Origin of the sequence: Microbacterium sp. Au-Mic1, assembly GCF_021341785.1 — a bacterium.
Taxonomy (GTDB): Bacteria; Actinomycetota; Actinomycetes; order Actinomycetales; family Microbacteriaceae; genus Microbacterium.
In genome coordinates this window covers 113,415-156,134 of the sequence record NZ_JAJTTF010000011.1, presented here as the reverse complement: position 1 = coordinate 156,134, position 42,720 = coordinate 113,415, and the positions used below count along the sequence as shown (strand labels likewise).

At 69.1% G+C, this 42,720-nt stretch carries 41 protein-coding genes and 1 pseudogene (1 of these 42 cut by a window edge); 30 read left to right on the top strand and 12 right to left on the bottom strand.

The genetic code is table 11. The features are described 5' to 3' along the window. From LXM50_RS15065 to LXM50_RS15015, 11 genes are all read left to right on the top strand, one after another. Positions 1–3,613 (top strand): LamG-like jellyroll fold domain-containing protein (locus tag LXM50_RS15065; protein ID WP_233312297.1); only part of this gene is annotated, 3,613 nt, incomplete at its 5' end. A 68-nt stretch (positions 3,614–3,681) separates the two neighbouring features. Next, on the top strand, positions 3,682–4,152 hold the full coding sequence (locus LXM50_RS15060) for a hypothetical protein (RefSeq protein WP_233312296.1): 471 nt from the start codon (positions 3,682–3,684) through the stop codon (positions 4,150–4,152). Beyond that, positions 4,149–4,586 (top strand): hypothetical protein, encoded by a 438-nt coding sequence (locus tag LXM50_RS15055; RefSeq protein ID WP_233312295.1) that lies wholly within the window; start codon positions 4,149–4,151, stop codon positions 4,584–4,586. Before LXM50_RS15060 ends, LXM50_RS15055 begins: the two co-directional genes overlap by 4 nt. 168 nt (positions 4,587–4,754) lie before the next feature. Next, complete coding sequence (locus LXM50_RS15050; protein WP_233312294.1) at positions 4,755–5,780, top strand: YncE family protein; 1,026 nt, start codon at positions 4,755–4,757, stop codon at positions 5,778–5,780. Between the two features lie 151 nt (positions 5,781–5,931). After that, positions 5,932–7,494: an ABC transporter substrate-binding protein gene (locus LXM50_RS15045; protein ID WP_233312293.1), complete on the top strand. Its 1,563-nt coding sequence runs from the start codon at positions 5,932–5,934 to the stop codon at positions 7,492–7,494. Between the two features lie 65 nt (positions 7,495–7,559). Next, positions 7,560–8,477 (top strand): ABC transporter permease, encoded by a 918-nt coding sequence (locus LXM50_RS15040; RefSeq protein ID WP_233312292.1) that lies wholly within the window; start codon positions 7,560–7,562, stop codon positions 8,475–8,477. Continuing rightward, the gene (locus LXM50_RS15035) at positions 8,474–9,361 is read left to right on the top strand and encodes an ABC transporter permease (protein ID WP_233312291.1); all 888 of its coding nucleotides are present in this window, start codon (positions 8,474–8,476) and stop codon (positions 9,359–9,361) included. Before LXM50_RS15040 ends, LXM50_RS15035 begins: the two co-directional genes overlap by 4 nt. Position 9,362: 1 nt before the next feature. Continuing rightward, positions 9,363–10,394 carry an ABC transporter ATP-binding protein gene (locus tag LXM50_RS15030; protein ID WP_233312290.1) on the top strand — a complete coding sequence of 344 codons (1,032 nt, stop codon included), beginning with the start codon at positions 9,363–9,365 and terminating at the stop codon, positions 10,392–10,394. Between the two features lie 2 nt (positions 10,395–10,396). After that, complete coding sequence (locus LXM50_RS15025; protein WP_233312289.1) at positions 10,397–11,221, top strand: ABC transporter ATP-binding protein; 825 nt, start codon at positions 10,397–10,399, stop codon at positions 11,219–11,221. Between the two features lie 11 nt (positions 11,222–11,232). Next, complete coding sequence (locus tag LXM50_RS15020; RefSeq protein ID WP_233312288.1) at positions 11,233–12,432, top strand: amidohydrolase family protein; 1,200 nt, start codon at positions 11,233–11,235, stop codon at positions 12,430–12,432. A gap of 211 nt (positions 12,433–12,643) precedes the next feature. Continuing rightward, positions 12,644–14,563, top strand: a complete 1,920-nt coding sequence (locus LXM50_RS15015; RefSeq protein WP_233312287.1) for a protease pro-enzyme activation domain-containing protein — start codon at positions 12,644–12,646, stop codon at positions 14,561–14,563. A gap of 151 nt (positions 14,564–14,714) precedes the next feature. Here the strand turns inward: LXM50_RS15015 and LXM50_RS15010 are convergent, their stop codons facing one another. Continuing rightward, a complete protein-coding gene (locus LXM50_RS15010) occupies positions 14,715–16,130 on the bottom strand; it encodes an FAD-binding oxidoreductase (protein ID WP_233312286.1) in 1,416 nt (471 codons plus the stop codon). Positions 16,131–16,302: 172 nt separating this feature from the next. Here LXM50_RS15010 and LXM50_RS15005 point away from each other — a divergent pair, with 172 nt between their 5' ends. The 4 genes from LXM50_RS15005 (at position 16,303) to LXM50_RS14990 (ending at position 21,475) form a co-directional block, all read left to right on the top strand. Further along, entirely contained in the window at positions 16,303–17,745 is a 1,443-nt protein-coding gene (locus LXM50_RS15005) for an APC family permease (protein WP_233312285.1), read from the top strand. 40 nt (positions 17,746–17,785) lie between these two features. Beyond that, the gene (locus LXM50_RS15000) at positions 17,786–19,261 is read left to right on the top strand and encodes an aldehyde dehydrogenase (protein WP_233312284.1); all 1,476 of its coding nucleotides are present in this window, start codon (positions 17,786–17,788) and stop codon (positions 19,259–19,261) included. Positions 19,262–19,301: 40 nt separating this feature from the next. Beyond that, positions 19,302–19,781: an Lrp/AsnC family transcriptional regulator gene (locus tag LXM50_RS14995; protein WP_233312283.1), complete on the top strand. Its 480-nt coding sequence runs from the start codon at positions 19,302–19,304 to the stop codon at positions 19,779–19,781. Between the two features lie 176 nt (positions 19,782–19,957). Further along, a complete protein-coding gene (locus LXM50_RS14990; RefSeq protein ID WP_233312282.1) occupies positions 19,958–21,475 on the top strand; it encodes an NAD(P)/FAD-dependent oxidoreductase in 1,518 nt (505 codons plus the stop codon). A 37-nt stretch (positions 21,476–21,512) separates the two neighbouring features. Here the strand turns inward: LXM50_RS14990 and LXM50_RS14985 are convergent, their stop codons facing one another. Together LXM50_RS14985 and LXM50_RS14980 are read right to left on the bottom strand one after the other, a co-directional pair. Continuing rightward, the gene (locus LXM50_RS14985) at positions 21,513–22,226 is read right to left on the bottom strand and encodes a response regulator (protein WP_233312281.1); all 714 of its coding nucleotides are present in this window, start codon (positions 22,224–22,226) and stop codon (positions 21,513–21,515) included. Further along, positions 22,223–23,881, bottom strand: coding sequence for a sensor histidine kinase (locus tag LXM50_RS14980; protein ID WP_233312280.1), 1,659 nt, complete (start codon positions 23,879–23,881; stop codon positions 22,223–22,225). Before LXM50_RS14980 ends, LXM50_RS14985 begins: the two co-directional genes overlap by 4 nt. A gap of 187 nt (positions 23,882–24,068) precedes the next feature. Here LXM50_RS14980 and LXM50_RS14975 point away from each other — a divergent pair, with 187 nt between their 5' ends. The 11 genes from LXM50_RS14975 to LXM50_RS14925 all read left to right on the top strand — a co-directional run bounded on the left by LXM50_RS14975 (position 24,069) and on the right by LXM50_RS14925 (position 33,176). Further along, complete coding sequence (locus LXM50_RS14975; RefSeq protein WP_233312279.1) at positions 24,069–24,926, top strand: ABC transporter ATP-binding protein; 858 nt, start codon at positions 24,069–24,071, stop codon at positions 24,924–24,926. Next, on the top strand, positions 24,923–25,888 hold the full coding sequence (locus LXM50_RS14970) for an ABC transporter permease (protein ID WP_233312278.1): 966 nt from the start codon (positions 24,923–24,925) through the stop codon (positions 25,886–25,888). Before LXM50_RS14975 ends, LXM50_RS14970 begins: the two co-directional genes overlap by 4 nt. A gap of 68 nt (positions 25,889–25,956) precedes the next feature. Further along, on the top strand, positions 25,957–27,057 hold the full coding sequence (locus LXM50_RS14965) for an ABC transporter substrate-binding protein (protein WP_233312277.1): 1,101 nt from the start codon (positions 25,957–25,959) through the stop codon (positions 27,055–27,057). A gap of 266 nt (positions 27,058–27,323) precedes the next feature. Further along, positions 27,324–28,415 carry a metallophosphoesterase gene (locus tag LXM50_RS14960; protein WP_233312276.1) on the top strand — a complete coding sequence of 364 codons (1,092 nt, stop codon included), beginning with the start codon at positions 27,324–27,326 and terminating at the stop codon, positions 28,413–28,415. A 175-nt stretch (positions 28,416–28,590) separates the two neighbouring features. After that, the gene (locus LXM50_RS14955; RefSeq protein WP_233312275.1) at positions 28,591–29,217 is read left to right on the top strand and encodes a dihydrofolate reductase family protein; all 627 of its coding nucleotides are present in this window, start codon (positions 28,591–28,593) and stop codon (positions 29,215–29,217) included. Further along, entirely contained in the window at positions 29,214–30,128 is a 915-nt protein-coding gene (locus tag LXM50_RS14950) for an NAD(P)-dependent oxidoreductase (protein WP_233312274.1), read from the top strand. The genes LXM50_RS14955 and LXM50_RS14950 overlap by 4 nt, the downstream gene beginning before the upstream one ends. A 52-nt stretch (positions 30,129–30,180) precedes the next feature. Next, the gene (locus LXM50_RS14945) at positions 30,181–30,783 is read left to right on the top strand and encodes a TetR/AcrR family transcriptional regulator (protein WP_233312273.1); all 603 of its coding nucleotides are present in this window, start codon (positions 30,181–30,183) and stop codon (positions 30,781–30,783) included. Continuing rightward, a complete protein-coding gene (locus tag LXM50_RS14940) occupies positions 30,780–31,202 on the top strand; it encodes a hypothetical protein (RefSeq protein ID WP_233312272.1) in 423 nt (140 codons plus the stop codon). The genes LXM50_RS14945 and LXM50_RS14940 overlap by 4 nt, the downstream gene beginning before the upstream one ends. Positions 31,203–31,208: 6 nt before the next feature. After that, a complete protein-coding gene (locus LXM50_RS14935; RefSeq protein WP_233312271.1) occupies positions 31,209–32,051 on the top strand; it encodes an AraC family transcriptional regulator in 843 nt (280 codons plus the stop codon). 44 nt (positions 32,052–32,095) lie between these two features. Further along, positions 32,096–32,452: a metalloregulator ArsR/SmtB family transcription factor gene (locus LXM50_RS14930; protein ID WP_233312270.1), complete on the top strand. Its 357-nt coding sequence runs from the start codon at positions 32,096–32,098 to the stop codon at positions 32,450–32,452. 328 nt (positions 32,453–32,780) lie between these two features. Continuing rightward, a complete protein-coding gene (locus tag LXM50_RS14925; RefSeq protein ID WP_233312269.1) occupies positions 32,781–33,176 on the top strand; it encodes a hypothetical protein in 396 nt (131 codons plus the stop codon). 85 nt (positions 33,177–33,261) lie between these two features. Here LXM50_RS14925 and LXM50_RS14920 read toward each other — a convergent pair. Together LXM50_RS14920 and LXM50_RS14915 are read right to left on the bottom strand one after the other, a co-directional pair. Continuing rightward, a pseudogene (locus LXM50_RS14920) lies at positions 33,262–34,632 on the bottom strand (MFS transporter). A gap of 132 nt (positions 34,633–34,764) precedes the next feature. Continuing rightward, a complete protein-coding gene (locus LXM50_RS14915) occupies positions 34,765–35,691 on the bottom strand; it encodes a DMT family transporter (protein ID WP_233312268.1) in 927 nt (308 codons plus the stop codon). 39 nt (positions 35,692–35,730) lie between these two features. Between LXM50_RS14915 and LXM50_RS14910 the strand changes: the two genes are divergently transcribed. Further along, entirely contained in the window at positions 35,731–36,234 is a 504-nt protein-coding gene (locus LXM50_RS14910) for a MarR family winged helix-turn-helix transcriptional regulator (RefSeq protein WP_233312267.1), read from the top strand. 24 nt (positions 36,235–36,258) lie between these two features. On the opposite strand, the gene LXM50_RS14905 is transcribed toward LXM50_RS14910, so the two are convergent. Continuing rightward, the gene (locus LXM50_RS14905) at positions 36,259–36,804 is read right to left on the bottom strand and encodes a hypothetical protein (RefSeq protein ID WP_233312266.1); all 546 of its coding nucleotides are present in this window, start codon (positions 36,802–36,804) and stop codon (positions 36,259–36,261) included. Continuing rightward, a complete protein-coding gene (locus LXM50_RS14900; protein ID WP_233312265.1) occupies positions 36,801–37,454 on the bottom strand; it encodes a Pr6Pr family membrane protein in 654 nt (217 codons plus the stop codon). Before LXM50_RS14900 ends, LXM50_RS14905 begins: the two co-directional genes overlap by 4 nt. A gap of 104 nt (positions 37,455–37,558) precedes the next feature. On the opposite strand from LXM50_RS14900, the gene LXM50_RS14895 reads away from it, so the two are divergent. Then, positions 37,559–37,891, top strand: a complete 333-nt coding sequence (locus LXM50_RS14895) for a hypothetical protein (RefSeq protein WP_233312264.1) — start codon at positions 37,559–37,561, stop codon at positions 37,889–37,891. A 30-nt stretch (positions 37,892–37,921) separates the two neighbouring features. Here LXM50_RS14895 and LXM50_RS14890 read toward each other — a convergent pair whose 3' ends face one another. Together LXM50_RS14890 and LXM50_RS14885 are read right to left on the bottom strand one after the other, a co-directional pair. Next, positions 37,922–38,554 (bottom strand): dihydrofolate reductase family protein, encoded by a 633-nt coding sequence (locus LXM50_RS14890; protein ID WP_233312263.1) that lies wholly within the window; start codon positions 38,552–38,554, stop codon positions 37,922–37,924. Between the two features lie 75 nt (positions 38,555–38,629). After that, a complete protein-coding gene (locus tag LXM50_RS14885) occupies positions 38,630–39,466 on the bottom strand; it encodes an AraC family transcriptional regulator (protein WP_233312262.1) in 837 nt (278 codons plus the stop codon). A gap of 68 nt (positions 39,467–39,534) precedes the next feature. Here LXM50_RS14885 and LXM50_RS14880 point away from each other — a divergent pair, with 68 nt between their 5' ends. After that, entirely contained in the window at positions 39,535–40,077 is a 543-nt protein-coding gene (locus tag LXM50_RS14880; RefSeq protein ID WP_233312261.1) for a DUF1643 domain-containing protein, read from the top strand. A 180-nt stretch (positions 40,078–40,257) separates the two neighbouring features. Here the strand turns inward: LXM50_RS14880 and LXM50_RS14875 are convergent, their stop codons facing one another. Together LXM50_RS14875 and LXM50_RS14870 are read right to left on the bottom strand one after the other, a co-directional pair. Next, the gene (locus LXM50_RS14875) at positions 40,258–40,527 is read right to left on the bottom strand and encodes a hypothetical protein (protein ID WP_233312260.1); all 270 of its coding nucleotides are present in this window, start codon (positions 40,525–40,527) and stop codon (positions 40,258–40,260) included. Positions 40,528–40,554: 27 nt separating this feature from the next. Then, positions 40,555–41,226 (bottom strand): hypothetical protein, encoded by a 672-nt coding sequence (locus LXM50_RS14870; protein ID WP_233312259.1) that lies wholly within the window; start codon positions 41,224–41,226, stop codon positions 40,555–40,557. 223 nt (positions 41,227–41,449) lie between these two features. On the opposite strand from LXM50_RS14870, the gene LXM50_RS14865 reads away from it, so the two are divergent. Further along, a complete protein-coding gene (locus tag LXM50_RS14865) occupies positions 41,450–41,593 on the top strand; it encodes a hypothetical protein (protein ID WP_233312258.1) in 144 nt (47 codons plus the stop codon). 331 nt (positions 41,594–41,924) lie between these two features. Here the strand turns inward: LXM50_RS14865 and LXM50_RS14860 are convergent, their stop codons facing one another. Then, positions 41,925–42,720, bottom strand: partial view of an ATP-dependent endonuclease gene (locus LXM50_RS14860; RefSeq protein WP_233312257.1) — the 3' portion only. 770 nt of this gene lie beyond the right edge of the window; 796 of the gene's 1,566 nt are visible here — the last part of the coding sequence; the start codon falls outside the window, past its right edge — the gene reads right to left on this strand; its stop codon occupies positions 41,925–41,927.

The following is a 42,720-nucleotide window of genomic DNA, read 5'->3' as shown; positions in this document are numbered from 1 at the left end:
GCCGGGGGCGATCGCGCCGGTCGCGGCATACACCTTCGACGCCGACAACGGGTCGACCGTGAAGGACGTCTCGGGCAACGGCAACGACGCGCGCTGGGTCGGATCCCCGGGCTACCGACCCGGCGTCTCCGGATCCGCGGCGACCATCGGGCTCGGCACGAATTACGTGAAGCTGCCCCTGGTCGCCGGGAAGACCGACGCATCAGGGAGCTTCTCCTACGAGTTCTGGATGTCGGAGCAGAGCCGCACCTCCTACGGCACGCTGATGAGCAACCAGGACTTCGCGTCGTGCAACAACGCGGGCCTCACGCTCTACAACCAGACCACCCAAGGCGTGCTGCAGGCGTGCTGGGGCACCACGGCGGGCGGCACGAAGCGCTACATCAACGGCGCCTCCCCGAACATCGCCGGATCCTGGCACCACGTGGCCGTCACGGTCGACCGCACGACGAACGTGATCATCGTGTACACCGACGGCGTCGAGACGAAACGCTCGGCGGCCGGCGAGGTGACCGCGTCCACGAACCTGAAGAGCGGTCTCGCGTTCAACATCGGCGGGTTCAGCGGCAGCGAGAAGGACGTCAGCGACGGCTACACGAACGCCGCGATCGACGACCTCCGGTTCTACGACGCGGTGCTGCCGTCCGCACAGGTCGCCGATGACTACGCGACGCTCAAGCCCGACTCCGGCACCTACACGGTCGCCTTCGACGGCAACGGCGCCACCTCCGGCGACATGGCGGCGCAGACGTTCACGATCGGCACGGCATCCACGCTCGCGGCCAACGGCTTCGTCCGACCCGGCTACCAGTTCCAGGGATGGGCGCTGAGCCCGAAGGGTCAGGTCGTCTACGCCGACGCCCAGTCGGCCGCCGACCTCACGGTCCGCGCGAACACGACGGTGACGCTCTCCGCGATCTGGAGCCGGCTGCGGGCACCGGGCGACGCGGTCGCCCCGTTCGCCTCCTACGACTTCGAGACCGCGGACGGCACCGCGATCCCCGACTCCTCCGGACGCGGCAACGACGCGACCTGGTCGGGTTCGCCGTCCTATGTCGCCGGCACCACGGGCAAGGCGGCGTACGTCAACGCGCCGGACGGCAGCACGCGCGGTGTGAACTTCTTCTCGCTCCCGCTCGTCCCCGGCCACACGGACGGATCCGGCAGCTTCTCGTACACGTTCTGGCTCAAGGAGGCTTCGTCGAGCTCGGACTCGCCGATCGTCTCGAACCAGGACTTCCGGCACTGCTACAACCGCGGGGTCACGCTCTACAACACGGCGGGCAGCCCCGGCATCCTCCGCGGATGCTTCGGTCAGAACGGGACGTCGACGACGCAGAACTACCTCGCCGACGCGAGCCGCACGTCCGTGATCGGATCCTGGCACCACGTGGCCGTGGTCGTCGACCGCTCCGCGAGCACGATGACGACGTTCGTCGACGGCGAGCAGACCGCGCAGAGCACCAGCCTCGGCTCCGGCTTCTCCCTGGTCAGCGGCTACCCGTTCCGGGTCGGCGCGGAGGGCTCGCTGCTCGACGACGGCGACGGCTTCATCAACGCCGCGATCGACACGTTCGATTTCTACGACCGGGCGATCTCCGCCGCGCAGGTCCAGAACGACTACATGGCCACGCACTCCGGTGACGTCGTGACGGACGGATCCACTCTCGCCCGCGGTTTCGTGTCCGGCGTGCTGCGCGCGCCCTCGGTGCGCACGGGTGGTGCGGTCTCGCAGACCGTCGCCGGGCTGTGGAACGGCGGATCCGTGACGTCGTACACGAAGGTCGAGGGCGACGCCTGGCTGAACGTCGACGCGCAGGGCGTCGTGTCCGGGACCGCTCCTGCGAGTGCGCCCGCGGATCCCGGCTACCTCACGGTCGAGGCGACGGACGGCACGACCACGGCCCGCATCGAGGTCGAGGTCCCCGTGCTCGCGGCCGATGCGGCGGCGCCGTTCGACGCGGTCACCTGGAACCTCTGGGATGCGGGCGGCCATGTCAACGACGCGACGCTGAAGAACCTCGCCGTGATCGCCGAGAACGGTTTCGACGTGATCGGCGTGCAGCAGGACGGCGGCACTGCCGCGACCGCTCTCGCGAAGGCCCTCGGCTGGAACGCTCTCGAAGGGCCGGGTGGCGTGGGGCTGATCTCGCCGCACCCGCTCAGCGCGCGCACCGTCGTCGGTGAGCAGCCGGGTCTGGGCGCGACGGTGGACGTGCTCGGTCGCCCGGTGCGGGTGTGGACGATGGGGCTGGACCGCACCGGCTACGGCCCCGAGGCCGCGTGCCTCGACGGGGTGACCGACCCGGCGGCTCTCGTCGCGGCGGAACGGGGCAGCACCCGCTACGCGCAGGTCGACGCCCTCGCGGCGGCGATCACGACGGAGACGTCCGCGCCGACACCGGTCGTCGTCCTCTCGGATCTGGAATCGCCGTCGGGCGCCGATTGGACCGCCGCGACCGCCGCCGCGCACTGCGGCATCGGCGCGGTGGACTGGCCCGTGCCCGCACGCCTCGCGCAGGCCGGTCTGGCCGACGCCTACCGCACCGCCAATCCGGATCCGGCTTCCGACCCGGGCGAGACCTGGTCGCCGCTCGTCGTGAAGGCACCGTCGGGCGCCGATGAGCCGCAGGACCGCATCGACACCGTGCACTACGCCGGATCGGCGCTGCAGGTACTCGGCGCGAACACGGTCGTGGCGGGCTGGCCGTCGCCGACCGCCGTGCTCCGCAACGCCTGGGCGAGCAATCACCGCGCTGTGGTGGCCTCGTTCTCGCTCGGCAAGGGTGCTCCGGATCCGTCGTCGCTGCCCGCAGTGGTCGCGAGCGCGGCGGGGCGCACGGTAACGCTGCACACGGTCCCGGCGGCGTCGGCCGGCGGCATCGAGTACCGCGTCGACGGCGGCGCCTGGCAGGCGTATTCCACGCCGTTCGCCGTGCCGGGCACGGCAGCCGCGCTCGTCGAGTGCCGGGCGACCGATCAGGGCGTGAACGGGCCGATCTCGGGTCTCACGCTCGCGGCGACCGGCGCCGACGCCGGGCGGGACGTGCAGCCCCTGGGCGCCGCGAAGACCGTCCTGCGTGGCGAGGCCATCACCGGTTTCGGTGCGAAGGTGGTCGACGCCTCCGGCAACGGCGTCTCCGGCGCCGACGTGGTGTTCACGATCTCGGGCGGCGCGTTCGCCGGGGGAGCGAGCACGGCAACCGTCTCGAGCAACGCCGCCGGCATCGCCGTCGCACCGGGTGCGACCGCCGCGACGGCCGGAACCGTGACGATCACCGCCGCGTTCCGCGACCGCACGACGACGCTGCCGCAGATCACGGTGGTGGACCCGGTCGCGACGCTGACGGCCGACGTGAAGGTCACGCCGGCCGTGGTCTCGGGCAAGGTCGTGCTCACGGTCGCGGTGACGAACACCGGGTCCACGGCGACCGACGTGAAGATCGCCACGAAGTACGGCACCAGGACGTATCCGGCGGTCGCGCCCGGCGCGACGGTGTCGTACGGGTTCAGCACGATGCTGGCCTCGATCCCCGCGGGTACCGCGACGGTCACCCTGACGAGCGGATCCGGCATGGCCACGATCCCGACGCCCTACCCGGCCGCGCGATGAGCACCGGCACCGGATCCCGCCCGCGGCGCACCCGACACCGCGGAGACACCCACGCAGGAGGCAGCACCATGACGACGCAGATCACGACGACGCCCGGAGGCGAGGGCATGGGGGGCGACCGCGGCTGGACCCGGCGACGCACCCTCGTCGCCGGCGCCTGGTCGGTGCCGGTCATCGCGGCGGCGGTCGCGCTGCCGCAGGCCTCGGCCTCGGCCGCGATCACGATCGACCTCCTCGGCGCCGTGGACGACGCGCAGACCTACCCGTTCTCGGCCGCGGGGGACACCGCACCGCTGATCTTCCAGGTCGCGGGCTCCGGCCCGATCCCGGCGGACGGCACGGCGGAGCTCGTGAACGCCGGCGGGATCGCGTCGTGGGACGAGTCCGTCCTCCTGCAGGGCGCTCTGGCCTCCGCCCCGATCGACACCGACGGCACCCTGATCCTGCCGATCGTGGCGCTCGCCGCGGGCACCTTCCCCGTGCTGGTGCACGTGGGACCGGTGACGCGGACGTTCGTGATCACCCTGGTGCAGGCGTGAGCCGCGCCGGCGCCGGGGCCGGCGGTGCGGCGGCGGTCGCTCTGCTCGCCCTGCTCGTGCCGGCCCTCCTCACCGGATGCGCCGCGGGCGCACCGGGCGCCGCGAGGCCCGCGACCTCGGCGTCCGCCGCGGCGGCACAGCGCGGTCCGGAGATCCGCGTCGTGTCGCCGGAGGGCGCGGTCCGCCTCGGCGACGAGGTGCGGCTCGTCGTGCAGGCCACGGTCGACGGCGTTCCGCTGAAGGATCGCGTCGCGACCTTCGAGGTGATCTCGGGGCCCGCGGCCTACCCGGGCGGGTTCGAGACGTCCTCCACCGACGCCGACGGCGTCGCCAGCTCACTCGGCCTGCAGGCACAGAACGCCGGCGAGGTCACCGTGCGTGTCGCGGTGGGCGAGGTCCGGACCGATCTCGTGCTGGATGTCGCCGGATCCTGAATCGATCCTCGAACAGAATTCCCCTGTTGTATACCAACCCCTAAATGGCATACCATTTTCGACGAAGTTGATCCGGTGCGCCCGTGGCCGCCCAGAGGGCGATCCGAGGCGCCTTCGTGCGCGCCGGAGCCGAGTCGAACCGGGATGCCCGGAGGAAGCGAGGGCCCCATGGTGGTCCGCACCAGCACGCCCGGCCACGGATCGATCTTCGTGGTCACCGAGAGTCACGGCGAGAGGATCGCCTTCGTCGATCTCAGGAGCCCGGACGCGCCGGTGCAGACCGAGACGGTCGTGGGAGCAGCCCCGTGGGCGGTCGCCGTGGACGAGGGGTCCCGCCGCGCCTACGTGAGCACGGCGGTGGGCCTGGCCGTGGTCGACCTCGACACCCGCGAGCGGCTCGCGCTGGTTCCGTATCTCGACCAGCCCTCCGTCATCGAGTACGGCGAGGAGCGCCCCGGCGGGACCGGCGTCGTGGTGACCCCGGACGGATCCGCGGTCTACGTCGCGATCACCCGCACAGGGCGGAACTCGGCCGTGGAGCGCTTCGACACGGCGGTCGGGGCGTTCACCGACTCGTTCGAGGTGGGGCTGCGGCCGTTCGACGTGCAGATCTCGCCCACCGGGGACGAGATGTACACGATCGACCACGACTCGTTCACGCTCAACACGATCAGCATCCCCGCCCACACCGTGACGAGCACCGAGATCGCCCCGTTCGGCACCGAGGGCGGCCTGATGTCGCACTACAAGCCGCACTACGCCGCCGTCGCCGAGGACGGCACCCTCTATCTGCCGTACCAGGGCCAAGGGCTCGTGGTCTACTCGCCGGCGACGCGCACCTATGAGACGCAGCCGATGACCGCCGACTCGCACCAGCACGGCGTGGGGCTGACCACCGACGGGCGTCTGCTGGTCGTCGGCGTGGGTGCCATCGGCGGGGCGACCCGGGGCCCGAGCCTGACGATCCGCGATCTCGGATCGGGTGACGAGACGGTGCTGCCGCTCGAGAAGGGGCACGAGAACGTCGTGGAGTGGCTGGATGCACCGGATGGCCGCCGCAAGGCGATCCTCACGGGTGGATCCACCAGCCGGGGCCCGTGGGACGGGCTCGCGATCGTGGATCTGGACTCGCTCGAGATCTCGGAGCTCGAGGTCCCCGGGATGCCGCAGATGGGCGTTCTGATCCGTTCCTGACGCTGCGACATCGGGAGGGAGTCCCCCTTGACAGTCGCAGATTTGTATACCAAAATCGAACAGCGAAGGTAATGTATTACATATTACTTTCGCTACCCGATCCGCTCCCGCACACGCCCTCCGGCGCTGTGACGGATGAAAGGAACCCGAAATGTCAACGAAGACACAGCGACGCGGGCGCCTCCTGGCCCTCGGCGCCGCCCTCGCCCTCGGCGCGGTGCTGCTGTCCGGCTGCATGGGCAGCGCGGGCACCGCGACGAGCACCGGCGGCAGCTCGACCGCGGCTGTCGACAACGGCTCCGCGACCCTGGCGATGCCCACGGAACCGGCCAACATCGACCCGATCATGATGCGCTCGCTCTCGGCGTGGAACATGTACTACGCGGTGTTCGACGGCCTGACCCGCATCGACGCCAAAGGAACGATCCAGCCGGGCCTCGCCACCCAATGGACCTCGAACGACACCAAGGACGTGTGGACCTTCACCATTCGCGACGGCGTCAAGTTCCAGGACGGATCCGACCTGAAGGCGTCGGACATCGTGTACACGTACAACAAGATCCTCGCCAGCGACAAGTCCACCAACAAGGTCGCGATCGCCATGGTGAGCAAGGTCGAGGCGACCGATGCGCACACCGTGACGTTCACCCTGAAGAACCCGTTCAGCGCCTGGCTCAACCAGGTCGCGACGATCGGGATCGTGCCGGAGAAGGTCTACGAGGCGCTGGGCCCGGACAAGTTCCCGAACGCGCCGGTCGGCACCGGCCCTTACGCCTTCGTCGCCTGGAACCACGGCGTGGACTACAAGATCACCCGCAACGACGCCTACTGGGGCACCAAGGCGAAGATCAAGGACATCACGTTCTCGTTCGTCGGCGCCCCCGACGCCCGCGTCACGGGCGTCGAGTCGGGCACGCTGGACACCGCGATCATCCCGGCCAGCCAGGTGCCCGTGTTCGACGGGGCCCAGAACGCCCGGGTGATCGAGGCGGCCTCCAACCAGGTCGCGTTCCTGGGCGTGAACACCACCGCCGGTGCGCTGTCGAACCAGAAGGTGCGCCAGGCGATCCCGCTCGCGATCGACCGCAGCTCGATCATCAAGAGTCTGCTCAACGGCCTCGCCACGCCCACCGGCCAGCCCGTCGCGAAGGGCGTCACCGGCTACGTCGACGGCTACCCCACGCCGAAGTACGACCTCGACGCCGCGAAGAAGCTCGTCGCCGACTCGGGCTACGACGGCGAGGCGATCACGCTGCAGTACGCGAGCACCGGCGGATCCCCGACGGACCCCGAGGTCGCGCAGGCGATCGCGGCCGACCTCGGCAAGGCCGGCCTGAACATCAAGCTCGTGGGCTCGGAGCAGTCCAGCCTCAGCCTGAGCCTGGCGAACCACCAGATCACCGGTCTGTACCTGAATTACTGGTCGCCCTCGAGCATGGACGGCGACGTGGTGGTCAGCCAGCTGCTCGCCGGCGGTCCCGAGGATTACGCGCGCAGCCCCGAGATGGCGAAGCTCTACGTGGAGCAGCAGGCCGCCGGCGCCGACAAGCGCGACGCCGTGTTCAAGCAGATCTGGCAGTGGAACACCGAGAACGTGTCGAACGTCCCGCTCTGGCAGAACAAGAACGCGTACGCGGCGGCCGGCACCATCAGCTGGACCCCGGCCGTCGACGGCATCTACCGCGCCGCCGAGATCGGGCGCTCGGCCAAATGAGCTCGGTGCGCGGGCTCAGAGCCTCGGGCCCGCGCACCGATCCACGCTGAGGAGATCAGATCCCCATGTCCTACATCATCCGTCGCATCCTGCAGGCGGTCGTCACGCTGTTCGTCGCGGTCACCATCGCGTTCGTCCTCGGACGGCTGTCGGGCAAGCCCGCGGCCCTGATCCTCACCGAGGGCGCCACCCAGCAGCAGATCGACGACCTGAACGGCAAGCTCGGCTTCAACGACCCGCTGCTCGTGCAGTACGGGCGCTACCTCGCCGGCCTCCTGCGCGGCGACTTCGGGGTCTCCTACCGCAACCCGTCTCAGACGGCGATCGGGATCATCCTCGAACGGCTCCCCGCGACCACCACGCTCGCGCTCACCTCCTTCGCGATCGGGCTGGTGCTGGCCGTGGTCGCCGCGGTGCTCATCCACATCACGGGCAGCCGCACGCTGCGGGCGATGTTCGTCTGGACCGGTGCGCTGCGCTCGTCGGTCCCGGACTTCTTCTTCGGCGTGCTGCTGGTGCTGATCTTCGCGGTCGCCCTGAGCTGGCTGCCGAGCCTCGGCTACACCGGCCCCGCCTCGTTCGTGCTGCCGGTCGCCACCATCGCCACCGCCCAGTTCGTGCTGTACGTGCGGCTGCTGGATTCGGCGCTCAGCGAGCAGACCACGGCCGAGTACGTGCGCACGGCGTACGCGCGGGGCAAGAGTCACGCCGCGGTCGTCGCCACCGAGATGCTGCCCAACGCCTTCCTGCCGATCCTCACCGTCGCCGGGCTCAACCTCGCGAGCCTCCTCGGCGGCACGATCATCGTCGAGCAGGTGTTCTCCTGGCCCGGTATGGGGGTCACCCTGATCAACGCCGTGAGCCAGCGCGACTTTGCCGTCGTGCAGGCGGGGCTGCTCGTGGTGGTGCTCATCTTCGTGGTCGTCAACGTCGTCGTCGACCTCCTCTACTCGCTCATCGATCCGAGAGTGAAACTCGCATGACCGACACAGTGGCCATGGCCCAGGTGAGCGCGGCGACCCGCCGTCGCCCGCGGTTCAGCACCCGTCAGGGGCGCTGGCTCTCCACGCTCGGCGGCATCGTCGTGCTGCTCGTCATCCTCGCGATCATCGCCGTGCATCTCTGGCCGGGCTTCGACGCCTTCACCCAGGATCTCGCGCACGCCCGCCTCGGGCCGTTCATCGATCCGAACCACCCGCTCGGGACCGATGTGGTCGGGCGCGACCTGCTCAGCCGTGTCGCCGCCGGAGGCCAGACGACCCTGCTCATCACCGCCGCGATCGTGCTGGTGAACTTCGTCGTGGGCACCGTGCTGGGCCTGCTCGCCGGATTCTTCGGGGGCTGGGCGGACAACGTGATCGCCCTCGTGACCGACGTCAGCCTGGCGCTGCCCGCGGTGCTGCTGCTGATCGCCCTCTCGGCGATCTTCGGCCCGAGCGCGCTGCTGATGATCCTCGTCCTGGGCTTCACGCACTGGATGAGCTTCGCCCGGCTTGCCCGCGCGACGGCGCTGTCGCTGCGCGGACGCGACTTCGTGATGGCGCCGCGGATGCTCGGCGCCTCGTCCGCCCGCATCATCCGCACGCACATCCTGCCGCACGTGCTGCCGCAGATGTTCATCGTCGCCGTCACCAGCATCGGATCCGTGATCCTGCTGCAGGCCGGCCTCGACTACCTCGGCCTCGGCATCCAGCCGCCCGAGCCGACGTGGGGCGGGCTTGTGCTCGAGGGCCAGAAGTACCTGCGCCTCTCGCCGTGGCAGGTGATCCTGCCGGGGCTCGCGATCTTCCTGATCGTCGGCGGCACCACGTTCTTCAGCCAGCGGTTCACGGCCGAGAGCACTCAGCCTCTCCGGAAGGTGCGATGACATGCCTGCAGAGATGATCACGACGCCTCCGCTGCTGGAGGTGCAGGGACTGGTCGTCACCACGACGGGGCCTGACGGCGAGACCGTGCGTCTCATCGACGACGTGTCCTTCACCGTGGACGACGGCGAGGTCGTCGGCATCGTGGGCGAGTCCGGATCCGGCAAGAGCCTGACCATGCTCGCCGTGATGGGCCTGCTGCCGTACGGGCTCGAGGTCGCCTCGGGGTCGATCCGGTGGCGGGGGAAGGACATCGTGGGCCTGCGCGAGCAGCAGCTTCGCCAGATCCGCGGCCGCGACATCGGCATGATCTTCCAGGATCCGATGACCGCGCTCAACCCGCTGCGGCGCATCGGCTCGCAGCTGGCCGAGGCGATCAGGCTGCATCAGAAGGTGTCCCGCGCCGAGGCGCGCACCCGGGTGCACGGTCTGCTCGCGCGGGTGGGTGTGAAGGACGCCGCCACGCGAGCCCGCGCGTACCCGCACGAGTGGTCGGGTGGCATGCGCCAGCGCGCGGTGATCGCGATGGCGATGGCGAACGACCCGGCCCTGCTCATCGCCGACGAGCCGACGACTGCGCTCGACGTCACGGTGCAGGCGCAGGTCATGATGACGCTGGAGCAGGCGCGCGCCGAGCTGTCGTCCGCGCTCATCCTCATCACGCACGACCTGGGGCTCGCCGCGCAGAACGCCTCCCGGATGCTCATCATGTACTCCGGGCGGATCGTCGAGGCCGGATCCACGCGGGACATCTTCCTGTCGCCGACGCATCCGTACACGCAGGGTCTGCTGCGCAGCCAGCTCACCGCGCGGGATGAGCGCGCCTATGCCATTCCGGGGAATCCGCCCTCGCCGCGCTCCCGGCCGTCGGGCTGCGCATTCGCGCCGCGGTGCGAACTCGCCCGCGGACGCTCGATCTGCGTCGAGGTGCGCCCGAGGCTGGAGACCCGGCCGAACGGCTCCCGCTCCGCATGCCATTTCGCCGACGAGGTCCGCAGCCCCCTCCCCGTCGCGCCCATCGGATCGGAGGGCTGATCATGTCGGATTCCGCGAGCACCACGCCGCAGGGCGGCTCGGCGCACGGCGCAGAGCCGCTGATCGAGGTCACCGACCTGCACGTCACCTACGGCCGACGCGGCGCGATCCGCCGGGGCCGCGGCGTGCAGGCCGTCCGGGGGGTGTCGCTCCGGCTCACCGCCGGCCGCACCCTGGGCCTCGTCGGCGAGTCGGGGTGCGGCAAGTCGACCCTGATCCGGTCGCTGTTCGGACTCAGCCCGGTCGCATCCGGCACGATCCGCGCGTTCGGGCAGGACATCACGCGCCTTCCGCCGCGCCAGCGCCGTCAGTTCGGCGGCCGGATGCAGATGGTGTTCCAGGATCCGTACTCGGCCCTGGATCCGCGGATGACGGTGCACGAGATCGTCGCCGAGCCGCTGCGGATCACCGGCGGGTACGACCGCACGGCCGTGGACGACCTGCTCGATCGGGTCGGCGTGAGCGCGGAGATGGCGGCGCGTCGTCCGGGGGAGTTCTCCGGCGGGCAGCGCCAGCGCGTCGGCATCGCCCGTGCGCTCGCCCTGAACCCGAAGGTGCTCGTGCTCGACGAGCCGGTGTCGGCGCTGGACGTGTCGATCCAGGCCCAGATCCTGAACCTGCTCGACGATCTGCAGAAGGACCTCGATCTGTCGTACCTGTTCGTCTCGCACGACCTCTCGGTGGTGCGGCACGTCGCGGACGACGTCGTCGTGATGCAGGCGGGGCAGTTCGTCGAGGAGGGCCCGATCGACCGCGTCTTCGACCACCCCGAGCACCCGTACACGCGGACCCTGCTCGATTCGATCCCGCACGTCGAGTTCGTCTGAGAGGAACCGAGATGCCCGTTCGCAGCGATCCGCGTCGCACCCGTCCCCGTACCCGATCGACCCTGGTGCTCCGCGATGCGTCGATCCTCGACGTGGAGACCGGTGAGGTGTCGTCGCCGCGCACGATCGTGGCGCACGACGGAGACATCGTGGAGATCTCGACGTCGACGCGCACCGTGCCCGGCGCGCAGGAGCTCTCCGTCGTCGGGAGCACGGTCCTCCCCGGGCTGATCGACGCGCACGCCCACGTCACGCAGGCGTCGGGCGATTTCACGGAGATCCTGTCCTGGTCGCCGAGCTACCATGCCGCCCGCACCGCCGAGGTGCTGCACCGCATGCTGCTGCGCGGCTTCACGACCGTGCGGGACATGGGCGGCGCGGACACCGGGCTGCGCCGCGCGATCGAGGAACGGCTGCTGACGGGCCCGCGGCTCAAGGCCGGGGGACCGATCTTCGCCCCCACGGGAGGGCACGCGCTGACGCGGGTCGTCGACGGCGAGGCGGAGGTGCGCCGCGCGCTGCGGGCGGAGCTGCGCGACGGCGCCGATCACATCAAGCTCACCCTCTCCGGCGGCGTGATCTCGAAGATGCGCATCGACTCGCTCGGCTTCTCGGAGGCGGAGATCCTCGCCGCGGTCGACGAGGCGGCCCTCGCCCATCGTTACGTCGGGGCGCATGTCTACTCGGCGGAGGCGGTGTCGAGGGCGCTGCGGCTCGGCGTGCGCACGATCGAGCACGGCAACTTCCTCGACGAGGAGTGCATCGCGCTGTTCCTCGAGAGGGACGCCTACTACGTCCCGACGCTCGCCACGTTCTGGGCGATCGTCGAGGGGCACACCGGGCAGCACCTGGACGCCGCCAAGCGCACCGCCGTGGTCGAGGTCTTCGAGCGAGGACTCGAATCGCTCGCACTCGCCGACCGGTCCGGTGTGAGGATCGGCTACGGCACGGATCTGCACGGGGAGGGGCTTGCGTTCCAGCTCGAAGAGTTCGCGATCCGCGGCAGGGTGCAGGACCCCCTCGCGGTGATCCGTTCGGCGACGCTCACCGGAGCCGAGATCATCGGCGAATCCGGGCGTCTCGGAGTCGTGCGAGAGGGGGCGAAAGCCGACCTGATCGCCGTGAACGGCGATCCGCTGAGCGACCTCGCCGTGCTGTCGTCCGGGCGTGCCCTGCGCCTGATCGTCACGGACGGAGAAGTTCTCCGCTAGGGCGGAGATCGCGGGCGGACTGTGCGTCTCGGTCGGCCCCGGGTTCTCGTTCGAACGGCGGGAATGCGTCGGCTGGGAGAACCTGATGCGTGCGCTGTGAGCCTGGTTCCGACGGCGCTGCCCCTCTCGCGCCGCGCCGTCGCACGGGAATAGCATCGCCCTCGGTCACCGGCGACCGCCGAGGACCGAACCTGATGTCTGGAGATCCCGGATGCGTAGAAAAGTCCTCGGCGTCACCCTCGCGGTCGTCGCCACCGTCGCCGCCACCTTCGCCGGAGCAGGCGCCGCGAGCGCCGCGCCGCCGCCCCCGAGCCCGATCCCGAACTCCACACCGGGCTGGCTCAGCCACGCGACCAAGGGCGGCCCGGCGAACGGTGCGGTGAGCGCCCGCGTGTACCTCGCCCCGGCGGGCGGCATGGACGCACTCTCGGCGCTCGCGACCGCGGTCTCGACGCCCGGATCCGCGCAGTACCGGAAGTTCCTCTCGGCGGACCAGTACCACGCGACCTTCGATGCGCCGCAGGCGACGGTCGACGCCGTCACGTCCTGGCTGCAGGGGGCTGGGCTGAAGACCGCGGTCGATCCCAGCCACCGCTACGTGGATGTCAAGGGCGGGGTGGGCAACGCGAACAAGGCGTTCGGCGTGACCATCTCGAACTACACGCATGACGGGCTCACGGTGCAGTCGCCCGACGGCGCCGCGACCACCCCCGGGGCCCTCGCGGGCGCGGTCATCGCCGTGGACGGCCTGGACACGACGCCGTCGCTCGTCGAGCCGAAGACGCAGAAGCCCGCCCCGCCGGACGGAGGATTCCGAAACTCGCCGGTCTGCGGCACGACCTACGGATCCGCGAACCCCGGCAACATGGCGACACCCGACGGCACGGTGCTGCCGGCGTTCGACGGGAAGACGCTGCCGTACTCGCCGTGCGGGTACACCGGTCCGCAGCTGCGCAACGCCTACGAAGCCGGGCTGACGGGCGGCTACGACGGCACCGGCGTGACCGTCGCGATCACGGACGCGTATGCCTCGCCCACGGTCGAGGCCGACGCGAACAGGTACGCCACCGACACGGGCGACAAGCCGTTCGCCGCCGGCCAGTTCTCGCAGAACGTGCCGAACGCGTACACCAACGTCAACAGCAACAAGTCGAATCACCAGTGCGGCATGGCCGGCTGGTACGGCGAGGAGACGCTCGACGTCGAGGCGGTGCACGCCATGGCTCCGGGCGCGAACATCCGCTACTACGCGGGCAAGAGCTGCATGGATCCGGATCTGCTCGACACGTTCACGCGCATCAACGACGAGAACGTCGCGAACATCGTCACCAACTCCTGGGGTGGCGCGGGCGATGTCGTGAAGCCGTCGCTGCTGCTCGCGTACCAGACCGCATTCCTGCAGGGCGCGGCCCAGGGCATCAGCTACGTCTTCTCCAGCGGCGACGACGGCGACGAGGCCGCGCGTCTCGGCTCGGCGCAGACCGATTACCCCGCTTCGGATCCGTACGTCACGGCCGTCGGCGGCACGTCGACCGCGATCACGGACCAGGGGCTCACCGGTGAGACCGGCTGGCAGACGTCGAAGTACGTGCTGAAGGGCGGCGCCTGGACCCAGAGCGACGCGTTCCTCTACGGCGGAGGCGGCGGCTATTCGTCGAACATCGCCGAGCCGCAGTACCAGAAGGACGCCGGTGTCGTCAGCCCCAACGGCGGACGCGCGGTTCCGGACGTCTCGATGGACGGCGACCCGACCACCGGCATGCTCGTCGGCCAGACGCAGACCTTCACGGGCACGGCAGCGTACGACACGTACCGCATCGGCGGCACGAGTCTCGCGTCGCCGCTGTTCGCCGGAATCACGGCGCTGAAGATCCAGGCGAACGGCGGCACCGGGTTCGGTCTGCTGAACCCGCTGATCTACGGCACCCACGGGCAGGGCTTCCACGACGTCACCGGCGCAGGCATCGACGAGGGCGCGATCCGCGTCGATTTCGCGAACGGGCTCGACGCCTCCGGCGGCTACGTCTACTCGGTGCGCACGTTCAACGGCGCCACCACGACCCAGTCCGTCGCCACGGGCTGGGACACCGAGACCGGCTGGGGCAGCGCCCGCGCAGGCTGGGTGCAGTAACCGCCTCGACGGGTATGGCGAGCGAGGCGCGGGTTCCCCTGGGAAGCCGCGCCTCGCGTCGTCCCGACCTCGGGGTGGGCGGGCGCTCTCTCTCAACGACCCCGCTCGAAACGACCCTCGCTCAGAACGCGGCGCCGTGCGGCGCGCCGGGTCAGGAGTCGAAGCCCATCCCCAGGGCGTCGAGCGTGCGCAGCAGCAGGTTGCGCCTGCCCTCCCGGTGATCGGCGCGATCCATCGACCAGCGGACTGCGTTGATGCCGATCGTCGCGGCAGGTTCCGGGGGGAACGGGGTCGGCCGTGCGCGGACCATCTCCAGGGCGGTGCGCTCCGTCGTCCGGCCGTCGAGCAGGTCGAGCATGACGTTGCCGGCGAAGCGCGTCGCGGCGACGCCGAGGCCGGTGAAGCCCGCGGCGTGCGCCACGCGACCGCCGTGGCTCGTGCCGTAGAACGCGCAGAACCGCGAGCAGGAGTCGATCGCCCCGGCCCAACGATGCGTGAAGCGGATCCCCTCGAGTGCGGGGAAGGTCGTGAGGAAGTGCTCGGCGAGGCGGCGGAAGGATGACGGGCGGTCCTCGTAGCGCTCCCTGACCCGGCCTCCCGCGTGGTACACGGCGTCGTAGCCGCCGAACACGATCCGGCCGTCGGCGGTCTGCCGGTAGTAGTGGAACTGATTGGCGATGTCGGCCAGCCCCTGCCGATCCTGCCAGCCGATCTCTGTGCGCTGCGCGGCGGTGAGCGGCTCGGTCGCGAGCACGTAGTCGTAGACGGGCACCGTCATCAGACGGTTGCGGCGCAGGAGAGAGGGGAAGACGTTGGTCGCGAGCACCCCCCTTTCCGCGTGCACCGCACCGGCCGCGGACATCGCCACGACGCCGCGATCGGTGCGACGGATCTCCGTGACGCGGGAGCGCTCGAAGATGCGCACACCGCGGTCGGCGACGACCCGCGCCAGTTCGAACGCGAGCTTCGCCGGGTGCACGAGGATGTTCCCGTCCTTGTCCCAGAGGCCGGCGCGGTAGGTGGGGGAGGCGATCATCGTGCGCAGCTCTGGGCCGTCCAGGAAGACGTGCCGGTCGTCGTGGCGAGCGCTCGCGAGCTGACGGCGCTGGTACTCCTCCGTCGCGATCTTCACGACGCCGGTGCGTTCGAGATCGGCGCGGATCCCGTAGCGCTCGACGGTCGCGGCGATCTCGGAGAGGTTCTCGGCGCCCATGCGTTCGAGGGCGTCCATCTCGTCGGGCCAGCGACTCGCCCCGTTGTCGTGGCCGTGCGTGAGGCTGGCCTCGCAGAACCCTCCGTTGCGTCCGGACGCCGCCCAGCCGATCCGGTTCGCCTCGAGGATCGTCACCCGGGCGCCCGGATCGCGCTCGGTCGCGAGCAGCGCGGTCCAAAGCCCTGCGTACCCGCCGCCGACGACGACGAGGTCGGTGTCGATGCGACCGGTCAGCGCGTCGTGGCGCTCGGGGGTGGCGTCGTCGAGCCAGAACACCCGCTGCTCGGTGCCGCGGAGGGCGTGCTCGACGGCGGACGCCGGGGCCGGCATGCGTTCGAAGGCGGTCTGCGGCATCGTTGCTCCTCGCTGACGTTGATGAATCGTGAGCGTCCATGGGCTTGTGGATGCTGACTCATGAAAAGTACAGGTTGATGCTTGCGCATTCCGCAACTCTTCGCAAGGATGGGCCACAGATGGGCGAGTTTGCCCGTCATCGTGCACTCAACGGAGAGAGTCGAGGAGTCCCATGAGCACGGAAGTCACGTCGCACCCGAGCGACGCGGTGGAGGAGAAGCTCCCGCGCAAGCTGCGCTGGTATGACGCCTTCGCGATGTCGATGACGATGCCGGCGGCCCTGATCGCCACGCTCGGTGCATCCATCGCGGGGCTCGGCGGCTGGGGGGCCGCGGTGCTCTGGGCCGTCTCGATGGTCATCGCGTTCGTCGTCAACTGGATCTACATCGAGTTGTCCACGATGTTCCCGGAGTCCTCCGGCGGCATCGCGGGCTTCGCGGCGGAGGCCTGGAAGAGTCGCGCACCCTGGCTCGCGCCCGTCGCGGGGGTCGGCTACTGGCTGCCCTGGGGATCCAACCTCGCCACCTACGGCGCGCTGACCGGCCTCATCATCCAGTCCCAGTGGTTCCCCGACCAGACCTGGGAGCTCGCGTTCGGTCCGATCCACCTCAGCTTCCCGATCGTGATCGGCCTTGTCGTGATCTTCGCGCTCTACGCCATCAACGCGATCGGCGTGCGCGTCACGATGACCTTCGTCTACATCACCGCGGCGATCCTCATGGTCCCGTTGTTCGTCTTCATCGTGCTGCCGCTGTTCAGCAGCGGGTGGCACCCTGGCGAGCTCACCTGGAAGCTGAGCGGGTGGGAGGGCCTGCACACCGCGCTCGTCTGGCTCTACGTGATGGCCTGGACCACGCTCGGCGTCGAGGTCTGCACGACCTTCGCCTCGGAGTACCGCGACCCGGTCAAGGACACGGCGCGCGCGATCCGCGCCGCGGCCCTGTTCTGCCTCGGCGTCTTCTTCCTCGTCCCGATCACCCTCGGCGGATTCGCCGGCGAGGCGGCGATCATCAAGGATCCGGCGACGTTCTTCGTCGCGGCATTCGCGAAGCTCGTTCCCTCGGACGCGGCGGCGAACATCATGGTGCTCTGCCTCATCGCCTCGCTCGTGCTGGTGATGCTGACCTCCGTGGCCGACTCCTCACGCGTGCTCTTCAACATGGGCAAGGAGGGCGTCACCGTCCGGGCCGTGGGCAAGCTCGACCGACGCGGCATCCCGATGCGGGCGCTCAACGTCATGCTCGTGCTGAACATCGTGTTGCTCGTGGTGCTGCAGCAGCCCCTCGCCATCATCGTCACCGGCAACCTCGGCTACGTGATCACGCACGTGCTCGCGGTCTCCGGCTTCGCCCTGCTCCGCAAGGACCGCCCGAACGCGGCGCGCCCGATCCGGCTGCCGGACTTCCTCGTGCCGGTCTCGATCGCGCTCGCCGTCCTGCTCGCGATCATCGTCGTCGTCGGCGCGACCGGGTTCTCGATCACCGGCTATGGCGGGATCCTCGAGCTGAGCATCGCGATCGGCATCCTCGCCCTCGGCGTCGTGATCTGGGCGTTCGTCCGTGCCCGCGACCGTCGCAACGGGCTTCCGCCGCAGACCGTCGACGAAGCCGTCTGACGCTCCCCTTCACCCGATCCCCTGAGAGGAACCCATCATCATGACCATGAACACCGTCGCCACCGCGGCCGACGTCCTCGTCCCGCACACACAGCTCTACATCGCCGGCGAGTACGTCGACGCCGCGTCCGGCGAGACCACCGATATCGTCAGCCCGGTCACGGGAGAGGTGATCGCCGCGGTCGCCGTGCCGGGGCGCGAAGACCTCGACCGGGCCGTCGCGGCCGCACGCGAGGCGCAGCGGGCCTGGAGCCGTGTCGGGGTCTGGCAGCGTGCCGCGATCCTGCACAAGGTCGGTGACCTCATCGCCGCGAAGCGCGACGAGCTCGCCCGCCTACTCACGCTCGAGCAGGGCAAGCCGCTGACCGAGTCCTACGCCGACATCGACGAGACCGCGCAGCTGTTCCACCTGCACTCCGAGGACGCGGTGCGCCTGCACGGCGAGACCCTGCCGGCCAACGACACCCACAAGCGGATGTGGACCTTCTACCAGGGCGTCGGCACCTGGGCGATCGTGATCCCGTGGAACTTCCCGGTCTTGATGTTCTCCGAGTTCGCGGCCCCCGGCCTCGCGACGGGCAACGCGCTGGTCGTGAAGCCGCCGACGCACACGCCGCTCACGCTCCTCGCCACCGTCGAGGTGCTGGAGGAGGCGGGGGTCCCGGCCGGCCTGGTCAGCGTCCTCCCGGGCGAGGGTGCGTTCGGGGCGGATCTCGTCTCGCATCCCGGCATCGACGCGATCGGCTTCATCGGATCCTCCGCGACCGCCGAGAAGATCGTCGCGACGGCCGGGCTCAAGCGCTCGATCATCGAGGCGTCCGGCAACGGCCCGGTGGTCGTGCTCGACGACGCCGACGTCGAGGCGGCTGCGCGGGCTGCGGTGCGCGGGGCCTACTACAACGCCGGCCAGGTCTGCTGCGCCACGGGGCGCGTGCTGGTGGCGAGCTCCGTCCGTGAGCGCTTCGTCGAGGCTGCCCGCACGGCAGCGCAGGAGGCCGTGCTGGGCGATCCGTTCCACGCCGCGACCACGCTCGGCCCGATGAACAACCATGCCACCGCGAGCAAGGTCGATGCACACCTCGCCGAGGCGCGCGAGCGCGGCTTCGAGTTCGTGGTCGGCGGGGGCCGCGCCGCGGGCTTCCCGACCGATCTCTACTACGACTTCACGGTCGTCGACGGTGTCGCGCCCGACGCCCTGCTGAGCGTCGCCGAGACCTTCGGGCCGGTCGTGCCGATCATCTCGGCCGACTCGGACGACGAACTGCTCCGCATCGCCAACGACGATGCGCTCGGGCTGCAGGGCGCCGTCTTCACGAAGGATCTCAGCCGTGCCTACCGGTTCGTGGAGCAGATGCGCACCGGTCAGGTGATCGTGAACGACAGCAACGGGTTCTGGGACATCAACATGCCGTTCGGCGGTGTCGGCGGCAGCCGCACGGGCTGGGGCCGCATCGGCGGGAAGCACACGCTGCTCGACATGAGCGACCTGCGCACCGGCGTGATCCACCTCGACTGATGCACCGGATCCCGACCCTCCTCGCGATAGCCTCGATCCCGTGAACGAGCTTGACGGCCTGGACCACCTGGACCGCCGCATCATCGCGGCGCTCCAGGTGGACGGGCGCCGCACCTTCTCCAGCCTCGCCGACGAGTTCGACGTGCCCGCCTCCTCGGTGCGCTACCGGCTGAAGAAGCTGGAGGACGAGGGGGTGCTGCAGGTCGTCGGGATCGCCAACCCCCTCGCGATCGGTTTCGACCGGCTGGCGCTCATCGGCGTGCAGGTGCGGCCTGGAACGGCCCGCGCGATCTGCGCAGCGCTCGCCGCGCTGCCCGAGACGAGCTACGTCGTCATCACAAGCGGGAAGTTCGACGTCATGGTCGAGGTGATCTGCCGCGACGTGGCGCACATCGTCGACGTGCTCGAGAACAAGATCGGCGCGCTCGACGGTGTCGTCTCGACGGAGTCCTTCTTCGTGCTCGAAGTCCACAAGCTCGCCTACGGATGGGGCGTGCCCGAGGTGTCCAGCGCCGAGTAGGCGCATCCAGGATCCGATCCGATCCCCGCACGCCACCCGCAGACGGCATGGCGCGCGGGACCCACCCCGGCGCGCGGTCGCGCGATGACGCGCAAACCGGTGTTCGTCGCGCCCCCCGGGGTGCGCGGTCGCTCGTCGTGCCTGCCCCACCGATCCACCAACGAAGGAGTTGCACCATGGAGAACATCAGTCGTCGCGGAATCCTGCTGGGCGGCCTCGCGGCCGCCGCGGGAATCGCCACCGCCGGAGTCGCCGATACCCGCGCTGTCGCGGCACCGCCGACAACCCCCGGCAACGGCCACGGGAACGGGGCGCCGTCGCTCGCGCATGCGACGGGGGACAAGACCACATGGGACGTGATCGTCGTCGGAGCAGGATCCGCGGGTATCGGCGCCGCGCGCCGGCTCATCGACCAGAATCCGGCGCTGCGAGTGGCGATCGTCGAGGCCAGGGACCGGATCGGCGGTCGCATGTACACGGACCGGACATCGATGGGGATCCCCGTCGAGCGCGGGTGCGAACTCGTGCACGGCGGTCCCTATGCATCGACCTACCCCTGGATCCAACAGGCCGGGTTCGACATGCGGATGTTCCGGAACAACTACATCCGCCTCGGCAACGCGCCCTCGTCCTCGCCGTCGTCGCAGTGGCACCAGTGGGATTCGCCGACGTCGTGGCTGTTCCCGCTCGGCATGCCCGCCTCCCTCGTGCCGTACGATCCGGCCGGACAGAACAAGCAGCTGCCGGCCGTGCAGGCCGGGGAGATGGCGGACGCCTACCTGGCGCGCATCGGGGTGACCTCGGCGAACACGCCGAGCGGCCTGAACTACCGGCTGACCGACGACAGCGAGCCGCTGTACAACACGGCCGCGTCGGAGGTCGCCGGCCCGCTGCGCAAGTGCATCCGCTACACCCTGCATCCCGAGCAGGCGCCCGCGCAGGAGATCCTGGATCCGAACGACTCGCGCTACGACGACGGCGACTACAAGATCATCGGCGGCTACGACCAGCTGCTGCGCGTCATCGCCGGTACGGTGCCCGTGCTGCTGCAGACCGTCGTGCAGGAGGTCGCCTACACGGCCAGCGGCGTCGAACTGCGCACCTCGAAGGGCGTGATGTTCGGGCGCCGGGTGATCTTCGCGGTGCCCGCCGGTGTGATGAAGCGTCGCGACATCGCCTTCTCCCCGGGGCTGCCGGCCAACAAGTGGGCAGCCTTCGACGCGTTCACGTACGAGGACATCTTCAAGTGCGTGCTCGAGTTCAAGGACAGGGTGTTCACGCCCAACGGCACGGACGACTGGGGGTATGCCGAGACCATGGACGGTTCCCCGACCACGCTGTGGAACGCCTCGGTCGCGTATCCCGGCTACAAGGGCCAGGTCGTCGTCGGCTGGGAGACGGGCGCCGCTGCGAAGGAGCTGCACGCCCTCCCGCTCGAGCAGAAGTATCAGGCGGTGCTGGAGGTCGTTCGCCGATCCGCCGGAGACCAGGGCCTGAATTACCACAAGGCCGTCATGACGGACTGGGCTAACGAACCCTACTCGTGGGGACCGTATGGCGGCGGCGGGAATGCGAACCACATGTCGGCGACCGTGAGCGGCGTCCTGTTCTGGGCGGGGATGCGCACGAGCACGGTGTCGGCGTCGTACAGCTCGGGGGTGGCTCAGGCGGACCAGCTCCTGAAGTCCCTCTGACGCCAGACACGGGAGTGCGGCGGCAGGAGGCCGAGCCTCAGCGTCTCCGCGCCGCGTACCGGTGCTCCGGTCTGCCGGTGCTGCCGTAGCGCAGCTCGAGGCGCACGAGGCCGGACTGTTCGAGCTGCGTGAGAGCGCGCTGCGCGGTCGTCCGGCTGATGCCGATCGACGCGGCGATCTCCTGCGCCGACACGTCGGCGCGCCGTGCGGTCACCGCGTCGAGCACCGCCTGGAGGGTGGGGGCGAGCCGGCGTCCCTCCTCGGGTGCGGGAGCAGGACCGGGGCGAAGCAGATCGAAGAGCCGGTTCACGTCGTCCTGCGTGGCGGCGTCGCCGAGCGCCGCGATCCGCTCCTGCGCGTTCCGGTATGCGGTCAGCCGTTCGGCGAGCTCCGCGAACCCGAACGGCTTCACGAGGTAGTGCAGCGCGCCGAGCTGCACCGCGCGGCGCACGGTCGCGAGGTCGTTCGCGGCCGAGATCACGATCACCGCGGGCCCGGTCCCCGTGCCCGTCGAGAGATCCGGATCCGCGAGCAGCTGCCGCACCACCTCGAGTCCGTCGCCGTCGGGCAGGTACACGTCCATGAGCACGAGGTCGGGCCGCAGGTCCTTCGCCTGCCGCAGCGCCTCCGCGGCGGATCCGGCCTGTCCCACCACGCGGAAGCCGGGCACGGCCTCGACGAACCCGACGTGCACGCTGGCGACGCGGAAGTCGTCGTCGACGACGAGCACCGTGGTCTCGGAGTCGGTCATCGGACGCCTCCCTGCGTCGGGGCGGCGGTTGCAGAGCCCGGCGCGTCCGTGCTCACAGCTTCCGCAGCCGACTCGCCGCCGGACCGCGGGATCACCACGGTGAACGCGGCGCCGCCGTCGCTTGCGACCGAGACGGTGCCGCCGAGCCGGCTCGCCGTCGTGTGCACGAGCGACAGTCCGAGCCCGCCGTGCCGCGCCAGGGCCCCGCGCTTGGTCGTGTAGCCGCTCTCGAAGATGCGCGGGACGGAGCCGTCCGGTACGCCGGGGCCGTTGTCGGCGACGCGCACGGTCAGGGCGTCAGGGGTCTCGACGATCGCGACGGTCACGCGGCGCGGCCCGGGGGAGTCGGACAGCGCGTCGAACGCGTTGTCGATGAGGTTGCCGAGGATCGTGACGAGCGCCTGCAGACGATCGGATGCGGATCCGAGATCCGTCTCGGGCGCGATCGCCAGATCGATGCCGCGCTCGTTCGCCTCCGCGGCCTTGCCCAGCAGCAGGCCCACGATCATGGGTGCGCCCACGTGGGTGCGCAGGGTGCGGTCGAGGTCGGCCGAGGTGCCGCGGATCTCGTTCAGATACTGCAGCGCCTCCTCCGTCCGCCCCAGCTCGAGCAGCCCCGCGACCGCATGCATCCGGTTCGAGAACTCGTGCTGCTGCGCGCGGATCGACTCGGCGAAGCTGCGCTCGCCGTCGAGCTCCTGGGTGAGGCCGGTGACCTCGGTGCGATCCTGCAGCGTGAGCACGGCGCCGTGCGGTCGCCCGGCGAGGGTGACCGGCATGCGGTTGAGCACGAGCACGCCCGCGTCGGTCACGGCGATCGCGTCCTTCACCTCGGTCGTGCCGGTGAGCGCCTCGCGGATCGGGCTCGCGACGAGCACGTCGTCGAGGCGACGCCCACGAGCGCCTTCGGGCAGGCGCAGCAGGCGCTGGGCCTCGTCGTTCACCACCGTGATCCGCCCCGCAGGATCGATCGCGATCACGCCCTCCCGGATGCCGTGCAGGGTCGCCTCGCGCTCCTGCAGCAGGCGGGCGATCTCGTCGAGCTCGAGTCCGAACGTGCGACGCTTCAGCAGTGCGGCGAGGCCGAACGACACCGCCGTCCCGATCGCGAACGCCAGCACGATCCAGGTCGCGTAGATCGGCAGCTGTCCGAGCAGCTCCGCCGCGACGCTCGACTCCCTGATGCCGACCGACACCTCGCCGATGACCGTGCGGGTGGAGCCCGCGAACACCGGCACGCGGGCGTTCGCGGTCGTGCCGGTCGATCCGACGTCGGTGCCCCGATGCACCTCGCCGTCGCGGGCGATGATGTCTTCCGAGACCTTCTTGCCGATCAGGGCGGGGTTCGGATGGGAATGCCGCACCCGGTCCATGTCGATGACGACGACGTAGGCGGCGCCGGTGCGCTGCGTCGTCGCCGTGGCGAGCTGCTGCACGTCGTCGCAGGCGCCGCCGCCGGAGGAGAGGCAGCCCTGCACGGCAGGCATCTCGGCGAAGGTCTGCGCGATGTCCGCCGCGCGGTCCTGGTAGTCGCTGGTGAGGTTGGCGCGGGCGGTGATCGCGAACAGCACGAACCCGATCAGCAGCGAGGCGCTGAGGATCGCGACCTGAGCCAGCAGGATCAGGCTCGACAGTCTCCGGATCCGTCGTCGCATCACACCGGATTCTCTCACCGTCCGTCATGTCGCGACCGTGCACAGAACGCCCAAAAGGTGCGACAACGCCCGAAACGGCGGGCAATGCGCGCAAGCACGACAGCGATGCGGGCGGCGGGCGAGCATCGATCCATCGCCCGGCGTCGTCGCCGCGGCGAGCAGACACAGACAGAGAGGTCTTCGTGCCATGAGCGACACACGTTCCCCCGGCGCCGGCCGCGCCCCCGATGTCGGCGGACCCGCCGCCGGCATCGAGATCGTCGGCCTCACCAAGCGCTTCCTCACCCCGAAGGGCGACACCTTCACCGCGATCCGCGACGTGTCGCTGACCGTCGAGCCGGGTCAGTTCTGCGCGATCGTCGGACCGACCGGCTGCGGCAAGTCGACCACGCTCGCGCAGGTCTCCGGCCTCGAGAAGCCGTCGGCCGGATCCGTGAGCGTCGGCGGCCGCATCGTCGACGGCATCACGCAGGGGGTCAGCTACATGTTCCAGGCGGACTCGCTGTTCCCGTGGAAGACCGTGCTGAACAACGTCATGGTCGGCCCCGTGCTCACGGGCACGCCGAAGAAGGAGGCCACGGCGCTGGCCCTCGACTGGCTGCGCCGCGTGGGGCTCGCCGGCTTCGAGGACCGCTACCCGCACCAGCTGTCCGGCGGTATGCGCAAGCGCGTCGCGATGGCGGCAGCGCTCATCAACCGTCCGCGGATCCTGCTCATGGATGAGCCGTTCGGCGCGCTGGATGTGCAGACCAAGGCGATCATGCAGACCGAGCTGCTGCAGCTGTGGGAGGAGTTGCGGCCGTCCGTGCTGTTCATCACGCATGACCTGGACGAGGCCGTCGCGCTCGCCGACCGGGTGGTCATCATGACCTCGAGCCCCGGCACCGTGAAGGACGTGTTCGAGATCGACCTGCCCCGCCCCCGCGGCGACGTGCAGCAGATCCGCCATGAGGGCCGCTTCCTCGAGCTGCAGGGCCAGATCTGGGAGTCGCTGCGCGAAGAGGTCGACCGGGCCTACGCGCAGACCGCGGCGGTGGCAGCATGACCGCGGCGACGGAGCGGATCTCCGACGCCGGGATCGCTGCGGTGAACACTCCGCCCCGCACCGACATCACGGGATCGCTCGGCTACGCGGCCGACGACCCGCGCAACTTCTTCCGTCCCGAGATCCAGACCGAAGCCGAATTGCAGGCCGCGGGCCGCCGCGCCCGCCGTCGCCATACCGTGTGGGTGTGGGTCGGCCGGATCGGGCTCGCCGCCGTCGTGCTCGGCGGCTGGCAGCTGTTCACGGCCATGGGCTGGGTGGACAAGTTCTTCTTCGGTCAGCCCACCGCCGTGTGGGACAGCCTGGTGCACCTGTTCACGGTGGGCACGGCCTTCGGATCCATCTGGGAGAACCTGTGGGTCACGGTGCAGGAGGCGCTGCTGGGCTTCGCGGTCGGCACGCTCGCGGGCATGATCGCCGGCATCCTGCTCGGCAGCAATCGCTATCTGGCCGAGGTGTGCGGTCCGTACATCAAGATCATCAACGCCATCCCGCGCATCGTCCTCGGCTCGATCTTCATCGTCGCGTTCGGTCTCGGAATGCCGGCCAAGGTGCTCCTCGCCGCGGTGCTGGTGTTCTTCGCCGTCTTCTTCAACGCCTTCCAGGGCGTGCGGGAGGTGGATCCGAACCTCGTCTCGAACGTGCGGGTGCTGGGTGCGTCGCCGCTGCAGGTCGCCCGCCACGTCACGATCCCGTCTGCGATGACGTGGATCATCGCGAGCCTGCACACGGCCTTCGGCTTCGCCATCATCGGCGCGCTGGTCGCGGAGGTGCTGGGCGCACAGCGCGGCATCGGCCTCATCATCAGCCAGGCGCAGGGATCCTTCGACCCGAACACGGTGTTCGCCTGCATGGTCATCATCGCTGTGTTCACGCTCGTCGCCGAGTACCTGATCTCCCTGCTCGAGAAGCGCGTGCTGCGCTGGCGCCCGCCGACGCGGTCCGAGGCCTCGTCGATCTGATCCCCTCCCCTCGCAATCCCTCCTCACCAGGAACGCCGGCCCGATCGGCGCAACGAAAGGAAACCCACATGAACAAGCGCGGCATCGTCGCCGTCGCGGCGGCCGGAGCACTGATGCTCAGCCTCGCAGCCTGCAGCGGCGGAGCGTCCGGATCCTCCGGATCCAGCACCGCCGGAGCGAACGGCTCCTCGCCTGAGACCGTGAAGATCATGGTCGGTGGCATCGACAAGCAGATCTACCTGCCGTACAAACTCGCCGACCAGCTCGGCTTCTACAAGAAGTTCGGCGTGAACGTCGAGCTCTCCACGGAGCAGAACGGCGGCGTCGGCGCCGAGGACGCGATGATCTCCGGCCAGGTCGACTTCGCCGGCGCCTGGTACAACCACACGATCGAGCTGCAGCCCAAGGGCAAGGAGGTCATCGACGTCGTGCAGCTGTCGGGCGCCCCGGGCGAGCGTCTGATGTGCACCGACAAGAGCGGCGTGAAGAACCCGTCCGACATCAAGGGCAAGAACATGGGAGTCACCGACCTGGGTTCGGGCACGGACAAGCTCACGCAGTTCATCGCGCACAAGGGCGGGCTGTCCACGAGCGACTACCAGACCGTCGCCGTGCACGCCGGCGCGACCGCGATCGCCGCCCTCAAGCAGGGCTCGGCGGACTGCGCGATGACCACGCAGCCGACGGTGACCGCGCTCACCACGCAGAAGGTCGCCGACACGGTCGTCGACCTCGCCACCACCGAGGGCGCGCAGAAGGCGCTCGGCGGAGCGTGGCCGGCGGCGGGTCTGCTCGGCCGCTCGGAGTGGGTGAACGCGCACAAGGACGCGACGCAGCGGGTCGTGAACGCCCTGGTCGCCACGATGCACTGGATCGACCAGCACTCCGCGGCGGACATCGCGAACAAGCTGCCCGCCGAGTACGTGAACAACTCCACGATCACCAAGGACCAGTACGTGGCCGGTCTCACCACCGACAAGGGGCAGTTCCTGCCCGACGGGATCATGCCCGCCGGGGGACCCAAGACGGTGCTCGACATGGAGAAGCAGCTCGGTCTGGACACCTCGAAGGTCGACATCTCCAAGACCTTCACGAACGACTACGCGCAGAAGGCCAACAAGGACGCCGGCACGAAGGTGACCACCACGGCCGCGGGTTCCGACGGCTGATCAGGATCCTGTCAGGGTCGCCGATCCGGATCCGGTCCTGATCCGGATCCGGTCCTGATCCCGCCGAATCACGACGATGCCGGGCGCTCCCAGACGGGACGCCCGGCATCGCCGTGTGCGGGATCCGGCCCAATGCGCACACTCGGCGCAGCGATTCGACCTCGGCCGCCGATCGAGGCCACGATGTCGTCGTCCGTTCATGCGCTGTTCGCGTGCCTTTGCTGATCTCGAAGAGACAGACGGTTCTGCGACAGCAAAGGAACATCGTGATCTCTCGACGCTCACTCATCACCTCCGGTGCCGCAGCCGGGGCGCTCCTGGCGGTAGAGACGGCGGCCTCGGCTTCCGCGCGGGTGCTGCCCGCCGGCAACGGCAACGGCACGGGGCCGGGCAACGGCAACGGACAGGGCAACAACGGCAACGGCAACGGCAACGGCGGCGGATCCGTCACCGCTTTCAACGTCATCAGCGACATCCAGGGCGACCTCGCCGACTTCGCGGTTGCGCTGCAGGACATCGCCCAGATCAACCCGGGCAGCAAGGGCATCGCGATCGCCGGTGACATCACCCCGCGCGGCTACGACTTCGAGTACGCGCAGGTGAGCAAGGTGCTCGCCGCGAACCCCGCACCGAAGTCGCTCGCGTGGGCCATCGGCAACCACGAGTTCTACGTGCCGAAGTACTCCGACCCGAACACTCTCGCCCAGGCCACCTGGCCCAACGGCACCACGGAGGACTCGCTGTTCAAGAGCTTCTACAACTTCGCGGGCCGCAACACCATCTACAACGAGCAGGTCTTCGGCGACGTCCCGGTGCTCATGATCGGCACCGAGAAGTACATGCACTACCACGACGCCACTCTCTGGGATGAGGTGTGGATGAGCGACGCGCAGTTCGCCTGGCTCGAGGACCGGCTCTGGTACTGGCGCGACCGCAAGCGTCCCGTCATGGTGATCAGCCACCACCCGCTGCCGAACACCGTCTCGGGCTCGCGGAACAAGCTCTACATGTCGGACTATCTGCAGACCGACCGCCTGCTGGATCTGCTGGGGCGCCACCCCGATGTCTTCCTGTTCACGGGGCACACGCACTGGGATCTGGCGCTCTCCGACTGGTACGCGCGCCGGATCGTGGCGGGCACCGGCAACCTCGACGGCTTCAACGTGGTGAACACCGGTGCGATCCAGACCGGCTGGACCGACAACGGCTCGGGTGGCGAGTCCGTCGTGCCCGGCGGCTTCAACCAGGGTCTGCAGGTCGAGGTCGGCGCGAAGTCCGTGACGATCAAGGCGCGCGACTTCCAGCGCAAGGAGTGGATGAAGCAGGTGCGGATCCCGCTGTCCACCCAGTGGTCCTGACCCGCGAACAGGCGTGATCGCGAAGGGCTGGGCGCCCGTGTGGGGTGCCCAGCCCTTCGCCGTGGGGTCGGCGGTCCCGGTCGCCATCGCCTGCGGATCGATGCGCGTTCTGTTCAATCGCCCGCACCGTCGTCCTTCCTATCGTCGGAGTCATCCACGAGCGGGAGGTTCGATCATGAGCAAGGTCATCTGCGGTCTGTCCGTCTCCGTCGACGGCTTCATCACGGGCAGGGATCCGCGTCCGGGGCACGGGCTCGGCGACGGCGGAGTGCTGTTCGACTGGTACGGCGGCGGCGAAGTGCCGAGCACGGTGTTCGCCGGCTTCCGCCTGTCGGCGCCGAGCGTGCGCGTGTTCGACGCACTCGCTTCCCGCGTCGGGGCGAGCCTGGCCGGACACACCACCTACACCGACTCGGACGACTTCGCCGGAGGAGCGCCGCATCCCACCGCGCCGCTCGTGGTGCTGTCGCACGCGTCGTTCCCTCCAGCGAACGAGCGTCAGACCATCGTGAGCACGGGGCTGGCCGATGCCGTCGACACGGCGAAGCGTCTCGCCGGCGGCAAGGACGTGGGGCTCATGGGCGGCGTCCTCGTCACGGACGCGCTCAAGGCCGGGCTCGTCGACGAGCTCATCCTGCACCAGGTGCCCGTGCTGCTGGGCGCCGGACGTCGCTTCTTCCATGAGCTTCCGCAGCACATCGCGCTCCGGATCCACGACGTGGTATCCGCGCCCGACGTCACGCATCTGCACTATCTCGTGGATAACGTCGGACGCACCGCGACGCAGGAGGACGCACGATGATCCTCGTCACCGGCGGTCTCGGGATGATCGGCGCGCACACCGCGGCCGCGCTGGCCGACCTCGGCGAGGAGGTAGTCATCACGGCGCACCGGCGCACGGACCTTCCGTCGTTCCTCGAAGGTCGCGTCGTCGTCGAGATCGTGGATGTTGCCGACCGTGAGACATTCCTCGCGCTCGGCGACCGCCACGACATCGGCGGCATCGTGCACCTGGCCGGCAGCATCCCGGAACCGGATCCGATCCCGTACTACCGGCGCGATTCGGCGGCGCTGTTCGCCGCGCTCGAGGCCGCGCGGACCTGGGGTGTCGACCGGTTCGCGGTCGCCGGCAGCATCAGCTCGTACGAGGGGCGCGACGAGCGACCGTGGACCGAGGAGCTCCCCCTGCCGCTCGCCGTGCCGCCGCATCCGATCGCGGCCTTCAAGAAGGCCGTCGAGCCGCTGACGCTGTACGCCCTCGCAGGCACGGACGTGCAGCCGGCGCTGCTGCGCATCGGCAGCACCTGGGGGCCGCTGATGGATCCGGAGTCTCCCTTCAACCCTGTGCCGGCGACCGTGAGCGCCGTGCTGCGCGGTGAGCGTCCGGGCCCGCTGTCCTCCGTCGCGGGAGACTTCGGCTATGCGCCCGACTCGGGTCGTGCGATCGCGCTGCTCATGACGGCGCCCGCCCTCGCGCACGTCGCGTACAACGTGTCGAGCGGCGTTCCGTTCACCGCCCGCGAGCTCGTCGACGCGCTGAACGCCGCGCTTCCCGGATCCGGGATCGTGGCGGCGCCAGTCGAAGGGGCGGTGGAGGGCGCGCCGTACCTCGACATCACTCGTCTGCGTGCCGAGACCGGATTCGAGCCCGCGTTCGATCTGCCCGGCGCGGTCGCGCACTACGTCGAATGGCGGCGTGAGAATCCACGCTGAGAGGCGTGCAAAAGGGCTTGTCATATTTACTCAAGTGAGTAAATATGGATCCATGACATCGACGCGCAGCTACCGCACGACGCAGGAACGTCGTGCCGAGATCATCGACGCGACGGTGCGAGTTCTCGCCGAGCAGGGTTTCGCGGCCGCGTCGTTCGCCCGGATCCGGGAGACGGCGGAGCTCAGCAGCACCCGCATGATCTCGTATCACTTCGCCGATAAGGGCGCGCTCATGGGTGCGCTCGTCGAGCACGTCGTGCACCGGGCGGCCGCCGTCATGGTCCCCGCTATAGAGGCCGAGCCGACCTGGGCGGGCAAGCTCGCGGCATACCTCAGGTCCAACCTGCACTTCCTCGCCGAGAACCGGCTCGCGGCCCGTGCCGTGATCGAGGTCATCCGCAATGCCCCACGCGCCGACAACGACCTGCGCGAGGACACCTCGGCCCTGCTGCTCTCGGTGCTTCTCGCCCAGGGGCAGGAGGCGGGCGAGTTCCGCGCCTTCGACCCCGTGGTGGTGGCGCGCTCCATCCGCGCAACCATCGATGCGTTCGCGATGACCATGCCGTCCGACAAGGCGGCGACCACGTCGGCGATCGACGAGATCGTCGCCATGTATCACCGGGCCACTCGCCCGGAAGAAGGAGTTCGATCATGACTCTGACCGCCGACCGCCTCGCGGCGGTGCGTCCCGCACTCGACGCCGTGCGCCGGCTGTGGTGGTTGTGCGCCGCGGTGTCGCTGATCGCCCTGGGAGCCGCCGCGGTCCTCGCGATCGTCGACCCCGCTGAGGTGAACTGGGTGGTGTGGCTTCGCGGATCCGTCGTCGCGGCGGCGAGCCTCGTGTTCGTCCTCGTGACGAGAACAGCCGCGCGCGGCAGCCGCCGTGCGTTCACGAGGATGCGATGGATCTCGATCCTCGCGCCGATCGGTATCGGCCTGATCATCGTCTCGCCAGATTCGGGGTATCCGATCTGGATGAAGATCGAGCAGGGTCTCATCGGCATCCTGATCGTGGCGATCGCCGTCCTGCTGAACCGGCGTTCGACGCGGACGGCGTTCCCCAAGGCGAGCTGAGGCGCCATGGCCGACACGTACCGCGAGCGGGAGCCGAGTGCGGCGCTGGCCGGAGCGGTGCGCACGATCTGGGTGCAGCGCGTCGGCGATGAACCCGCCGTCCACCGCCATCTGCCCACCGGCGGCGTGGAGCTCCACGCGGCGGTCGGCGGGGCCGCGCGGCTGCTCGGTCCGCTCACGGGATACCGGCTCGAGGTCATCCCGCCGCGCACCACGATCGTCGGGGTGCGCTTCCGTCCGGGTGGCGCGCCGCCGCTGCCGATGCCGCTCGAGGAGCTGGTCGACCGGAGCGTGCCGCTCGAGGAGGTTTGGGGCGGCCTCGCTGAACGCCTGCTCGAGGATGTCGCCGGCGCCGGCACGGCCGAGCGCGCGACCGGCGTGCTCGAGGAGTTCCTGTTGCAGCGATTCCGGGTGGGGAGGGTTGCCGACCCTCTGCTGCGCGCCGCAGTCGAGGCGTTGATGCCCTGGCGTCCGGTCGAGGTCGCCACGGTCGCCGCCGACGTGGGGTTGTCGGAGAGTCAGCTGCGCCGGCGCTCGCTGAGCGCGGTCGGACTCAGCCCCAAGGTGCTGCAGCGCACCTTGCGGTTCCAGGGGTTTCTCGCGCTCGCTCAGGCCGGCGCTGTGCCCAGTGGCCGTGTCGGCGCCGACGGCATCGCGGGGCTCGCCGTGGACGCCGGGTACGCCGACCAGGCGCATCTGGGGCGCGAGTGCCTGCGGCTGACCGGGCAGACGCCTCGCGAGCTGCTGCACGGCGATGTCGGGCGCTGCGCCTGCGGGCATGACCACTCCGCGTCGTACCGCCCGTTCCTCGCCGGGCGGTTCCGCTCTGTCCGTGCGGCGAGTGCTTGAGTCGTGCGTTGTTCGCTATTTAGCTCAGGTGCTAGATTGCGTTCATGAGCGAAGCGGAGAACAGCGCGTTCGAGGCACTGGCCCACCCGACACGGCGGCAGATCCTGCAGGATCTGAAGGATGGCGAGCAGGCGGCGGGAGAGATCGCGGCGTGGTTCACGGTGAGCGGTCCGACGATCTCCCGGCATCTGCGGATCCTCCGGGGTGCCGGCTTGATTGTCGAACGGCGTGACGCGAACCGGATTTTCTACTCCCTCGCCGGCGACAGGCTCGCCCTGTCGATCGGCGACTTCCTGTCCACGGTCTGCCCCGAACAGATCGTGCTGCGGGAGGTGCGAAAGCGGCGCCCGTCCGATGGTGATCCCGGCGGCACCGGCGAGCACTCGGCGGTGCCGGCGTGAGTGTCGTGCCCGGAGTGAAGGCGCATCTGCGCCGCCGCTTGCTCGTGAGCTACCGGCTCGATCCCGACATCGCACGGACGCTCGTGCCCGCACCGCTGCGCCCGCAGCTGATCGACGGACAAGCGCTCGGGGGCTTCTGCGTGCTCGGGCTCGACGCGATCCGGCCGCGCTGGTTCTCGGCTCGTCTCGGTCTGCGCTCCGGGAACGCTGCGCATCGGATCGCGGTGGAGTGGGATGAGGGCGACCTCGTGCGCACGGGCGTGTTCATCCTGGAGCGCCACAGCTCGGCCTGGCATCCGGTGCTGTTCGGAGGCCGGCTGTTCCCCGGGTGCACCGCCGAGCGCGATTCGCCGTCGACGAGCACGGTGGCCGCTACGCCATGGGCATGGACGCCTCGGGGGAGCATCTCGATGCGGACGTCGAGGTCGGCGGTGCCTGGGCGAGCTCGTTCTTCGGCTCGGTGGAGGAGGCGTCGGCGTTCTATCGCTCCGGACGGATCGGCTGGTCGCTAGGACACGACGGCCGCACCCTGGAGGCGGTCGCGCTTGCCGCGGAGGAATGGGCGGTGGAGGCGGCCCAGGCGCACAGCGTGCACTCGTCGTTCTTCGATGCGCTGCCGCGAGGGTCGGTCGTGCTCGATCACGTCGTGGTGATGCGCGATCTCGACATCACGATGGAGGCGCCGGCGACCGCCGTCGGAGCGTCGCAGCCGCTCGCGGTCTAAGCCGTTCCCTTCGGACGTCGCGCGCGGGGACGCTCATGCGAAAGGCCGCCGGCATCGCAGCGCGGCGGCCTTTCGCGGTTTGCTCTCAGTGTCGTGCGACGGCCGGGTCCTCGGATCCGATCCGCTGAGCCAGGCGCGAGCGGTCGTCCGCGTCGAGGGCGCGCAGATCCGCCCCCTTCGTCTCGCGGGCGGCGGCCACGGCGACGAGCGTGATCGCGCAGGCGATCGCCACGTAGATCGCGACAGGAACGCTCGAGTGATACTGCGCGAGCAGGCTGGTCGCGATGATCGGGGCCAGGGATCCGGCGAAGATCGACGTGACCTGGTAGCCGAGGCTGACACCCGAGTACCGCATCAGCGTGGGGAACATCTCCGCCATGATCGCCGGCTGCCCCGCGTACATCGCGGCATGGAAGACGAGGCCGAGGGCGATGGCCGCCCAGATGACGACGGGATTGCCGGTGTTCATCATCGGGAAGGCGAAGAAACCCCAGGCGGCTCCGAGGAGGGCGCCGGCCGCGTACACGGGCTTGCGGCCCCAGCGGTCCGACAGTCGCCCGAACAGCGGGATCACGAGGAAGTGCACCACGTGGGCGCCGGCCAGGATGAGCAGCGTCGCCGACGTCGCCTCCTTGACGGACTGGGTGAGGTACACGATCGAGAAGGTGACCACCACGTAGTAGAGGATGTTCTCCGCGACGCGCAGGCCCATCGCGACGAGCACGCCGCGCGGGTAGCGGCGCACGACCTCGAGCGGCCCGAAGCTCGTCGATGCCTCCTGGTCCTGCGCCGCCTTCATCTCCAGGAAGATCGGCGCCTCGGTGACCTTGGTGCGGATGTACCAGCCGATGAGCACGATCACGGCCGAGAGCCAGAACGCGACGCGCCAGCCCCAGCCGAGGAACGCATCCTGCGGCAGCGTCGCGGACAGGGCGAAGAGCACGAGCGTGGCGAGCAGGTTGCCGACCGGCACTGCGGCCTGGGGCCAGCTCGCCCAGAACCCGCGCCGCTCGCGCGGGCTGTGCTCGGCGACCAGCAGCACGGCGCCGCCCCACTCGCCGCCGATCGCGAAGCCCTGCGCGAACCGGAGCAGCACCAGCAGGACCGGTGCGAGATACCCGACCTGGGCGAAGCCGGGCAGGCAGCCGATGAGGAACGTCGCGGCGCCGATGATCAGGATGCTGGCCTGCAGGAGCTTCTTGCGCCCGTACTTGTCGCCGAGGTGCCCGAACACGATCCCGCCGAGCGGGCGGGCGATGAAGCCGATCGCGTAGGTGACGAAGGCCGCGATGATCCCGCTGAACGGGTCGTCCGACGGCGGGAAGAAGACGGTGCCCAGCACGAGCGTCGACGCCGAGGCGTAGAGGAAGAACTCGTATCACTCGACGACCGTGCCCGCCATGGACGCGGCCACGACGCGGCGCAGGCCGGAGGGAGATGCTGACTCGTACGCCATGTGTGCTCCTTTGCACGTTCGGAGACGTCTGTCGGTTCTCCAGCCTGAGTCGACTCCGTCGTTGCGACAATGCCCATATGCGGCGGACGGAGTGTGCAGGAATGCACATCGGACGGCGAGCGGACTGCTCGTTCAGGTCGTGCAGGGGGCGGGAATCGCTTCGGTCTGGGGGTGGACGGGCGACGCGTCGCGCGCGCGCCGTCGCCGTGCCACGAACCCATCCAGCACGAGCGGTGCGGCGATGCCGAGGAGGACCAACGCCAGTCCGGCCAGCTGGCGGCCTTCCAGGATCTCGCCCGCCACGAGCACCCCAAGAAGCACCCCCGTGACCGGGTTGAGCAGGCCGATGAGGCCGACGGTGCCGGCGGGCAGGTGCTTGAGCGCCGCGAACCACGCGACGTTGGCCACGGCGGTCGCGATCAGGGTCAGGTAGCCGTACGCCGCCAGAGCTGCGCCGTCGACGGCGGGCGGCGGCCCTTCGATGATGGCCGCGACCGGGATGAGCGCGAGGCCGCCGAAGACGAGCTGCCACGCAGTGGACGGGAGGATCCCGACCTCGCCGTTCCAGCGCTTGGCGAGGATGAACCCGATCGACGACATGGCCATCGCGGCGATCGAGGCGATCACGCCGCGCGGGTCGACGGAGTTCGTGGTGCCGAGCAGCATGAGCGCGACGCCGCCGATGCCGACGAGGGCGCCGAGCAGGCGCAGGATCCCGGGTCGCTCGCGCAGGATCGCCCAGGCCGCGAGGGCGATCGCGACGGAGGAGGTCGCCATGATCGTCGACGCGATGCTCGTCGGCAGCAGCTGCGCGGCGGCGTAGACGAGCACGAAGAAGGCCCCGACGTTGAGGGTGCCCAGCAGGGCGGACTTCCACCACCAGGAGCCGCGAGGGAGGCGGCGGACCAGCGTCAGGAGCAGCAGTCCCGCGGGCAGTGCGCGGATCGCGGCACCCCAGATCGGGGAGTCGGGGAGCCACTCGCGCGTGACGAAGTAGGTGCTGCCCCAGGCGATCGGAGCGATCATCGCGACGACGAACCACCGCCAATTAGTTTCCATGGAAGACACTATAGCTTCCTTGGAAGATATAGTGAAGGGGTGACGGAGATCGATGATCAGGTGACGCGGATCCAGCAGGCGTGGCGGCGGGAGCGCCCCGATCTCGATGTGACCCCGATCGGCACGATCGGGCGCCTGCATCGCCTGGCTCTGGCGTTGACCGAGGAGCTCGTCGCGGTCTATCGCAGGCACGGGCTGTCGGAGGGTGACTTCGATGTGATGGCGGCATTGCGCCGTTCGGGCGAGCCGTACGAGGCGAGCCCCACGGATCTCGCCGCCTCGACGATGATCACGAGCGGCGGGATGTCGAAGCGTCTCGACCGGTTGGAGGGCGCCGGGCTCATCACGCGGAGGGCCGGATCCGGCGACGGACGTGGTCGGGTCGTGGCGCTGACGGCGGAGGGCAGGGCGCTGATCGACGCCGCGTTCGCCGATCACGTCGCCAACGAGCAGCGACTGCTGGCGATGGTTCCGGCATCGGAGCGGAGGGCGCTGGAGGCGACTCTGACCGGCTGGCTGGCGCACTTCGAAGCGCGCGACTGACGCCGGCGTCCCCAGCCGCGCGGTTCAGCCGGCGCACTCCCGCGACTGGTCGGTGATGGTCCAGTCGGACGTCGGTCGCGTCATCACCACGGTGCCGCAGTCGCCCGATGCGAGGTAGGTCACGAAGAGGGTCGCGTCGGTCGCGGTCTCCTGCTGCACCGCGATGTCGACCTGCGCGTCCTGACCGAGGGCGCGATAGAGCTCTGCGGTGACGGCGATCATCTCGTCGCAGCTGGACACGTGGACGGGGCCCCGTTCGTTGAGCTCGGCGACCATCCGCGTCGCGAGCTCGGGAGAGAGGGCCGCACAGGATGCTGCGGTGTCGGGAACGCGAGAGGCGTCGAGCCAGGCGCGGAACGCGTCGGCCGCACCCAGCGGGTGGGGCGTCGCCGGATCCGACGCCTGGGCCGTCGATTCGACGGTGGACGTCGCCGCACCGCTCTGCGCCGATGCGTTCTGATGCGCGTAGTCAGGACTCGGAGCGCACGCGCTCAGGAGGAGCATCGCGGCGGCGGCGGCGGCGGCGCCGATCCCGATCGCCGCCGACACGCGTCCATTCCGGAATATCACTGCCTCATTGTTTCAGACCGGGCTCCGAGCATCCCGGGAAGACGGCTCGCCCACCAGACGAGCGCGCCCGCCGCACCCAGCGCGCCGAGCAGACCGAGCGCCGTCAGGGCGATCGCGCCCACGCCCCGCTCCGGCAGGAGGAATCCGTAGGGCACCCAGCCGTCCGTCGCCCCTCGCGCGAGCACGACGATGAGCCAGAGGACCGGATAGGGCGCCAGGATCCAGAACCGCGGCCATGGCATCGGTCCGCGGTCGCCGATGATCAGCCAGTCCAGCGCCATCACCGACGGGAACACGATGTGCAGCGTGACGCTCACCCACGGAGGGGCGGATCCTGTACCCGGAACGAGGCCGTTGTAGATCACGGCGACCAGCAGCATGCACGCGGTCGCCACGGCGCGCGCGTCGGTCAGCCAGCCGGGCGCCCCTTGCGCTGTCATGCCCCGAGCCCCCACGAGGATCAGGATGATCGCTGCGAGCAGGCTCGTCAGATTCGTGAAGAACCCGAAGTAGTCGAACGGGTTGTATCCGTTGTCGGCGCCGCCCCGGACGTAGGTGAGCATCAGGATCGTGATGATCGCTGCGCCGAGGACGAGTCGCGCCGCACCGACGCCCTGCATGCCGAGGCGTGATGCGGGCCGGGGCGTCATACCGCGACGATACCGGGACGCGCCGTCTGGATGCGTTTCGCCACTGAAGGCGCAGCCCTGCCAGGACGATGGACTGCTCGGAGCGACGGAGCTACGGTGAGGTCGTGAGTGCGATCAACGGCGGCCGGGTCGAGCGGGGGCGTGCCCGCATGTGGCTCGGCGTGGGGATCGCGGTCATCCCTGGCGTTGTCGCCGGATTCCTCGGCGCGATCTTCGGACCCTTCCGCATCATGCTCGGCGGCGGGATCCTGATCGCTGCGAGCGGGATCCTCGTCCTCGTATTGCGGGATAGAACGTGGACTCGTGTGGTCCTCACTGTCGGCGTCGCACTGGTGTTCGGAGCCTGCGCTTATGTTCTGCTCGGACTCGTCATGCCGCAGGGGACCGGCAGCGGGTCGGGGAGCGGGTGCGCGCCGGGCGGGACGTGTCAGCCGTAGGGCTTGCAGTGGTTGGATCCAGCGCGGTGTTCAGGAGCGTGCTGCTCCCGGCACCGTGTAGAGAGTGTGCAGCACGCCGTCGCCTTGCACCACGACCGTCGGGCCTTCGAACAGGTGCGGGCCGACGAGGTCTCCGAAGTATGGCCTGCCGGATCCGAAGACGGCGGGGACGACGTCCATCGCGACCTGATCGACGAGCCCGGCCGCGAGGATCTGACCGCCGACCCGGCCGGCGTTGACGGCGACGATGCGGTCGCCCGCCAGGTCCTGGGCCACGGCGATCGCCTCGGTGACGTTGTCGACGAAGTGGTACGAGGCCTCGGGGTGCCAGCCCTCCGGCTTGGGTCGGTGAGAGACGACGACCACGTGCTCGCCCGCCGGCGGGCGTCCCTCCCAGCCGTCGACGAGGTCGAAGAGGTGCCGGCCCATCACGATGCAACCGATCGACTGCCAGAATCCGCGGACGTACTCGGCCGACGCCGGAGACACGCGGAAGCTGCTCCCGGATCCCGAATGGTCGTGATCTCCCTCTGAGGCATCCGGCTCCGGGAGGATCGGGGTGTCTCCGTTGAAGTACCAGTCGTGGAGCGGGCCGACATCGTCGTGGTCGTCGGCGATGTAGCCGTCGAGGCTCGTCACGCTGTGCATGATCACCGTGCCCATGGTGGGTTCCCTTCGTCGTGCCGGATGCGGATGTGACGATCCTCGCCGGACTTCGGGGCGAGGGCTTGGAAAAAATCACTCGGCCGGCATCGGTCCCATGTCGGGCGGGAACGCCGGATCCGGCGGAACTCGGCGTCGCAGCGCCAGGTAGTCGGTCGGAGTGCGGCCGGTGAAGTCGCGGAACTCGTTGATCAGGTGCGGCTGATCGAAGTAGCCGGCGGTCTGCGCAAGATCGGCCCAGGCGGGCGGGGTCGCCGCGTCGACCGACAGCACCACACGGGCGAACCGGTAGATGCGGGCCAGCCGCTTCGGGGTGACGCCGACCATCGAGGTGAACCGGGAGGCGAGCCGGTTGCTGCTGAGCCCGGTGTCGCTCGTGAGGGCCGCGACGGTGCCGGAGCCCCAGGACGACTCGATTCGTCGAGCAGCCTGCTGGGCGGGATCCCGCTCGTCCGCCGTGGACTCGGTGAGCCGGGACAGGAGCTCGGTTTCGAGCAGGCCGATCCGCGCGGAAGTGGAGGTGGCTTCCGCCAGCTGGTCGCGGAGCTCCGAGAGGCTCGACCCCCACAGTCCGTCAGCGGGCACGCAGCGATCCCGCAGTTCGCCCATCGGTGCGGTCACGAACGGTGCGAGGCCCCACGGCTTGAGGTGCACGCCGATGACGTTCACCTCGCGGCCGTACTCGATGACGTACCGGCGGGTCCAGATCCCGATGAACCACGCGTCCACGAGCGTCTCGGGCGGGCGCTCGCCGGCCGGATCATGAAGCACGATCGGGTCCCCGAGGTTGATCATGAGGTGGGCGGACGGCATCGGAGGCACGAGCAGCCGACGCCGATGACCCGGGTCGCCGAAGAGGCAGTAGACATCATCGGCGTAGCGGTCCAGCGGCGGAGCCGGCTTCCTGCCCACATAGCGCACGCTGTCAGTCTGGCGTCGGGACGGCGGCGGCGACAGTGCAGCATGGGATAGTCGTGACCATGACGAACGATGCCGGTGTCGCCGAGGAGCAGTGGATCTACGAGCACGCGGCCGACGGCTCGGCCAGGTTCGCGCTCGGCACCGTCGGCGCGAACCCGCTGATCTGCTTCGGGATCAACCCGAGCACCGCGGCGCCGGGAGCTCCGGATCCGACGATCAAGCGCCTGACCCGGTTCGCGGCCGACAACGGCTACGACAGCTGGGTGATGCTGAACGTCTATCCACAGATCTCCACCGACCCACGAGGCTTGGATCGCGAGCACAGCGCCGCGCTCAAACTCGAGAACGAGCGGCACATCGCGGCGCTCCTCGAGGGCCGGCAGGGCACTCTGCTGGCTGCGTGGGGAGCGCTCATCGAGACTCGTGAGTACCTGCAGCCTCTGCTGCAGGACATCACCCGGATCACGGCTGCGGCGGGGTGTATCTGGCTATCGCTCGGGGAACCGACCAAGCACGGGCACCCGCGGCACCCGCTCTACGTGAAGGGCGACGCTCAGATGCGTTCGTTCGACATCGACGAGTACCTTCGAAAGCTCGGCTAGGCAGCCCTGCCGGACGCTTCCGTGTCTTGTCGAATCGCGACGGGCGGAGACGATAGGCGACATCGAACTGGCTAGACGCTGTCGAGTTCCGTGAGGAAGATGGCTGGATAGTGGACGTGAGAGATGGCCCCGCACGCCTGGTGCGGGGCCATCTCAAGGTGCTTGGCAGGTGGCCTACGGTTACGCGATCACACTGATGAAGAGGGCAGTTGCAACCGCCATGGCTGCCACGACAATGGCTGCGATCACCAATGCTGCGACGAGGAGTCCGCGGTCAGCGCCCTGGCTACCCTTGAGCTTCATGATCGACGCCACCATGACAGCGATCGCAAGAAGCCCCGCCCATGGTGTGACGAGACAGCCGATCGCAGAAAGTACTGCGACGGCAAGCAAGCTGATGGACCAGACACGAGCGCTGTTGGAGTCCGCCCGATCGATATGGGTAGTCATGATCGTTCCTTCCGCTTCGAGGCAGGCTTAGATGTTGTAGAGGTGCTTTTCCACGACTCCGGGACCGTTCGTGATCGTCATCATCTCCTTGTTCATCTGAACGTTCGAGCCCTCGTAGAACACGCTGCCGGTGAAGATGGTCTTGCAGTAGCCCTGACCGCTCTGCACCCACATGGAGTCATTCTTGGAGACTGACCAGAAGCCCGAGAACCCGGTCCAGGTACCGGTGCAGGACTTCACATCCTGCACGACCCCGCTACCCGTCACATAGTAGAAGTCCTGGTTGAAGTACCCCAGCACGATCCCGAGGAACTCCGCGTTGACGCGGTAGTTGCTTGCGACGTCCCACAGGTCTTGGGTGGAGAACTCTCCGCCGACCTTGGCAGCAACGGCAGGCTCAGTCGATGTCACCGTGGTTGCCTCGGTGAAGGTGACCCCTGCTTCCGCGAAGGGATTGTCACTCGAGTACACCTCGATGAAACGCTGCTGGTCCGCCGGCGTCAGGTTCTCGAACTTCTCGATCTCCGTCGCGGGAACGCCGTCTGTGCGGAGCTCGGCGACGAAACTGTCCTGAGCCGTGCTTGTCTCCGCGGCCTGGGCCATGGATGCGCCCCCCAGCGAGAGCCCGAGCACTACTGCGACGACGCCTGCTCGTGCAAGCGCTCGCATGGTCTTCGATCTTCCATCATTGATACGCATGTCTTCTCCAGTCTCGATGTCGCAGTCACTGTTCGTGGTTGATTGAAGCCCCGCGCGGAACTACTTCAAACCTATGAACATGGTCCGCAAACCTCTGTAGGGACTTTGGGGGACAGCGCAATCGGGTCACGGCAGGTACCCTCGGCACCCGGTCGCCGGTCAGGCGGGGGCGCGGTGATTGTCGATTGGTGTGGGTGCCACCCGCGCCACGGAGGCTCCCGTCATGCGCACCACATTCGATGCAGGAGCCTATGCCGCCTACATCTACCTCGTGCCGGAGATCCAGCCCGGTCTTTCGGTGCGCACGATCGAGGCCCCCGGCGTCGACGGCGGGATGGTCGTGCTGGACGCACAGACGGTTCACTGACCGCGAGCGCCCTCGTGGCATCCTCGGTCCGCCCGAAGTGCCGAAGCCAACTCGGGTGATAGCTCGCAGACGAGTGCCGGCGGCTGTGCTGTTCCCGGCGACGATGTCCAGGTAGCGCGACAGCATGCCTCCCAAGGATCAGAGTTCGACGCTACGTCGATCCGGTGACGTTTTCGATTTTCAGTTGGGTTTGGCGGGGCAGCGGGCGCTCGTTGGGTGCCGTTCGCCGCGTGATTCCGCGGAAGCCGTCACGGCTGGTACAGGGTAGTTTCAGCGGAGCTACCGACACGGAACCGGCACCCGAAGCGCGGTTTGGCGGAGAGGAGGGATCCTATTCGACAGCGTCCGTGAGCAACGGCAGGAGCGGCGCTACGGGATCCCAGATGTGTCGAACCTTGGCTTCATGAAAGTTCGTCCAGGTTGACACGAAAGCGCGCGAAACGACTTCTTCGGCCAGGAAATCCAGACTCTCGCCGATTTCAGCGAAGACTGTGTGTCGGTCGCGATTTGTTCGCAAGGCAAGCTCGATAGCATCGCTGACCTGTCCTTGATCAGCAGTGTCCAACTGGAGCGCCAGTGCTAGGCGAGGTAGCACCTTGCCGTTCGTAGAAATCGCTTCTACCATGTCTCCGAAAATAACGGCCTCCGGATCGTCGTCCCCGGGTAGGAACGACACGAAGGGAGTACCGTCCGGCATGTTAAGCTCCGATGTTGACGACGGGCTATAACCGTCTTCCGTGAGTTTGTCGCCGTCCAGCAACGCAATGGCGGGATACTTGCGGGCCGGGTTATTGAGATTGTTGTGCTTCGCTTGATCCCGTGCCGGCGAAGCCCCTCCTAGGGCGTGAATCTCGATACTTTTGAGGTCCAGCTTCTGGAAAGCGACGGCGCCGTATCTCCGCAAGGAGATTTCCGCAACTAGGCTCGCGAACTTGTCCTCAGCGAAGATTGCTAGCCGCGCATCGATCTCGCCAGTAAGGGCGCGCAGAGACTCCACATCAAGCTTGCCTTGCGTTAGCTTCCCACGGTAGGCGGACCAGACTGCGTCGCCGGGGAGTGGCTTCAGCGCGGCGTTTGAGTGAGTTGTAAATATGACCTGGCAGCCTTTGCGCTTGGCAACCTCGATC

What these genes read in the sequence shown, in the direction of transcription:
- LXM50_RS15060 (WP_233312296.1), top strand. Translation starts at nt 3,682, where the DNA reads ATGACGACGCAGATCACGACGACGCCCGGAGGCGAGGGCATGGGGGGC.
- LXM50_RS15050 (WP_233312294.1), top strand. Translation starts at nt 4,755, where the DNA reads ATGGTGGTCCGCACCAGCACGCCCGGCCACGGATCGATCTTCGTGGTC.
- LXM50_RS15045 (WP_233312293.1), top strand. Translation starts at nt 5,932, where the DNA reads ATGTCAACGAAGACACAGCGACGCGGGCGCCTCCTGGCCCTCGGCGCC.
- LXM50_RS15040 (WP_233312292.1), top strand. Translation starts at nt 7,560, where the DNA reads ATGTCCTACATCATCCGTCGCATCCTGCAGGCGGTCGTCACGCTGTTC.
- LXM50_RS15035 (WP_233312291.1), top strand. Translation starts at nt 8,474, where the DNA reads ATGACCGACACAGTGGCCATGGCCCAGGTGAGCGCGGCGACCCGCCGT.
- LXM50_RS15030 (WP_233312290.1), top strand. Translation starts at nt 9,363, where the DNA reads ATGCCTGCAGAGATGATCACGACGCCTCCGCTGCTGGAGGTGCAGGGA.
- LXM50_RS15025 (WP_233312289.1), top strand. Translation starts at nt 10,397, where the DNA reads ATGTCGGATTCCGCGAGCACCACGCCGCAGGGCGGCTCGGCGCACGGC.
- LXM50_RS15020 (WP_233312288.1), top strand. Translation starts at nt 11,233, where the DNA reads ATGCCCGTTCGCAGCGATCCGCGTCGCACCCGTCCCCGTACCCGATCG.
- LXM50_RS15015 (WP_233312287.1), top strand. Translation starts at nt 12,644, where the DNA reads ATGCGTAGAAAAGTCCTCGGCGTCACCCTCGCGGTCGTCGCCACCGTC.
- LXM50_RS15010 (WP_233312286.1), bottom strand. Translation starts at nt 16,130, where the DNA reads ATGCCGCAGACCGCCTTCGAACGCATGCCGGCCCCGGCGTCCGCCGTC.
- LXM50_RS15005 (WP_233312285.1), top strand. Translation starts at nt 16,303, where the DNA reads ATGAGCACGGAAGTCACGTCGCACCCGAGCGACGCGGTGGAGGAGAAG.
- LXM50_RS15000 (WP_233312284.1), top strand. Translation starts at nt 17,786, where the DNA reads ATGACCATGAACACCGTCGCCACCGCGGCCGACGTCCTCGTCCCGCAC.
- LXM50_RS14990 (WP_233312282.1), top strand. Translation starts at nt 19,958, where the DNA reads ATGGAGAACATCAGTCGTCGCGGAATCCTGCTGGGCGGCCTCGCGGCC.
- LXM50_RS14985 (WP_233312281.1), bottom strand. Translation starts at nt 22,226, where the DNA reads ATGACCGACTCCGAGACCACGGTGCTCGTCGTCGACGACGACTTCCGC.
- LXM50_RS14980 (WP_233312280.1), bottom strand. Translation starts at nt 23,881, where the DNA reads ATGCGACGACGGATCCGGAGACTGTCGAGCCTGATCCTGCTGGCTCAG.
- LXM50_RS14975 (WP_233312279.1), top strand. Translation starts at nt 24,069, where the DNA reads ATGAGCGACACACGTTCCCCCGGCGCCGGCCGCGCCCCCGATGTCGGC.
- LXM50_RS14970 (WP_233312278.1), top strand. Translation starts at nt 24,923, where the DNA reads ATGACCGCGGCGACGGAGCGGATCTCCGACGCCGGGATCGCTGCGGTG.
- LXM50_RS14965 (WP_233312277.1), top strand. Translation starts at nt 25,957, where the DNA reads ATGAACAAGCGCGGCATCGTCGCCGTCGCGGCGGCCGGAGCACTGATG.
- LXM50_RS14955 (WP_233312275.1), top strand. Translation starts at nt 28,591, where the DNA reads ATGAGCAAGGTCATCTGCGGTCTGTCCGTCTCCGTCGACGGCTTCATC.
- LXM50_RS14950 (WP_233312274.1), top strand. Translation starts at nt 29,214, where the DNA reads ATGATCCTCGTCACCGGCGGTCTCGGGATGATCGGCGCGCACACCGCG.
- LXM50_RS14945 (WP_233312273.1), top strand. Translation starts at nt 30,181, where the DNA reads ATGACATCGACGCGCAGCTACCGCACGACGCAGGAACGTCGTGCCGAG.
- LXM50_RS14940 (WP_233312272.1), top strand. Translation starts at nt 30,780, where the DNA reads ATGACTCTGACCGCCGACCGCCTCGCGGCGGTGCGTCCCGCACTCGAC.
- LXM50_RS14935 (WP_233312271.1), top strand. Translation starts at nt 31,209, where the DNA reads ATGGCCGACACGTACCGCGAGCGGGAGCCGAGTGCGGCGCTGGCCGGA.
- LXM50_RS14930 (WP_233312270.1), top strand. Translation starts at nt 32,096, where the DNA reads ATGAGCGAAGCGGAGAACAGCGCGTTCGAGGCACTGGCCCACCCGACA.
- LXM50_RS14915 (WP_233312268.1), bottom strand. Translation starts at nt 35,691, where the DNA reads ATGGAAACTAATTGGCGGTGGTTCGTCGTCGCGATGATCGCTCCGATC.
- LXM50_RS14900 (WP_233312265.1), bottom strand. Translation starts at nt 37,454, where the DNA reads ATGACGCCCCGGCCCGCATCACGCCTCGGCATGCAGGGCGTCGGTGCG.
- LXM50_RS14890 (WP_233312263.1), bottom strand. Translation starts at nt 38,554, where the DNA reads ATGGGCACGGTGATCATGCACAGCGTGACGAGCCTCGACGGCTACATC.
- LXM50_RS14880 (WP_233312261.1), top strand. Translation starts at nt 39,535, where the DNA reads ATGACGAACGATGCCGGTGTCGCCGAGGAGCAGTGGATCTACGAGCAC.
- LXM50_RS14875 (WP_233312260.1), bottom strand. Translation starts at nt 40,527, where the DNA reads ATGACTACCCATATCGATCGGGCGGACTCCAACAGCGCTCGTGTCTGG.
- LXM50_RS14870 (WP_233312259.1), bottom strand. Translation starts at nt 41,226, where the DNA reads ATGCGTATCAATGATGGAAGATCGAAGACCATGCGAGCGCTTGCACGA.
- LXM50_RS14865 (WP_233312258.1), top strand. Translation starts at nt 41,450, where the DNA reads ATGCGCACCACATTCGATGCAGGAGCCTATGCCGCCTACATCTACCTC.